The 57,671-nt window shown below is 71.5% G+C and carries 47 protein-coding genes (2 of these 47 only partly in view); 32 read left to right on the forward strand and 15 right to left on the reverse strand.

Annotation, left to right across the window (positions count from 1 at the left end; genetic code table 11):
- Positions 1-466: the final stretch of a DUF5685 family protein gene (locus ACIBJG_RS24010; RefSeq protein WP_399310483.1), read on the forward strand. The gene continues 773 nt to the left of window position 1, outside the view; 466 of the gene's 1,239 nt are visible here — the last part of the coding sequence; the start codon falls outside the window, past its left edge; it ends in the stop codon at positions 464-466.
- Between the two features lie 7 nt (positions 467-473).
- On the opposite strand, the gene ACIBJG_RS24015 is transcribed toward ACIBJG_RS24010, so the two are convergent.
- Complete coding sequence (locus ACIBJG_RS24015; RefSeq protein WP_399310254.1) at positions 474-1,415, reverse strand: ABC transporter substrate-binding protein; 942 nt, start codon at positions 1,413-1,415, stop codon at positions 474-476.
- A 479-nt stretch (positions 1,416-1,894) separates the two neighbouring features.
- Between ACIBJG_RS24015 and ACIBJG_RS24020 the strand changes: the two genes are divergently transcribed.
- From ACIBJG_RS24020 to ACIBJG_RS24055, 8 genes are all read left to right on the forward strand, one after another.
- On the forward strand, positions 1,895-2,761 hold the full coding sequence (locus tag ACIBJG_RS24020) for an amino acid ABC transporter permease (protein WP_399310255.1): 867 nt from the start codon (positions 1,895-1,897) through the stop codon (positions 2,759-2,761).
- Complete coding sequence (locus tag ACIBJG_RS24025; RefSeq protein WP_399310257.1) at positions 2,758-4,602, forward strand: FAD/NAD(P)-binding protein; 1,845 nt, start codon at positions 2,758-2,760, stop codon at positions 4,600-4,602. Before ACIBJG_RS24020 ends, ACIBJG_RS24025 begins: the two co-directional genes overlap by 4 nt.
- A 100-nt stretch (positions 4,603-4,702) precedes the next feature.
- Positions 4,703-5,455 (forward strand): amino acid ABC transporter ATP-binding protein, encoded by a 753-nt coding sequence (locus ACIBJG_RS24030; RefSeq protein WP_399310485.1) that lies wholly within the window; start codon positions 4,703-4,705, stop codon positions 5,453-5,455.
- A gap of 54 nt (positions 5,456-5,509) precedes the next feature.
- Positions 5,510-6,580 (forward strand): LLM class flavin-dependent oxidoreductase, encoded by a 1,071-nt coding sequence (locus tag ACIBJG_RS24035; RefSeq protein WP_399310258.1) that lies wholly within the window; start codon positions 5,510-5,512, stop codon positions 6,578-6,580.
- A gap of 17 nt (positions 6,581-6,597) precedes the next feature.
- Positions 6,598-7,866, forward strand: a complete 1,269-nt coding sequence (locus tag ACIBJG_RS24040) for an NtaA/DmoA family FMN-dependent monooxygenase (RefSeq protein ID WP_399310487.1) — start codon at positions 6,598-6,600, stop codon at positions 7,864-7,866.
- A 4-nt stretch (positions 7,867-7,870) separates the two neighbouring features.
- Positions 7,871-8,671, forward strand: coding sequence for a DUF1684 domain-containing protein (locus ACIBJG_RS24045; protein ID WP_399310260.1), 801 nt, complete (start codon positions 7,871-7,873; stop codon positions 8,669-8,671).
- 274 nt (positions 8,672-8,945) lie between these two features.
- Positions 8,946-9,845 carry a S1 family peptidase gene (locus tag ACIBJG_RS24050; protein ID WP_399310262.1) on the forward strand — a complete coding sequence of 300 codons (900 nt, stop codon included), beginning with the start codon at positions 8,946-8,948 and terminating at the stop codon, positions 9,843-9,845.
- A gap of 232 nt (positions 9,846-10,077) precedes the next feature.
- Positions 10,078-10,557, forward strand: a complete 480-nt coding sequence (locus ACIBJG_RS24055; protein ID WP_399310264.1) for a hypothetical protein — start codon at positions 10,078-10,080, stop codon at positions 10,555-10,557.
- A gap of 65 nt (positions 10,558-10,622) precedes the next feature.
- On the opposite strand, the gene ACIBJG_RS24060 is transcribed toward ACIBJG_RS24055, so the two are convergent.
- On the reverse strand, positions 10,623-11,549 hold the full coding sequence (locus ACIBJG_RS24060) for a DUF4231 domain-containing protein (protein ID WP_399310266.1): 927 nt from the start codon (positions 11,547-11,549) through the stop codon (positions 10,623-10,625).
- A gap of 226 nt (positions 11,550-11,775) precedes the next feature.
- Between ACIBJG_RS24060 and fxsA the strand changes: the two genes are divergently transcribed.
- The 4 genes from fxsA to fxsT all read left to right on the forward strand — a co-directional run bounded on the left by fxsA (position 11,776) and on the right by fxsT (position 19,758).
- Positions 11,776-11,943, forward strand: a complete 168-nt coding sequence (gene fxsA, locus ACIBJG_RS24065) for an FxSxx-COOH cyclophane-containing RiPP peptide (RefSeq protein WP_219571751.1) — start codon at positions 11,776-11,778, stop codon at positions 11,941-11,943.
- Between the two features lie 74 nt (positions 11,944-12,017).
- Positions 12,018-14,264 carry a radical SAM/SPASM protein FxsBH, inactivated beta-hydroxylase extension form gene (gene fxsBH / locus ACIBJG_RS24070; RefSeq protein WP_399310269.1) on the forward strand — a complete coding sequence of 749 codons (2,247 nt, stop codon included), beginning with the start codon at positions 12,018-12,020 and terminating at the stop codon, positions 14,262-14,264.
- A 213-nt stretch (positions 14,265-14,477) separates the two neighbouring features.
- Positions 14,478-15,839: an FxsC protein gene (fsxC, locus tag ACIBJG_RS24075; RefSeq protein ID WP_399310489.1), complete on the forward strand. Its 1,362-nt coding sequence runs from the start codon at positions 14,478-14,480 to the stop codon at positions 15,837-15,839.
- Positions 15,823-19,758 (forward strand): FxSxx-COOH system tetratricopeptide repeat protein, encoded by a 3,936-nt coding sequence (fxsT, locus tag ACIBJG_RS24080; protein ID WP_399310271.1) that lies wholly within the window; start codon positions 15,823-15,825, stop codon positions 19,756-19,758. The genes fsxC and fxsT overlap by 17 nt, the downstream gene beginning before the upstream one ends.
- A gap of 53 nt (positions 19,759-19,811) precedes the next feature.
- Here the strand turns inward: fxsT and ACIBJG_RS24085 are convergent, their stop codons facing one another.
- On the reverse strand, positions 19,812-20,687 hold the full coding sequence (locus tag ACIBJG_RS24085) for an alpha/beta fold hydrolase (protein ID WP_399310273.1): 876 nt from the start codon (positions 20,685-20,687) through the stop codon (positions 19,812-19,814).
- 407 nt (positions 20,688-21,094) lie between these two features.
- Between ACIBJG_RS24085 and ACIBJG_RS24090 the strand changes: the two genes are divergently transcribed.
- A complete protein-coding gene (locus ACIBJG_RS24090; protein WP_399310275.1) occupies positions 21,095-22,180 on the forward strand; it encodes a S1 family peptidase in 1,086 nt (361 codons plus the stop codon).
- Between the two features lie 265 nt (positions 22,181-22,445).
- Here ACIBJG_RS24090 and ACIBJG_RS24095 read toward each other — a convergent pair whose 3' ends face one another.
- On the reverse strand, positions 22,446-22,925 hold the full coding sequence (locus tag ACIBJG_RS24095; RefSeq protein WP_399310278.1) for a SitI3 family protein: 480 nt from the start codon (positions 22,923-22,925) through the stop codon (positions 22,446-22,448).
- 83 nt (positions 22,926-23,008) lie between these two features.
- On the opposite strand from ACIBJG_RS24095, the gene ACIBJG_RS24100 reads away from it, so the two are divergent.
- On the forward strand, positions 23,009-24,418 hold the full coding sequence (locus ACIBJG_RS24100) for a serine hydrolase domain-containing protein (protein ID WP_399310280.1): 1,410 nt from the start codon (positions 23,009-23,011) through the stop codon (positions 24,416-24,418).
- 40 nt (positions 24,419-24,458) lie between these two features.
- Here the strand turns inward: ACIBJG_RS24100 and ACIBJG_RS24105 are convergent, their stop codons facing one another.
- Positions 24,459-24,956 (reverse strand): phospholipase, encoded by a 498-nt coding sequence (locus tag ACIBJG_RS24105; RefSeq protein ID WP_399310282.1) that lies wholly within the window; start codon positions 24,954-24,956, stop codon positions 24,459-24,461.
- 235 nt (positions 24,957-25,191) lie between these two features.
- A complete protein-coding gene (locus ACIBJG_RS24110) occupies positions 25,192-26,247 on the reverse strand; it encodes a DUF3533 domain-containing protein (RefSeq protein WP_399310284.1) in 1,056 nt (351 codons plus the stop codon).
- A 224-nt stretch (positions 26,248-26,471) separates the two neighbouring features.
- Between ACIBJG_RS24110 and ACIBJG_RS24115 the strand changes: the two genes are divergently transcribed.
- From ACIBJG_RS24115 to ACIBJG_RS24125, 3 genes are all read left to right on the forward strand, one after another.
- On the forward strand, positions 26,472-29,951 hold the full coding sequence (locus ACIBJG_RS24115) for a DNA polymerase III subunit alpha (RefSeq protein ID WP_399310491.1): 3,480 nt from the start codon (positions 26,472-26,474) through the stop codon (positions 29,949-29,951).
- Between the two features lie 23 nt (positions 29,952-29,974).
- Positions 29,975-31,009, forward strand: a complete 1,035-nt coding sequence (locus tag ACIBJG_RS24120) for a hypothetical protein (RefSeq protein WP_399310493.1) — start codon at positions 29,975-29,977, stop codon at positions 31,007-31,009.
- A 208-nt stretch (positions 31,010-31,217) separates the two neighbouring features.
- Positions 31,218-32,111: an esterase/lipase family protein gene (locus ACIBJG_RS24125; RefSeq protein WP_399310285.1), complete on the forward strand. Its 894-nt coding sequence runs from the start codon at positions 31,218-31,220 to the stop codon at positions 32,109-32,111.
- A gap of 25 nt (positions 32,112-32,136) precedes the next feature.
- Here ACIBJG_RS24125 and ACIBJG_RS24130 read toward each other — a convergent pair whose 3' ends face one another.
- Positions 32,137-33,201, reverse strand: coding sequence for a lytic polysaccharide monooxygenase (locus tag ACIBJG_RS24130; protein WP_399310287.1), 1,065 nt, complete (start codon positions 33,199-33,201; stop codon positions 32,137-32,139).
- Positions 33,202-33,417: 216 nt separating this feature from the next.
- On the opposite strand from ACIBJG_RS24130, the gene ACIBJG_RS24135 reads away from it, so the two are divergent.
- Entirely contained in the window at positions 33,418-34,896 is a 1,479-nt protein-coding gene (locus ACIBJG_RS24135; protein WP_399310289.1) for a trifunctional class I SAM-dependent methyltransferase/NUDIX hydrolase/VOC family protein, read from the forward strand.
- Positions 34,897-34,919: 23 nt separating this feature from the next.
- Here ACIBJG_RS24135 and ACIBJG_RS24140 read toward each other — a convergent pair whose 3' ends face one another.
- Entirely contained in the window at positions 34,920-35,417 is a 498-nt protein-coding gene (locus ACIBJG_RS24140; protein WP_399310291.1) for a DUF402 domain-containing protein, read from the reverse strand.
- The gene (locus ACIBJG_RS24145) at positions 35,398-36,318 is read right to left on the reverse strand and encodes a GNAT family N-acetyltransferase (RefSeq protein ID WP_399310293.1); all 921 of its coding nucleotides are present in this window, start codon (positions 36,316-36,318) and stop codon (positions 35,398-35,400) included. The genes ACIBJG_RS24140 and ACIBJG_RS24145 overlap by 20 nt, the downstream gene beginning before the upstream one ends.
- Before the next feature lie 69 nt (positions 36,319-36,387).
- On the opposite strand from ACIBJG_RS24145, the gene ACIBJG_RS24150 reads away from it, so the two are divergent.
- Positions 36,388-36,762, forward strand: coding sequence for a GntR family transcriptional regulator (locus ACIBJG_RS24150; protein ID WP_399310295.1), 375 nt, complete (start codon positions 36,388-36,390; stop codon positions 36,760-36,762).
- 163 nt (positions 36,763-36,925) lie between these two features.
- On the opposite strand, the gene ACIBJG_RS24155 is transcribed toward ACIBJG_RS24150, so the two are convergent.
- Positions 36,926-38,032 carry a DUF5925 domain-containing protein gene (locus ACIBJG_RS24155; protein ID WP_399310297.1) on the reverse strand — a complete coding sequence of 369 codons (1,107 nt, stop codon included), beginning with the start codon at positions 38,030-38,032 and terminating at the stop codon, positions 36,926-36,928.
- Between the two features lie 238 nt (positions 38,033-38,270).
- On the opposite strand from ACIBJG_RS24155, the gene ACIBJG_RS24160 reads away from it, so the two are divergent.
- From ACIBJG_RS24160 to ACIBJG_RS24170, 3 genes are all read left to right on the forward strand, one after another.
- A complete protein-coding gene (locus ACIBJG_RS24160; RefSeq protein ID WP_399310299.1) occupies positions 38,271-39,080 on the forward strand; it encodes an SGNH/GDSL hydrolase family protein in 810 nt (269 codons plus the stop codon).
- A gap of 276 nt (positions 39,081-39,356) precedes the next feature.
- Positions 39,357-39,620 (forward strand): hypothetical protein, encoded by a 264-nt coding sequence (locus ACIBJG_RS24165; RefSeq protein ID WP_383114121.1) that lies wholly within the window; start codon positions 39,357-39,359, stop codon positions 39,618-39,620.
- A gap of 154 nt (positions 39,621-39,774) precedes the next feature.
- Positions 39,775-40,383, forward strand: coding sequence for a TetR/AcrR family transcriptional regulator (locus tag ACIBJG_RS24170; RefSeq protein WP_399310301.1), 609 nt, complete (start codon positions 39,775-39,777; stop codon positions 40,381-40,383).
- Positions 40,384-40,402: 19 nt separating this feature from the next.
- On the opposite strand, the gene ACIBJG_RS24175 is transcribed toward ACIBJG_RS24170, so the two are convergent.
- Together ACIBJG_RS24175 and ACIBJG_RS24180 are read right to left on the reverse strand one after the other, a co-directional pair.
- Positions 40,403-41,161, reverse strand: coding sequence for an ABC transporter permease (locus tag ACIBJG_RS24175; protein ID WP_399310494.1), 759 nt, complete (start codon positions 41,159-41,161; stop codon positions 40,403-40,405).
- 74 nt (positions 41,162-41,235) lie between these two features.
- On the reverse strand, positions 41,236-42,198 hold the full coding sequence (locus ACIBJG_RS24180) for an ATP-binding cassette domain-containing protein (RefSeq protein WP_399310303.1): 963 nt from the start codon (positions 42,196-42,198) through the stop codon (positions 41,236-41,238).
- A 63-nt stretch (positions 42,199-42,261) separates the two neighbouring features.
- Between ACIBJG_RS24180 and ACIBJG_RS24185 the strand changes: the two genes are divergently transcribed.
- A complete protein-coding gene (locus ACIBJG_RS24185) occupies positions 42,262-42,972 on the forward strand; it encodes a TetR/AcrR family transcriptional regulator (RefSeq protein WP_399310305.1) in 711 nt (236 codons plus the stop codon).
- Positions 42,973-42,996: 24 nt separating this feature from the next.
- On the opposite strand, the gene ACIBJG_RS24190 is transcribed toward ACIBJG_RS24185, so the two are convergent.
- The 3 genes from ACIBJG_RS24190 to hmgA all read right to left on the reverse strand — a co-directional run bounded on the left by ACIBJG_RS24190 (position 42,997) and on the right by hmgA (position 46,475).
- On the reverse strand, positions 42,997-44,214 hold the full coding sequence (locus tag ACIBJG_RS24190; RefSeq protein WP_399310308.1) for a type ISP restriction/modification enzyme: 1,218 nt from the start codon (positions 44,212-44,214) through the stop codon (positions 42,997-42,999).
- A gap of 105 nt (positions 44,215-44,319) precedes the next feature.
- Positions 44,320-45,138 (reverse strand): GntR family transcriptional regulator, encoded by an 819-nt coding sequence (locus tag ACIBJG_RS24195; protein ID WP_399310310.1) that lies wholly within the window; start codon positions 45,136-45,138, stop codon positions 44,320-44,322.
- Between the two features lie 8 nt (positions 45,139-45,146).
- On the reverse strand, positions 45,147-46,475 hold the full coding sequence (gene hmgA, locus ACIBJG_RS24200; protein WP_399310312.1) for a homogentisate 1,2-dioxygenase: 1,329 nt from the start codon (positions 46,473-46,475) through the stop codon (positions 45,147-45,149).
- Positions 46,476-46,605: 130 nt separating this feature from the next.
- On the opposite strand from hmgA, the gene ACIBJG_RS24205 reads away from it, so the two are divergent.
- From ACIBJG_RS24205 to ACIBJG_RS24240, 8 genes are all read left to right on the forward strand, one after another.
- On the forward strand, positions 46,606-48,747 hold the full coding sequence (locus ACIBJG_RS24205) for a right-handed parallel beta-helix repeat-containing protein (RefSeq protein ID WP_399310314.1): 2,142 nt from the start codon (positions 46,606-46,608) through the stop codon (positions 48,745-48,747).
- Positions 48,748-48,821: 74 nt separating this feature from the next.
- Positions 48,822-49,586 (forward strand): hypothetical protein, encoded by a 765-nt coding sequence (locus ACIBJG_RS24210; protein ID WP_399310496.1) that lies wholly within the window; start codon positions 48,822-48,824, stop codon positions 49,584-49,586.
- 23 nt (positions 49,587-49,609) lie between these two features.
- Positions 49,610-50,893, forward strand: coding sequence for a hypothetical protein (locus ACIBJG_RS24215; protein WP_399310316.1), 1,284 nt, complete (start codon positions 49,610-49,612; stop codon positions 50,891-50,893).
- A gap of 74 nt (positions 50,894-50,967) precedes the next feature.
- The gene (locus ACIBJG_RS24220; protein WP_399310318.1) at positions 50,968-51,588 is read left to right on the forward strand and encodes a TetR/AcrR family transcriptional regulator; all 621 of its coding nucleotides are present in this window, start codon (positions 50,968-50,970) and stop codon (positions 51,586-51,588) included.
- A gap of 125 nt (positions 51,589-51,713) precedes the next feature.
- On the forward strand, positions 51,714-53,966 hold the full coding sequence (locus tag ACIBJG_RS24225; protein ID WP_399310320.1) for a molybdopterin oxidoreductase family protein: 2,253 nt from the start codon (positions 51,714-51,716) through the stop codon (positions 53,964-53,966).
- A gap of 119 nt (positions 53,967-54,085) precedes the next feature.
- On the forward strand, positions 54,086-55,525 hold the full coding sequence (locus tag ACIBJG_RS24230; RefSeq protein WP_399310322.1) for a CitMHS family transporter: 1,440 nt from the start codon (positions 54,086-54,088) through the stop codon (positions 55,523-55,525).
- A 12-nt stretch (positions 55,526-55,537) separates the two neighbouring features.
- Positions 55,538-56,797 (forward strand): MFS transporter, encoded by a 1,260-nt coding sequence (locus tag ACIBJG_RS24235; RefSeq protein ID WP_399310324.1) that lies wholly within the window; start codon positions 55,538-55,540, stop codon positions 56,795-56,797.
- Positions 56,798-56,930: 133 nt separating this feature from the next.
- Positions 56,931-57,671: the 5' portion of an ABC transporter ATP-binding protein gene (locus tag ACIBJG_RS24240; protein WP_399310325.1), read on the forward strand. 618 nt of this gene lie beyond the right edge of the window; only the first 741 of its 1,359 coding nucleotides appear in the window; it begins with the start codon at positions 56,931-56,933; its stop codon lies beyond the right edge, outside the window.

Genomic DNA, 57,671 nt, shown 5'->3' on the forward strand with positions numbered 1-57,671 from the left:
GGAATTCGCCGACGACAAGCTCGCCCATGTGCTCCTGGCGCACGAACTGCGGCGCTCGGTGGACCGGGCGTTCGCCACGGACGTCTGTTCCCATCGGAGCGGCGGGCTGCTGACCGAAGCCGGCCATCCGTCAGGAGGCCACCCCGCGGGGTCCTTCGGGCCGCCGCCCGGCAATCCGTACGCCCCCACGGGCCCGTCCGGGCCCTTCGGGCCGCCGCAGCCGCCGGAGCCCCCGCGCGACCGGCGGGGGCTCATCATGGGGTGCCTCGTGTGGGCGGGGCTCGCCTGCACCTGCCAGATGTGCTGCGGAACCTTCGACGACCCGTGGAGCCGGCAGCGCCGCGAGGGGCTGTGCAGTCAGTGCGACTGCGGGGACTGCTGCGACGGCTGCGACTGCTGCAGCAACTGCGGCGACTGCTGTGACGGCTGCGACTGCTGCGACTGCGGGTGCGACTGCAGCTGCTGACCTCGCGTCACTTGATCTCGGGCGGCGAGATCTGCGAGGTCGTGACCGCCGAGGCGGAGATGCCCCACTTCTCCAGGATCCGTTCGTAGGTGCCGTCCGCCTTGAGACGGTTGACCGCCGCCTGGAAGGCGGGCGCCAGCGGCGTGCCCTTCTTGAAGGCGAAGCCGACGTCGAGGCGCTTGAACTCGTTGAGGAAGCGCACCCCCTCCTGCTGCCCCACGGCGTACCGCAGTCCGTTGATGGTCGACATCACCACGTCCGTACGCCCCTGCTGGAGCGAGGTCCAGACCGCCGACGCGTCGGAGTACGTCTTCACGTCGTACGCCTTCTGGCCGGCCTCGGAGCACCGGTGCCGGTTCTTCTCCAGCGTCACCTCGAACGTGGTGCCCGCCGTGGTGCCGACGGTCAGGCCGCAGAGCTGGGCGAGATCGGTGACGTCGGCCAGCTTGCTGTCGTCACGGACCGCGAAGCCCTGGCCGTCGTTGAGGTAGGTGACGAAGTCGATCGTCCGGCTGCGTTCGTCGGTCACGCCGAAGTTGCCGGTGCCCACCTCGTACTTCCCACTGTCGAGCGCGGGCAGGATCGCCTCGAACGCCGCGACCTCCCGCTTCGGCTTCAGTCCGAGCACCTTGGCCACGGCGTCCCCGAAGTCGATGTCGGTGCCCGCCAGGGTCGTACCGTCCGCGAGATACGTGGCGGCAGGAGGGGTGCCGACGGCGGCGGCGATGTTCAGGGTGCCGGAGGAGCGGACCGCGGGGGGCAGCAGGGCAGCGGCGGCCTCGTCCTTCTTCACCCCCGACACGACGTCGGTGGTGGGCACGGCCCCCTTGGCGGCGGGACCGGCGGCGCCTGCGGGGGCGGTCGCCGGATCTCCGGACCCGCACGCGGTCAGCATCAGCGTGGCGGCGGTGATCAGCGCGAAGGCAGCGGTGTGCCGGGTACGGGGCATCAGAGATGGCTCTCCAGTTTCATGGGCCGTGGACGGGCGCGGGGCAGCGCACGACGGCCCGCGGACCGGGCGGAGGAAGGGCGGAACACGAGGGGAAGACCGGTGCGAGGGGAGGGGTGGTGCAGCGTTGTGTACGCGAGGGCACGCAGGGAGAAGAGCTCAGACGCCGGTCACGGCGCGAGCGGGAATGCGGGTCGGAGCAGGGCGGAGGCTCAACAGGAAGAGGACCACACGCGACCGAAGTCGATGTGGGAGCGCTTGACCAGCCACTGCTGCGAATGCATGGCCCCAGTGGAACAGGCATCCGGTGGCCCGTCAACTGACCTGAGACGTACGGCTCACAGTGTGGACAGGGTTGACAAGGTGCTGTGTACAGCGCTTACCTGCGGAGGCGGATCGGGCTGAGGGGCCCGGTCCCCGTTGTGTTCCGTGCCGAGGGCGCGCCCCGTGTTCGATCGCCGCATCCACGGAGCCCTCGCATGTCCGCACAGACAGACACCCTCCCGCCGGCACCCCCTGCCGAGCCGCTCAAGGACAACGATGCCGACCGGCTGCGGATCGTCCCCGTACGCCGGACCGGCCAGTGGGCGGCGGCCGCCGCCGTACTGATCCTGCTGGCCCTCGCGCTGAACTCCGTCATCCGCAACGACGCCTTCCAATGGGACGTCGTCGGCGACTACTTCACCACCACGGCGGTGCTGCGGGGCCTCGGGCTCACGCTCTGGCTCACCGCACTCGTGATGGTGCTCGGCTTCGCACTGGGGACGCTGCTCGCCGTCCTCAGGCTCTCCGCCAACCGCGTGCTCCAAGCGGTCGGATGGGGGTACGTGTGGCTCTTCCGGTCCACGCCGATCCTGGTCCAGCTGCTGTTCTGGTTCAACATCGGCGCGCTCTACCCGGAGATCCTCGGCGTCCGCACGGTGAACCTCCTCGGCCCCGTCACGGTCGCCGTCATCGGACTGACGCTCCACGAGGCCGCGTACGCGGCGGAAGTCGTCCGCGGCGGCATCCTGTCCGTGGAACGCGGACAGCTGGAGGCCGCCCAGTCACTCGGCCTCGGCCCGTGGCGACGGCTGCACCGGATCGTGCTGCCGCAGGCCATGCGCTCCATCGTGCCGCCCGCCGGGAACATGCTGATCGGCACCCTCAAGGGCACCTCGATCGTCAGCATCATCGCCGTGCAGGACCTGCTGTACTCGGTCCAGCTCGTCTACCACCGCACCTACCAGGTCATCCCGCTGCTGCTGGTCGCCACCCTCTGGTACGTCGTCGTCACCTCGCTGCTCAGTGTCGGCCAGCACTACGTCGAGCGGTACTACGCGCGCGGCACCGGGGACGCGCGGTGAGCGCCGCAGCGACGCTGGTCGTCATCGGGGCAGGACCGCGCGGCACCGGCCTCGTCGAGCGCATCGCCGCCAACGCCCCCTCGCTGTACGGCGTCCGGCCGCTGGACATCCACCTCGTCGACCCCTTTCCGCCCGGCGGCGGCCGGATATGGCGCCATGAGCAGTCGCCGCTGCTGTGGATGAACTCCATGGCCGAGGACGTCACCATGTTCACCGACGACACCGTCCGCCTGGAGGGCCCCGTACGGCCGGGGCCGGCGCTCGACGCCTGGGCGGCCGACGTGCGCGAGGGACGGACCGAACCCGGACCGGATGTCGCCGCCGCACCCGGACTCCGCGCCGAGATCGAGGCGTTGAAGGGGGACGACTTCCCGAGCCGGCGGCTGCAGGGCGCCTATCTGCGCTGGGTGTACGAGCAGTCGGTGGCCGCGCTCCCGCCCACCGTCACCGTCCATGAGCACCGCGGCCGGGCCCTGCGCGTCACGGGCCCCCGCGGCGGCCGCCAGTCCGTCCACCTGGAGGGCCGCGCCGAACCGCTCACCGCCGACCTCGTGGTCCTCACCCTCGGCCACCTGGACGCCGAACCGGACGACGAGCAGCGGCGGCTGTCCCGCTTCGCGGACCGGCACGGGCTCGTCCACCTGCCGCCCGACTTCACCGCCGACAGCGATCTGAGCTCCCTGCCGGCGGGCGAACCCGTCATCGTCCGGGGCTTCGGACTCGCCTTCATCGACCTGATGGTGCTGCTCACCGAGGGCCGCGGCGGACGGTACGAGGACGGCGCGTACCTGCCCTCCGGCAAGGAACCCGTCCTGTACGTCGGATCGCGGCGCGGTGTCCCGTACCACTCCAAGATCGGATACGTCCGGCCGGGCGAACGGCCGCCGCTGCCGCGCTTCTTCGGTCCCGACCGGACCGATGAGCTCCTGAGCAGGGCGGAGCCGCCCGACTTCCGCCGCGACATATGGCCCCATGTCGACAAAGAGCTCGGCTACGCCCACTACCACCGGCTCTTCGCCGCCCACCCGGAACGCACCACGGCCGACTGGACCGCCTTCGAGGAGAAGTACGCGGCCGCCGACCCCGGCAGCGCCGAACTGCGGGCGGTGATCGCCGCGGCCGTCCCCGACCCCGCCCACCGGCTCGACCTGGCGGCGCTCGACCACCCGCTGGACGGGGTGCGCCACCCCTCGGCCGCCTCGTTCCAGGAGGCGACGCGCGCCTACATCACCGCCGACCTGGACCGCAGGCACGACCCGGGGCACAGCGAGGACCTCGCCGTCTTCCTCGGACTGCTCTCCGTATACGGCCAGTTGATCCGCTTCCCCGACATCGGGGAATGGTGGCACGGCTTCTTCAGCTACCTCGCCTCCGGGCCGCCGGGACCCCGGCTGCGGCAGCTGCTCGCTCTCTCCCGGGCCGGTGTCGTCCGCTTCCTCGGTGCCGGGACGACGGTCGAGACCGACGAGGAGCTGGGCCTGTTCCGGGCGGCCGGCGCCACCGTGCCGGGGGAGCGGATCGAGGCCCGCGCCCTCGTCGAGGCCCGGCTGCCCGACCCCTCGCCGCGACGCACCCGCAGCACCCTGCTCCGGGCGCTGCACGAGGACGGGGCCGCCGCCACCGCCACCGGACTGCTCGCCGTCGACCCCGGCGACGGCCGGATCCTGGACCGCGACGGCCTCCCGCACCCCCGCCGCTTCGCCCTCGGCCCGCACACCGCAGCGCGCACCAGCGGCGCCTTCACCCGGCCACGCACCGGCGGTCCGGCCTTCGGGCAGAACGATGCCACCGCACGCGCGGTTCTCACCTTCCTTCGCGACTCCGACGGCACCGATGGCTGACCGGCGCGCGCACTCCCGATCCGAAGCACCCGAGGACACCACCATGAAGACGACCAGCCGCCCCGAGAAGAGCGCAACCGCCCACGAACAGGCCGCGCCCATGGTCGAGATCCGGGGCGTGCACAAGAGCTTCGGCTCCCTCGAGGTCCTGCGCGGCATCGACCTGTCCGTACGCCCCGGCGAGGTGACCGTGATCCTCGGCCCCTCCGGTTCCGGGAAGTCCACCCTGCTGCGCACCGTCAACCACCTGGAGAAGGCGGACCGGGGATCGATCACCGTGGACGGGGACTTCGTCGGCTACCGCAGGAAGAACGACAAGCTGTACGAACTTCCCGAACGCGAGGTCCTGCGCCGCCGCACCCGGATCGGCTTCGTCTTCCAGAACTTCCACCTCTTTCCCCACCTCACCGTCCTGGAGAACGTCACCGAGGCCCCGGTGGCCGCGCTCGGCCGCACGAAGCAGCAGGCCGCAGCCACCGCGCACCGGCTCCTGGCCCGCGTCGGACTCGACGACAGGGCGACGGCGTACCCGCGACAGCTCTCCGGCGGTCAGCAGCAGCGCGTCGCCATAGCCCGGGCCCTCGCCCTCGAACCGAAACTGCTGCTCTTCGACGAGCCCACCTCCGCACTCGACCCCGAACTGGTCGGCGAGGTCCTCGACGTCATCAAGGACCTTGCGGAGCAGGGCACCACGATGATCGTCGTCACGCACGAGATCGGCTTCGCCCGCGAGGTCGCCGACACCGTCGTCTTCATGGACGAGGGACGGATCGTCGAACAGGGCCCGCCCGCCGAGGTGCTCGACCGGCCGCGCCACGAACGCACCCGCGCCTTCCTCTCCAAGGTGCTGTGACCCGGCACCCCGGGGCCATGAAGCCACTTCCGAACCCCTCCGAAAGAGCCCCCCATGTCTTACCCCCTCCGCCCGCTCCACCTGGCTGCCGAGATCGGCGGCCCGCCCCGCTACGACCCTGTTCACCACACCGGCCTCGCCCAGCTCGCCGAGCGCGGGGCCCTCGACTTCGTCACCCTCGGCGACTCGTTCGCCCGGCCGGGGCCCGACGCGCTCGCCGCGCTCTCCCGGGTCGCACCGGCCACCCGCAGGATCGGACTGGTCCCCACGGTCACCACCACCCACACCGAGCCCTTCCACGTGTCGTCCGCCGTGGCCACCCTGGACTGGGTCAGCCGCGGCCGGGCCGGCTGGTGCGTGGACGTCTCGACGACCGCCGCCGAGGCCCGGTTGTTCGGCCGGGGCCCCGCCGCGCCCGCCGCCGCACTGTGGGAGGAAGCGGGCGAGGCCGCCGAGGCGGGTGCGCGTCTCTGGGACAGCTGGGAGGACGACGCCGAGATCCGGGACGCCGCCACCGGACGCTTCCTCGACCGCGACAAGCTGCACCGCACCGACTTCGAGGGCGCCGCCTTCGGCGTCCGCGGCCCCGCCGTCGTACCCCGGCCGCCGCAGGGCCACCCCGTCACGGTCGTCGACGGCACCGCGGAGCAGGCCAGGGAGACCGCCGCCCGCCACGCCGACGTGGTGCTCGTCCGCGCCGGCACTCCCGAACGGACCGCCGGGATCCGCGACGACGTGCTCCGCCGCGCAGCGGCCCACGGACGCGACCCCGGGACGCTGCGGGTGCTCGCCGCGCTCACCGTCGACCTCGGCGACGCCGAATCGACCCCGGAACCGGGGCTGGAGAGCGGGCTGCCGCTCGCCGGGCACGGCACGTACTACCGGGGCGGCCCGGTCGACCTCGCCGACCTGATCACCCAGTGGCACCGGTCCGGAGCCGTCGACGGCTTCCACCTCACCCCGATCACCCCCGGGCGCGACCTCGAACGGATCGTCAACGGCACCGTGGCCCTGCTCCAGCACCGCAGCCTGTTCCGCACCTTCTACCCCGGCGGCACGCTCCGCGAGCACCTGGGCCTGGCCCGGCCGGCCAACCGGTACGCCCGCCGAGGAGAACGGGTATGACGGCCGCCCCGCAACAGATGCATCTCGCCGCGCACTTCCCGGGGGCGAACGGCACGACCGTCTGGAACGATCCACGCTCCGGCAGTCAGATCGAGTTCGCCTCCTTCGAACACCTTGCGCGGACGGCCGAACGCGGGCTGTTCGACTTCCTCCTCATCGCCGAGGGGCTCCGGCTGCGCGAGCACCGTGGCCTGATCAACGACCTGGACGTGGCCGGTGGTCCCGAGCCCCTCACCGCGCTCGCCGCGCTGTCGGCCGTCACCGACCGGCTCGGTCTCGCCGCCACCGTCAGTGCCACCTTCACCGAGCCCTACGAGCCGGCCCGCCGCCTCGCCACCCTCGACCACCTCAGCGCCGGCCGGGCCGCGTGGAACGTCTCCCTCTCCGCCGACACCTTCACGGGTGAGAACTTCCGGCGCGGCGACCCCCTCGACCGGGCCGGCGAGTACGCCCGCGCCGCCGAGTTCGTCGCCACCGCCCGCGAGCTGTGGGACTCCTGGACCCCCGACGGCGCCCCGCGCCCCTTCGCGCACCACGGCCGGCACTTCTCCGTCGAGGGCGAGTTCACCGTCCCGCGCTCCCCGCAGGGGCACCCCGTCGTCATCCGGGCGGGGGACTCCGCGGAGGACCGCGAGCTCGCCGCGTCCACCGCCGACATCGTCCTCACCCGGCACGGCACCCCGGAGGCGGGCCGGGCCCTTCGCGCCGACATCAAGGGGCGGCTCGCGAAGTACGGCCGGGAGCCCGGCGGGCTGAAGGTCATGTGCGGCGCCGGCGTGGTGCTGGGCGACAGTGACACCGAGGCGCGGGAGCGGGCGGCCGGAATCCGGCTCCAGCAGGTCTCGCCGCAGCGCGCGATCCTGGCACTGGAGCAGGTCTGGGGCCGCGACCTGTCCTCGTACGATCCCGACGGGCCGCTCCCCGAGTGCGACCCGGCCCCCCGCCCGGCGCCGGCCCGGCACGGTGACGCCCGCGCGGTCGCGGCGCGCTGGCGCGAGCTGTCCCGGGCGAAGGGCCTGTCCATCCGGCAGACGGTCATCGAGGCGACGGACCGTCAGCCGTTTGTGGGCAGCCCGCGGACCGTCGCGGCGCAGATGACCGAACGCGTCGCCACAGGAGCCGCCGACGGCTTCCTCCTCGTACCCCATCTCATCCCCGGCGGCCTCGACGACTTCGTCGACCGGGTCGTCCCGCTCCTCCAGGAACGGGGGGTGTTCCGCACCGCGTACACCGGCTCCACGCTGCGGTCGCACCTCGGTCTCGCCGAGCCGGTATGGAAAGGTTGACCGCATGAGCACGGACGCACAGCAGCAGGCAGCGCGGGACTGGAACCACTGGCACCAGGAGCGGACCGCCACGGTCGCCGCTCCGTACGGGCCGCTCTCCCTCACCGGCACCCACTGGCTCTCCGACTACCCGGAAGGTCGAATTCCGGCCGTCCCGGGCCACTGGCAGGAGGACGGCGAGGAGGTGGTGCTCACCGCCGGCCCCGGGGACGGACTGAGCGTCGGCGGGAAGCCGTTCACCGGCCAGGTCCGGCTCGGCGCCGACCGCGGCCCGATCGACGGCTCCCGGGTGGCGCACGGCGAGCGTCGGCTCGTCGTGCTGAGCCGCGAAGGCATGTGGGCGGTACGGGACTTCGACCCGGACTCCGCGGCACGACGCGCCTTCCGTGCCATCGAGGCCACACCGTACGACCCGCGCTGGGCCGTCGCGGGCCGCTTCCGTCCGTACGACACCTCCCGCACCGTCCGGGTCGAGAACGCCGACGGCGTCGAGCGCGGGCTGGGGCTCGGCGGGGAGATCGCCTTCGAGCTGGACGGCGCCCGGCACACGCTCCAGGTCGCCGTGGAGAGCGACGGCTCGCTCTGGGCGGTCTTCGCGGACGCCACCAGCGGGGACACCAGTTACCGCTTCCGGTTCCTGCGGCCCGCCGCACCGGCCGAGGACGGGTCGGTGACGGTCGACCTCAACCGGGCGCTGCTGCCGCCCTGCGCCTTCGCGGACCACTTCATCTGCCCCTTCCCGCCGCCGGGCAACACCCTCCCCGTCGCCGTCGAGGCGGGGGAGCGGACCCGGACCGACGGCTGAACCACCCCTTCCGCCGCCTCCACCCGCCCGCGTCCGGCCCCGGCAGACCCTCGTCCGCCGGAGCCGGACGCGCTGCCGGGGGAGCGCAACAGCCCGGCAAGCTCAGGCCAAAAGGCGCCCTTGCGCCGGAAGTTGACGCCTTGAATACTCCCGAGCAGCGCTTGTCAGGGGCACGGCACATCCGGAATTCGGACGGACGGCCGGGCCCATGACTGCGCCTCACGGGTCCGACCACCCCACGGGCGGACCCCCGACTCCCCTCGGGAGGAAACAAGTGAGGATCAAGCGCACCACCCCCCTCAGCGGTTCCGCGAGACGCACCAGGGCCGTCGGCATCGCCGCAGGTCTCGTGGCGATCGCCGCACTCGCCGTCCCCAGCGCACAGGCCAGCTCCACCGGAACGTACAGCGCGAACCAGCTCTCCGCCGCGAGCGATGCCGTCCTCGGAGCCGACGTGGCCGGTACGGCCTGGAACGTCGACCCCGTGACGAAGAAGGTCGTGGTCACGGCCGACAGCACGGTCTCCGCCGCGGAGATCCAGCAGATCAAGGACTCGGCGGGCGCCAACGCGGGCGCCCTGCGCATCGAGCGCACCTCCGGGAAGTTCAGCAAGCTGCTCTCCGGCGGCGACGCCATCTACGCCCCGGGCTGGCGCTGTTCCCTCGGATTCAACGTCCGCAGCGGCAGCACGTACTACTTCCTGACCGCCGGCCACTGCACCGACGGCAACCCTCCCTGGTACACCAACTCCGCCAACACCACCTACATCGGCCCGACGGTCGGCTCCAGCTTCCCGACCAACGACTACGGTCTGGTCCGGTACGACAACGCCTCCGTCGCCCACGCCGGCACCGTCGGCAGCGTCGACATCACCAGTGCGGCCAACGCCACGGTCGGGATGTCCGTCACCCGCCGCGGCTCCACGACCGGCATCCACAGCGGCAGCGTCTCCGCACTCAACGCCACGGTCAACTACGGCAACGGCGACATCGTCTACGGCATGATCAAGACGAACGTGTGTGCGGAGCCCGGCGACTCCGGCGGCCCGCTCTACTCCGGCTCCAAGGCCATCGGACTCACCTCGGGCGGCAGCGGAAACTGCAGCTCCGGTGGTACGACGTTCTTCCAGCCGGTCACCGAGGCCCTCAGCGCGTACGGCGTCAGCGTCTACTGACACGCAGGTTGGCCGGTTCTGTCCCCCGGAACCGGCCCTTCCCTCGAAAGCGCAAGTCGAACACGCCGAGCCCCCGCCCGAATTGTGGGCGGGGGCTCCCGCTGACCCCGCGGCTTTTGAGAGGATGTGACACAGGACGGTCACGCAGGAGCAACGGGGGCGGATGCTGCGCCTCCCGGAGGGATGCCCTCCGGGACCACCCCCGGCAGACACCCCAGGGGGTTCCAGGTCCGTGAAACGTATCGGAGTGACCGGTCACCGCAGCATTCCGGAGGAAGCCCACGAACACGTGCTGGCTTCGATACGTGCGGCGTTCCACGGGTTCGACGGTTCGGTGGAGGCGCTGTCCAGTCTGGCCGTCGGGGCGGATCAGCTCTTCGCCGACCTCGCGCTCGCCCACGGCGCCCAGCTGACCGTCGTCATCCCCAGCGGCGACTACGAGAACTGCTTCGCCGACGGGGACGAACTGGCCCGCTACCGGGCGCTCAAGGCCCGTGCGGTGCGGGAGGTCAGGCTGGACTACCCGCACTCCACCGACGAGGCGTACTACGCGGCCGGCGCGTACATCGCCGACCACTGCGACCGGCTGATCGCCGTGTGGGACGGCCGCCCCGCCCGCGGCCTCGGCGGAACGGGGGACATCGTGACGTACGCCCGGGGGCTCGGCCGCCCGGTGACGGTGATCTGGCGCGACGGGGTCGAGCGGAGCTGACCGGCCGCGCGTGCGGTGGCAGGAGGCGCTGTGCCGTCTGTCGTCACGGGCGGGCGCCGGGGCCCTCACATCTGGTGCCGGGCGAGCCAGTCCGTGTGCTGGGGGGAGACGATGCGCTCGGTCTCGAACACCGCCCGCGGCCACTGGCGCTCGTTCAGTGTCGTCTCCATCGCTATCTGCATCGACTCCAGATCCTTCTCCACCAGGGAGTGGGCCGAGATCAGCGGATGGTGGCGGCGCATCTCGGCCCAGGCGAGACAGGCGGCGGCCGCGGCGGAGAGGACCCCGGTCAGTGCGAAGGACTGGCCGACCGAGAAGGCCCTGAGCAGGGCGAGGACCAGGGCGAGGGCCGTCAGCACGGCGATGGTGGTCGACCAGACCAGGGTGGCCCGCCGGGACACCTCCTGACGCCTGCGATACCAGCTGCGCTGTTCGATCAGCCGGTCGCGTACATAGGTTTCCTTGCGCACGGTGAATGCCTTCTCCCGTAATGAGCGCATGGAATCGGTGATGAGACCGCCGGAATCGGCCGTCCGGTCCCGGGGATCGGACCAGCCCACCTTGCGGAGCTCCTGCAGCCCTTCTTCGAGCCGGTTGGCGAACACCGCTTCGGGGTGCTGTGTGCCGGTGTCGAAAGGTGAACCATGCACCGAGTAACGCCAGCACATCGATTTGATGAACTCTGCCGCGGAGCGATTGAGTTGCCAATGCGACTTTGCTTTCCGCCGGGAGGTGAGGTAGGTGGTGACCAGGACGCCGAGGTAGGCCAACACTGCAGCGAAGTCGGTGAGTTGGAGCGTGCCCGCAACCTCCGCGCGCCAGGGCAGCGCGGCCGGGATCGTGCCCCCGACCAGCAGGATGAGCTGCCAGCGGGTGGTATTCACCGACTCCCGCTGGCGGGCGATCGCAATGGCGTCCGTGTGGTGAAAGAGCTCCGGCAGATCAGCGTTCCTGAAGACCATGCTCTGCAGTGGTCCGGGAATCGCCGTCATGTTCACTCCCGTCTGCGGTTATGTCATCACCCTGATGGCGGAATCTATCGTTCCGCTCGATCGGGGCCGGTCCCGTGTGACGCTCTCGTTCCAAGTGGGCGTCCTCAGTTGCCAACCCAGGCCATGAGAGTAAAGTCGTGCCGCCGGACACTGCAATGGTGCAGGTGCCAACGCTGGTTTCCTGTCCGGAACCATTCCATCGGAACGAATCCCCTCAAGGACGGCCGTGAAGACCACTGAATCCTCTCTCTCCTTCGCTGTTGCGAAGAAGAGCCGTGTGCCGCTCGCCGCGATCGACGCGCGTGGTGGCGAAGCAGCCAGGAAGCTCGGTCGGGTGCATGTCGCCTCCGCCGGTCGCCCCAGCCAGGCATCCACCTTCAACTCCTCCCTCTGATCCCCTCGTACGGATCACTCCGCCGGGACGGCCGGTCTGCCGGATCACCCTTCCGGGCTGGCTAGAATGGCGGAATGACTGGACCCCTGGTCCCTTTCCGTGAAGTAGTCCTCAAGGTTCACAGCAGGTGTGATCTTGCCTGTGACCATTGCTATGTCTACGAACATGCCGATCAGAGCTGGCGAACCCGTCCGAAAACAATCTCTGACGAAGTCATTTTCCGGACTGCTCAGCGGCTGGCTGAGCATGCCAAGACACACGCACTGCCCTCCGTGTCAGTGATCCTGCACGGAGGGGAGCCTCTGCTGGCGGGCCCCGCCCGGCTGCGGCGCATCTGCGAAGAGCTGACCTCCGCCTTCGACGGCATCGCCGCCCTCGATCTCCGGATCCACACCAACGGCCTGCAGCTCAGCCCGCGCTATCTCGACCTCTTCAGCGAGTACGGCGTCAAGGTGGGCATCTCCCTCGACGGCGACCGCGCGGCCAACGACCGGCACCGCCGCTTCGCCGACGGGCGCAGCAGCCACCCCCTGGTGCTCAAGGCCGTCGAGCTGCTCCGGCAGGAGCGCTACCGTCATCTCAACCTCGGCCTCCTGTGCACCATCGACATCGAGAACGACCCGGTCGCGGTCCTCGACGCACTCACGGAGCTCGACCCTCCGCTCATCGACTTCCTGCTTCCCCACGCGACCTGGGACGACCCGCCGCCGCGGCCGGACGGATCGCCCACCGCCTACGCCGACTGGCTCCTCGCGGTCTTCGACCGCTGGCAGGAGCAGGGGCGTCCGGTGCCGGTGCGGATCTTCTCCTCGGTCGCCTCCACGCTCAACGGCGGCCCCAGCCTCACCGAGTCACTGGGCCTCGCGCCGACCGACCTCGTGGTCGTCGAGACCGACGGCAGTCTGGAGCAGGTCGATTCACTGAAGAGCGCCTACGAGGGGGCTGCGGACACCGGCTTCGACGTCTTCGCGCACGCCTTCGACGAGGTCGCGGCGCACCCGGGGGTGCGGGCCAGGCAGCTCGGGCTGGAGGGGGTCAGCGAGACGTGCCGCCGCTGCCCCGTCGTGCGTTCGTGCGGTGGAGGCCTGTACACCCACCGGTACCGCTCCACGGGCGCCGGTGAGGGGTTCGACAACCCGTCCGTGTACTGCCACGACCTCGCCGCCCTGGTGCGCGGCATCGAGACCCGTACGCCCGCCGACGCCGTGGCGCCCGAGGTGGCCGATCCGGCCGAACTGCGCGCGGCCCAGGAGGACCTCACCCGTACCCTGCTGGCGCGGCTGCACGCCGACCTGGACGGCAGGGGCGGTGAGCGGTGGGCGCAGGCGTGGGAGTTGGCGGCGGTGCTGGAGGGCTCGGAGGAAGGGGCCCGGGGTCTGGACGGCGTACTCGCCCATCCGTACACGCGTACCTGGCTGCTCGACGCGCTGGACGCCCTGCACGAGGACCGGGCGGGGGCGGCCTCCGGTGCCGCGGACGGGCTGCAGACCCTTCTCGCCTCGGCCGTCGTGCGCGCCGGCCTCGACCTGCGGGTGCCGGCGCCCTACCGCGACGGCGGGCTCGTCCTGCCCACCCTGGGGCGGCTGGCGGTCGCCGGGCCGGGGGAGCGCGGCACCGTGCTGGTGCGCGCGGCGGGGGACGGCTTCCTGGCGGTTTCCGCCGCCGGTTCGGCGGAGCGGCGGATCCGGCGGTCCGACGCGGCCGAGCCCGGCTGGCTCCCGGTGCGCGGGTTCGCCCTGCCGGGCGCCCCGTTCCCGGGCCACGGCTTCGTGATCGACGACCTGGACCCGTACCGGGACTGCTTCGGCGCACCCGTCGCGGCCACGCTCGACGCGGCGGCGGCAGGTCGCCTGGGCGACGCGCTCGCCGAGGCGTGGGCGCTGATCGAGGAGCGGGCTCCCGCCCACGGCGCGGGGTCCGCCGACGTCCCGTTCACCTTCACCCCGCTCATCGGCGTGGCGCCGGGCGAGCCCTCGGTGGGGCGGCACGGGTACGGCGCGCTCGGCATCGGGGCGGACGAGGACGCCGGCACGCTGGCGCTCACGCTGCTGCGCGGCGTGCGGCGGGCGAGATTCCGGGCACTTGTGGACGTCGCGGATCTTTACGCGGCGGACGGCTCCTGGGAACATCGAATGCCCTGGAAGGAAGAATTGGTTCCGTTTTCCCGGCTGCTGGCCGCTGCCTATGAACGGCTGGCCCTCGCGGCATTCGATCCCCGGTACCGGGACGGCGTTCCGCAGGCGCTCGACACGCTGGAAGGGGCCGCCGAACTCACCGTCGGCGGGAAACGGCTGGTGGCTCTGATGCGAAAAGAATTCTGAATCTCGTATTCCGGTTCGATGGGGAGGGCGGGCGCAGACTCGGGACAACCGGGAGGAACAGTCCCAGACCGCATTCATGCAGGAGTGTGATCGACAGGGCCCAGGAACAGATGACTGAAAAGTGGCGTTGATTGACCGAACGTCATGGGGGTGGAGCAAGGTCCGCTCCGGAATGATGAATTCGCTCGCATTCTCTTCACTCCTCGGGTGCGGGTGCTCACACAGGACGGGGGTCGTGTGCACGCGACGACGCAGCAGCGAGCGGCGGACCATCGGCCGTACTTCTTCTTGAGTTACGCCCACACACCGGGGTACGGCGGTGGCACGGACCCCGACATGTGGGTCGAGCGGCTCTTCCAGGATCTCTGTGGCCATGTGATGGCCATGACCGATCTGCCCGCGGGCGCACCCGCGGGCTTCATCGACCGCGAGATACGTTCCGGTGAGGGCTGGTCGGAACGGCTCGGCGAGGTGCTCGCCACCTGCCGGGTGTTCGTGCCGCTGTTCTCGCCGCGCTACTTCGCCAGCGAGATGTGCGGCAAGGAGTGGTACGCGTTCGCCCAGCGCGCCATCCACTACCGGGCCCGCTCCAACCAGCCCGCCGAGGCGATCGTCCCGGCGCTCTGGGTGCCGGTGCCGCCCAGCCAGCTGCCCGGACCGGCCGAGCGATTACAGTTCAACCACCGTGATTTCGGGGACCGTTACGTCAGCGACGGACTGTACGGACTGATCAAGCTCAAACTCTTCAACGAGGAGTACGAGCGTGCGGTGTACGAGCTCGCCAAACGCATCGTCAGCGTCGCGGACACCGTACGGATCGGAACCGGCCGCCCCGTCGACTACCGGCTCGCGCCCAGCGCCTTCGGCTCACCGAGCAGCATGGCCGCCGGCGGCCCCCGCCCCATGCAGGTGACCATCGCCGCCGCCACCCGCCATGACCTGCCCGAGGGGCGCAACGCCGACTACTACGGCGACAACCCGCAGGACTGGAACCCCTACCACCCGGACGCCGCACGGCCCCTGGCCTACGTCGCCGAGGACCTGGTGCGCTCCCTCAACTACCAGGCCACCATCACCTCCTTCGACGAGGAGGCCGGACTCCCGGTCGGCAAACAGCCCCCGACCACACCGGAGATCCTCCTCGTCGACCGCTGGGCGCTCCAGGACGAGGACCGGTGCCGGCGGCTCGCCGCCTTCGACGCGGAGAACCGCCCCTGGGTGACGATGGTCGTGCCGTGGAACCGCGACGACCACGAGAGCAGGGCCGCCGAGGCCGAACTGACCGCCAAGCTGGAGCGGACGATGCCGACCAAGATGCGCCAGGGGCGGGCCTACTGCCGTGCCGCCGCCAAGGGCGTACCGAGCATGGAGGCCTTCGGCCAGATCCTGCCGCAGGTGGTCGAGGTGGCCGCCCAGCAGTACCTGAGACACGCGGCCGTCTACCTGCCCGCCACCGGCGGCGGAGGACCCACCGAACGGACTCGCCTGATGGGACCGATGGCGCAGACCCAGTACATCCCCGAGACACATGACGCTGCGACGGATGCGGAGGACACGGATGACGGCCAGTCGTGACGGGCGCATCGTCACCTTCTACTCGTACAAGGGCGGTACCGGGCGCACCATGGCCCTGGCCAACACCGCCTGGATTCTCGCCGCCAACGGCAAACGGGTACTGGCTGTCGACTGGGACCTGGAGGCCCCCGGACTCCACCGGTTCTTCCACCCGTTCCTCGACCCCTCGACCCTCGGCGCCACCACCGGTGTCATCGACCTGATCACCGAATACGCCTGGGCCGCGACCAGCCCGGTGCACCGGGCCGACGACTGGCACCGGGACTACGCCCGGATCCAGCCGCACGCCGTCTCGCTCACCCCCGAGGCGCTCGGCTGGGAGTTCCCGCACGGCGGGACGCTCGACTTCGTCTCCGCCGGACGGCAGAACCGCGAGTACTCCGCGACCGTCTCCACCTTCGACTGGGACAACTTCTACGACCGGCTCGGCGGCGGCCACTTCTTCGACGCCCTGCGCGACGACATGAAGGCGAACTACGACTACGTCCTCATCGACAGCCGCACCGGCCTCAGCGACATCGCCGACATCTGCACCGTCCACCTGCCCGACGTGCTCGTCGACTGCTTCACCCTCAGCGACCAGTCCATCGACGGCGCCGCCTCGGTCGCCCGGCAGATCTCCGAGCGGTACACCGGCCGCCCCATCTCCATCTTCCCCGTCCCGATGCGGATCGACGAAGGCGAGAAGGAGAAGGCGGACGCCGGACGGGCCCTGGCCCGGCTGAAGTTCGACCGGCTGCCCCGCGACCTGTCGGGCGACGAACTCACCGCCTACTGGGGTGCGGTGGAGATCCCGTACCGCCCCTACTACGCGTACGAGGAGACGCTGGCCACCTTCGGCGACGAGGCGGGGCTCACCAACTCCCTCCTCTCCGCCTTCGAACGGCTCACCTCCGTCATCACCGGCCAGGAGATCACCTCGATGCCCCCGGTCGGGGAAGAGGTGCGGCTGCGCATCCGGGACGCGTTCACCCGGCGCAGGCCCGCGCTGCCCGCCGATCTCTTCCTCAGCTATGTGGCGGAGAACCGGATGTGGGCCGACTGGATCGAGTCCGTGCTCACCCGGGCAGGCTTCCGCGTCGTGCCCCGTGACGTGTCCGCCGAGCGGGGGCCCGAGGAGGTGACGGCCGGCGCCGCGGAGAACGCCGTGCGGACCGTGGTCCTCCTCTCCAGCGCGTACCTCAAGTCGCAGCGCGCGGTGAACCTCTGGGACCGGGCCGTCTCCGAGGACCCGGGCGGCGGGCGGCGCCATCTGCTGCCGCTCAGGGTCGGTGACGTACGCCTGTCCGCGCCCTACATCGACCGCAACCCCGTCGATCTGTTCCGGCTCGACGAGGTGCACGCCACCGCCGCCCTGTTACGCGCCCTGGACCGGCCCGTACAGCTCACCGACGCGGTCTCGCCCGGCCCGCGCTTTCCCGGCACCGTCCCCCGGATCTGGAACGCACCGCCGCGCAACCCCGGCTTCACCGGCCGCTCCCTGGTCCTGGAGCGGATGCGTGACCAGCTCGGCGGCGGCATGGCCGTCGTACTGCCGCAGCCGCAGACCCTGTACGGACTCGGCGGCGTCGGCAAGACGCAGGTCGCCCTGGAGTACGTACACCGGTTCATGGCCGACTACGACCTGGTCTGGTGGATATCGTCCGAGCAGACCGACGACGTCGTCGCTGGGCTGGCCGAACTCGCCGTCCGGCTCGGCGCCCAGGGCGGCGACGACATGGCCGCCGCCTCCCAGGAGGCCGTCGACATGCTGCGCCGCGGCGTGCCCTCGGACCGCTGGCTGCTCGTCTTCGACAACGCCGACGATCCGGAACGGCTCCGGCGCTACTTCCCGCAGGGCGGCTCCGGCCACATCCTGGTCACCTCCCGCAACCAGGCCTGGTCCCAGCACGGCGACGCACTGCCCGTCGACGTCTTCCTGCGCGAGGAGTCCATCGAGCACCTCCAGCGCCGGGCCCCGGGTCTGAGCGACGAGGACGCCGCCCAGGTGGCCACCGCGGTGGGCGACCTGCCGCTCGCCGTCGAACAGGCGGCGGCCTGGATCGCGGAGACCGCCACCCCGATCGACACCTACCTGGAACAGCTGGCCCAGCAGGCCCCGGAGGTCCTGGCGCTCAACCAGCCGGCCGGCTACCCCGAGCCCGTCGCCGCGACCTGGAACATCTCCATCCAGCGTCTCAAGGAGCGCTCGCCCGCCGCGGTGCGGCTGCTCCAGCTCTGCGCCTTCTTCGCCCCGGAGCCGATCTCGGGGAACCTGCTGTACAGCAAGGAGATGATCGAGGCGCTGAAGCCGTACGACGCCTCGCTCCAGGAGAAGCTGGTGCTGGGCCGGGTCATCCGGGAGATCGGCCGGTTCGCCCTCGCCAAGGTCGACCAGGTCTCCAACTCCATCCAGGTACACCGGCTCGTCCAGGCCGTCATCCGGGCCCAGCTCACCGAGGAGGAGCAGCGGGACGCCCGGCACGCCGTGCACCGCATCCTGGCGGGTGCCAGGCCCGATGACGACGAGCCGATCGACAACCCGGCCAACTGGCCGCAGTTCGCCTCGATATGGCCGCACCTGGGCCCGTCCGACGCCCGCAACTGCAAGGAGCCCGAGGCCCGCAGGCTCCTGATCGACCGGGTGCGCTACCTGTGGAAGCGCGGTGACTTCAGGACGGCCACCACGCTCTGCGAGGAGCTGCGCGAGATCTGGCGCGAGACGCTGGGCGAGCGGGACATCCAGTACCTCTACCTCTGCTTCCACCTCTCCAACATCTACCGTTCGCGCGGCCGGTACGTGGAGGCCATGGAGCTCGACGAGATCACCCTGGCGACCCAGCGGGAGGTGCTGGGCCCGGAGCATCCGCACACGTACATGAGCACCAGCAGCCTGGCCACGGACCTCGGCACGCTCGGCGAGTACACCAGGGCGATCGAGCTGGCGACCGAGGCCACCGACGGGTTCAACCAGATCTTCCACGACTCGCACCCCAGGGCCCTGGCCGCCGCCAACAACCTGGCGTTCACCCTGCGGTCCATCGGCCAGTACGCCAAGGCCCGCGAGATCGACCAGGACGTCTTCGACCGGCGCCGCGAGGTGCTCGGAGAGGAACACCCGTACAGCCTCTCCTCGGCCATGAACCTGGCCCGCGACCTGCGGGACGTCGGACGGTACGAGGACTCGGTCGGCATCCTCAGCCGTACGTACGACAGCTACAAGGCCACACTCGGCCGGTCCTTCCCCGGCACGCTCAGCGCGGCCAAGAGCCTGGCGGTCTCGCTGCGCCGGGCGGGCCGGCTGGAGGACGCCCGCCGGCTCACGGTGGCGACCAGGGCCCGGTACAAGGCCAAGTACACCTCCGCCAACCCGGAGTCGTTGGCCTGCGACCTCAATCTGGCGGCCGACCTGTTCGCCGCCGGCGAGACGGCCGACGCACGGACCACCGCCCAGGAGGTCGTCGACCAGTACATGAAGGTGCCGGGCGAGAAGCACCCGTACACCCTGGCCGCCCTGAACAACCTGGGGGTCTACCTCTGGGGGAACGGTGCGGCCGAGGAGGCGGAGCAGGTGCTGACCCGGGTGGTCGCCTCGATGCGCGAGGTGTACGGGCGGGAGCACCCCAACACGCTGTTCAGCGTGATGAACCTGGCCAACGCCACGGCGGAACGCGGCGATGTCGACGTGGTGCTCAAGACCGAGCGGGCACTGGCGGTGCAGTTCCGGGACGTGCTGGGCGCACACCACCCGGAGACGCTGGCCATGAAGTCGAACATGGCGGTCACTCTCGGGGCGATGGGGCGCAAGGACGAGGCGCTCCATGTCAGGGCGGAGACGGTCGAGGAGCTGGCCCGGCAGCTCGGTGACGAGCATCCGCTCACCCGGATCGCCCGCGACGACCGCCGGTTCCAGCGCGAACTGGAACCGCAGGCGGTGTGATGCACGACGGGAGCGCCCGGCCGGTGGCCGGGCGCTCCCGTCGCTTCCGCCGCTCAGCCTCTGGACGTGTCCAGCAGCCAGGTGAGGATGCGGGGGAGTGCGTGCAGCGCGTCGAAGTGCGCGGCCGCCGGTTCCACCACGACGGTGGCGCCCGGGATGCGGCTCGCCAGCCAGCGGGTGTGCCCGACCGGTGAGAACACGTCCTTCTCGCCGTGCCACAGCAGCACCGGACCGGTGATGGCGGCCGGGTCGAACCCCCACGGGTGACTGAACGCGAGCGCGTCGTCGATCCAGCCGTACGCCGAAGTGCGCAGCCCTTCGCGGTAGTTGCGCAACAGCATGGTGCGCACGCCGGCGTCGTTGACCACCATCCGGTCGGAGTCGGTCAGCTCCCGGCGCAGATCGTCGATCAGCCGCACCGGATTCTTCCTGATCACCGCGGACCGCGAGATGAACGACTCCGCGAGCCCGTCCGGGTCGGAGCGTGCCGTGGTGTATGCCAGCACGTTGGAGGGGGCCATCCCCTCGAACCAGTCGAGGCCGTCGGCGTCCCGGGGGGCCAGCCCGACCAGGGCGGCGGTACGCGTGACCCGCTCGGGCATCAGCGCGGCGCAGGCCAGAGCGTGCGAGGCGCCACCGGAACGGCCCACCACGGCGAACCGGTCGAGGCCGATGTGGTCCGCGATGGCCCGTACGTCCTGGACGGCGTCGGCGACGGATCTGCCCGGCAGCCGGTCGGAGTCGCCGTATCCCGGCCGGTCGTAAGTGATCAGCTGTGTCTTGCGCTGGTACAGCACCATGCCGCGCGGCGCCGGACCGAGCCTGCTGCCGGGCATCCCGTGCAGCAGGAAGACCGGTCTGCCGCGAGGATCCCCCAGACGCTCCACCACCAGTTGCCGCCCGTCGGCCGCGCGCACCCGACTGCGCACTCCGTGCCTCCTCGCGATTCCTGCGGGCACGACGTGCCCGGCTTTCCCCGCACCATCCGATGATGACCCATCAGAGGCGATCCCGGGATGGCGCGTGGGGAGAATCTGGGCGGCCGGCGAGGAGGAGTGGGGCCGGGGTGCGCCGGGAATCGGACCCCCAGGGGCGAATACCGGACAGGACTAGTCCTCACCCGCTGCCGACCGGACGGTCGCACCGGGTGTTCGCAGATGGAATCGACGCGCTGTGACCTCCGGAAGTGAACGTGACACGACCGAACCGGTGGTGTCGTGTGTGCGTCCTGAAGTCGACCTTGTGTGCTAACTACCCGGTCGGAATAGTGGGCGCCCCATCCTCCGCGTACGGGCGACCCCACATCATCCGCGCGCGGCCCCACAGGAGGTCGAAGTTGAAGCATCGACGCATGTCCAGGAAGCGCGCAGTGCTGGCCGGATCGGCCGTGGTCGCCCTGGTCGCAGCAGGAGTGACGTTCCAGAGTGCGAACGCCAGCGACGACGTACCGCAGTTCACCGCGCGGACGCTTGACGCGGTGGCGGCCGGAAAGCTCGCCACCGGTCTGGGCAAGGACCTGGGCGCCGACGCGGCCGGCGCGTACTACGACGCCACGTCGAAGAACCTCGTGATGAACGTGGTCGACGACGCCGCAGCCGAGCAGGTACGGCAGGCGGGCGGCAAGGCCAGAGTCGTGCAGAACTCGCTCGCCGAGCTGAAGTCGGCCCGGCAGACCCTGACCGGCAAGGCAACGATCCCCGGCACCTCATGGGCCACCGACCCGGTCAGCAACAAGGTGGTCGTCACGGCCGACCGTACGGTCAAGGGCGCTGCCTGGCAGAAGCTCAGCTCGGTGGTCGAGGGGCTGGGCGGAAAGGCCGAGCTCAAGAGGACCGCCGGGGAGTTCAAGCCGTTCATCGCGGGCGGCGACGCCATCTGGGGCAACGGCGGGCGCTGCTCGCTGGGCTTCAACGTGGTCAAGGGCGGCGAACCGTACTTCCTGACCGCCGGGCACTGCACCGAGGCGATCTCCAGCTGGTCGGACTCCCAGGGCGGCGCGGAGATCGGTACGAACGCCGGCTCGTCGTTCCCCGACAACGACTACGGCCTGGTCAAGTACACCTCCGACACCGCGCACCCCAGCGAGGTCGACCTCTACAACGGCTCCGCCCAGCCGATCACCAAGGCGGGCGAGGCGACCGTCGGGATGACGGTGACGCGCAGCGGCTCCACCACCCAGGTGCACGACGGTGAGGTGACCGGCCTCGACGCCACGGTCAACTACGGCAACGGCGACATCGTCAACGGCCTCATCCAGACGACGGTCTGCGCCGAGCCGGGCGACAGCGGCGGCTCGCTCTTCGCCGGCGACACGGCGATCGGCCTGACCTCGGGCGGCAGCGGCGACTGCTCTTCGGGCGGTGAGACGTTCTTCCAGCCGGTGCCGGAGGCGCTGTCGGCGTTCGGGGCGGAGATCGGCTGACGGTCTGCGTGCGGTGAGAGCGAAGACGTAGCCCTCTTCCGAGCCTGCCGCATGACCACGGGCTCCGTCCGCATCAGTCGCCTGATGCGGACGGAGCCCGTTGTTCCGTTCAGGACGCCTTGCCGGTACTACCCGCGCGCGAGCGAGCCACGAACGCCACCCACTCGTCGCGGCCGACCCGCAGTACCGGTCCGTCCTCCGTGGCCTTCGGGGCCCGTACGTACACCGCACCCCTCGGTGGTGGGACGGACCAGCGTCGCGTGGGTCATTCCTCGGAGAAGTGATGGGTAGCACGCCGGTTGGGCTGCGAGACAGCGGCCAGGCGGTGGGGTGGCCACAGGTCGTCCCGCTCGTTGAGACTCAGTTCCGAACCTCGGCGCAGCAGCCAGATGACCTCGGACTGGAAGTGCAGTACTGCGTCGCCCGGCGCTCGGTCCAGCAGTCCGGAGACCAGACGAATCATGTCGTCCTGCTGATCCGAGTAGTCGCTGGGCCTGGCGGGTTGGAACGCGGCCCACACGGTCGGGGTGAATCCGAGATCGGCGATGACGGGACTCCACGACCGTGTCTCCTTGCCGACGCGGATCCACATGCCCTTCGCGGTCAGTGCGCCGTCATCGAGGACCAGCTCAGGGGTGATGGAGTCGTCGAACAGCCCTGCGGTACGTGCGATGTCGCAGAGTTCGTGGGCGACCTGCGAAGCGGACTGTTCTGTCGCCATGTCGAGGTCGTAGGAGATGCTCATGCGGATTGTCCTTCTCTCCCAAAACTCAGTCGCACCGGTCCGCGCGGATCTGTTAGGAAGTCAGGATGTCTTCTCGGCGCCCCATGCTTCCACGTTCGGCACCGGCTGTCTCCGGGATATCGTCCCGTTCGATCGCCCTGCTGCTGGACCGGCTCGAAGCGCGATCCGTCGAGTGCCACTCGATCATGGTCGTGCACCGCGGTCACGTCGTCGCCGAGGGCTGGTGGGCGCCGTACTCGGCCGACCGCCCGCACCTCCTCTACTCGCTGACCAAGTCGTTCACGTCGATCGCCGTGGGGCTCGCGATCGCCGACGGGCTGCTCTCGCTGGACGACCGGGTGGTGGACGTGCTGCCCGACCACGTACCGGCCGGCGTCTCGGAGCAGGGAAGCCGCCTCACCGTTCACCACCTGCTGTCCATGACAGCCGGGCATCCCACGGACAGCCTCACCGACGCATGGGACTCGGAGCCCGACGACTTGGTGAAGGGCTTCCTGCGCCTGCCGTTCGCCGCGGCGGAGGGAACGCGGCACACCTACGACAACTCGACCACCTTCGTCCTGGCCAGGATGGTGGAACGTGTCACGGGCCGCGGTCTTCCGGAGTTCCTCGACGAGCGTCTCTTCAAGCCGATGGGCGTCGATCACGCCGAGTGGGACCGGGTGGCGAGCGGTGCCGCCTTCGGATTCCAGGGCCTGCACCTGACGACCGAGGCCGTCGCCGCCTTCGGTGAACTGCTGCTGCGCGGAGGCGTTTGGGGCGACGAGCGACTGGTCCCGCGCGACTGGGTGGAGGTCGCGACCGCACGGCACATCGACAGCCTGCCGTTCCAAGAAGAATCGGCCGACGCCGACTTCTCCTGCGGTTACGGCTACCAGTTCTGGATGTCGCGTCACGGGTACCACGGCCATGGCGCCTTCGGGCAGCAGTGCGTGGTGGTCCCGTCGCACGAGCTCGTGGTCGCCGTGACCGCCCAGGGAGAGTCCCAGGAAGTGCTCGACGCCATGTGGGAGTGCCTGCTGCCCGGAGTGGGCCATGGGGGAAGCGTCCAGGACGACGAGGTGCTTGCCGATCGGCTGCGCCGCCTGTCGCTGCCGTCGGTGCAGGGATCGGCCGACCCGGAGCGGTCGGTCAGGGCGGGACTGGACTCCTCGGCCGAGGAGTCGGCTCTGCCCGAGGGGACGACAGTGATCGTCGATCCCACCGACGGCGGATGGCGCGTACGGTTCGAGTCGCTCTTCGACATCGAGGTGGGCCATGGTGCATGGCGCGAATGCTCGCCGCTCGGCCGGCCCGTCGTCGCGGCCGGAGCCTGGCAGGGCAACACGTTCGTCGCCGATCTGTACGTCATCACCACGCCGCACCGCGTCCGGCTGGTGATCGACGCCGACGCCGGCACCGCCACGGCGCTGTGGAGCACCCTGCCGCTCACCGGGCCCGACATGACTCTGCATGTGCGGTCGCCGTTGATGACGCGGCCCGACGTCGCGTAGGGGGTAGACGAGAGCGACGGTTCATGGACGAGCTCTGCGGTCAGGCGGACTGAGGCAGTCCGGCGGTGCCCGCCTTCGCCGGTGCGACTCCGAAGATGTCCACCGCGTGGTAGTACGTCCAGGCCGTGGCGTTGCACGAGGTCAGCTTCGCGCCCGAGTAGGCGGCGCAGACGCGCTTGAGATCCGAGTAGAGGGCGGAGTCGAGGCGGGCCTTGTTGGCGGAGAACGTACCGGCGGCCTTGTAGTTGCGGTAGCCGAAGTCGTGGCGGGCGCAGGCCGTCTGGAACGGGAAGCCGAACGGGTTGTCGGGCGAGGTGCTGCAGTAGTCCGTCGACCAGTCGAAGCCGTAGGCGGCCCATGCGCCCTGGTTGTTGCGGGCGGCGTTCCAGGAGTTGTAGCTGGAGGCGCTCGTCTGGGTCCAGGAGCTGAGGACCTGGGGCTTGTCCGCAGGGGCGGCCGATGCGGATGCGGTGGGCAGCAGGGCGAGCGGGAGCGAGAGGGCGACGGTGCCGAGCAGCATGGCGACGTGGCGACGCATGGCATTCTCCGTGGGGTGAGGAGGAGTTGGGGCGGCCGTGCACCTCGTGGGTTCATGAGGTCGCCCCAGGATGCCGCCATGTACCTGTCATGCCTAGTCGTTGCGCCGACTGGACGCCGGGAATTGACGTGTTCGTCGAGCGATGGCCATGAGGACGCCGCTGCCGCCCCTGCTTGTGGGCGGGGGCGGCAGCGGCAGTGAGGAGTGGTGAAGGGGGGGTACGGGGTGGCCCCCGCTAAGCCAGCGTCGAGCCCCCGCCCGCCGCCCCCGCGAGCGGGGAGTCCGTGGCATCCGCCGTCTCCGGCTTCTTCCGCATCGCCATCAGCAGGGTGATGACCGTGCCCACCACCGCCCACGCGGACAGCACCAGCAGTGGACCGGTCACCGCGTTGCCCCTGAAGTACGCGATCGAGCGTGCCGTCCAGGTGGAGGCGCCCGGCGGCAGGGCGGGGCCGATCGCTCGCCAGAAGTCCGGGAGCATCGGGAGCGGGAAGGCGCCGCCCGCGCTCGGGTTGCCCGCGATCACCACGATCAGGACGGCCAGGCCGATGCCGACGATGCCGGTGAGCGCTTCCAGGGCGAGCGTGATCATGCCGACCGCGAAGACGGTCAGCGCGCCCAGGCCCGACATTCCCCAGAAGGACCCGGGCAGGGCTCCGAGGATCGGGCCGATGATGATCGCGCCGCCGATACCGCCCGCGATCGAGTACAGCGCCATGACGCCGGTCCGGATCACCGCGCGCTGACGGTTGGCGGGACGGCTGCCCGCGCTGATCGCCAGGATCGAGGCGCAGAGGTAGCCGCCCACGCACCAGCCCACGGCCAGGTAGAACGAGGAGAGCCCGTCGAAGTCCTGCTTCGAGGCCGGGGCCACGTCCACGGCGCGTGCCGTGCGGTGCTGGGTGAGCTCGGCCTCCTTGATGATCTTCGTCAGGGAGGTGGCCAGGACGGTGCCCCCGCCGGAGGCGACCAGCACGGTGTCGGTCGTGCCCCTGGGGTTGACGATCAGGGCGCCGTCGATCTTGCGGTCGAGGATCTGTTGGCGAGCGGTGGCCGCGTCGGTGACCGTGCGGGGGTCCAGGGGATCGCCGGGGAGGTTCTTCAGTTCGGTGACGAGCCGGGCGGACACCTGTTGAGGTGCGACGACACCGAAGGGGACGTCCGTGGCCTTCGGGTTATGGAGCGCTCCGATATAGGACGCGATGAACAGCAGTTGCAGCGCCAGCACGCCGGTGACGAGCAGTGCGGCCCGTGGAGTGACGGCGTTCTTCACCTCGTCGACGAAAGTCATGCCCTCACGGTCCAGGGTGCCCGACGTTCACGCATTCGGGGCCGGGCCGAATGGCTGAAGGGCGGAGGGACGGCTCGTGCTCCGGTGCTCGCACCCCGATGCTCGCACTCCGGCGCTCATGCCCCGGTGCCCGCACTCCCGGGTATCGCACGAATGTTCGAAACTTGGTCTATGGTGGAGAGCGAGGGGGTGGTGAGTACGGATCGGTTCAGGAGGTGCGGGTGGTGCCCGGGTTCACGCATCTGCATACCGTTTCCGGGTTCTCCCTGCGGTACGGGGCCTCGCACCCGGAGCGGCTGGCGGAGCGCGTCGCGGAGCGGGGGATGGACGCCCTCGCGCTGACCGATCGCGACACCCTGGCCGGTACGGTCCGGTTCGCCAAGGCCTGTGAGCAAGCGGGGGTGCGGCCGCTCTTCGGGGTGGAGCTCGCCGTGGCTCCCGCCGTGCGCGCGGAGGGTGACGGGCGTACGCACCGGCTGCGGACCCCGGTCCGCGGGGGTGCCTTTGTCGATGAATCCGCTCCCCGGGTCACCTTCCTCGCCCGCGACGGCGCCCAGGGCTGGGCCGAACTGTGCCGCCTCGTCACCGCCGCCCACGCCGCCGTCCCCGACGGTGGCCGGCCCCTGGTCGACCGCCCCGCACTGCCCGCCGAAGGGCTCACCGTGCTGCTCGGCCCCGCATCCGAGGTGGGCCGGGCGCTGGCCGCCGGCCGGCCCGACCGGGCCGCCGCCCTGCTCGCCCCATGGCGGGAGACGTACGGCGACGACCTGCGGCTCGAAGCCGTCCACCACGGTCGGGGCGGCACCGGACCCGGCTCGCTGCGGCTCGCCGCCCGTACCGTCGGCTTCGCCGCCGAGCAGGGGATACGGGCCGTGCTGACCAACGCCGTCCGGTACGCCGACGCGGGGCAGGGCCCGGTCGCCGACGTACTCGACTCCGCGCGCAGGCTCGTCCCCGTCGACCCGCGCCGCGCCCCGCTCGACAGCGGTGAGCGCTGGCTCAAGGGCGCCCGTGCGATGGCGGAGACCGCCGAGCGGATCACCGCCGCCGCCGGGCTCGGCCCCGGCGCCGGGGCGCGGCTGCTCGCGGAGACCCGGCACACCGCCGACGCCTGCGTGGTCGACCCCCAGGGCGACATCGGCCTCGGCTCCGTCCACTTCCCCGAACCGCACCTCGTCGGCGCCGGCCGTCGCACCGCCCAGCGGGTACTGGCCTCGCGCGCCGCCGCGGGCATGGTGCTGCGCGGCTACGACCGCAGGCCCGGCTACTGGGACCGGATGCACCACGAGCTGGACATCATCGCCCACCACGGCTTCGCCTCGTACTTCCTGACCGTCGCTCAAGTGGTGGACGATGTAAGGGAGATGAAGGTCCGGGTGGCCGCCCGGGGCTCCGGAGCGGGCTCCCTGGTCAACCACCTCCTCGGCATCGCCCACGCCGACCCGGTCGAGCACGGGCTGCTGATGGAGCGCTTCCTGTCCAAGCGCCGCTTCGTGCTGCCCGACATCGACATCGACGTCGAGTCGGCCCGCCGCCTCGACGTCTACCGCGCGATCATCGGCCGCTTCGGCGCCGAACGGGTCGCCACCGTCGCCATGCCCGAGACCTACCGGGTGCGCCACGCCATCCGCGACGTCGGTGCCGCGCTCTCCATGAACCCCGCCGAGACCGACCGGCTCGCCAAGGCCTTCCCGCACATCCGGGCCCGCGACGCCCTCGCGGCCATGGAGGAACTGCCCGAGCTGCGCGAGGTGGCGCGGACGAAGGAGAAGTACGGGCGGCTGTGGGAGCTGGTGGAGGCGCTGGACGCACTGCCGCGAGGCATCGCCATGCACCCGTGCGGGGTCCTCCTCTCCGACGCCTCGCTGCTGCGCCGCACCCCCGTCATGCCCACCAGCGGCGAGGGCTTCCCGATGGCGCAGTTCGACAAGGAGGACGTGGAGGACCTCGGGCTGCTCAAGCTCGATGTGCTCGGTGTACGGATGCAGTCGGCGATGGCGCACGCGGTCACGGAGGTGAAGCGGGCCTCGGGCCGGGAGGTGGACCTGGACGCCGTACCGCCGGGTGACCCGGAGACGTACCGGCTGATCAGGACCGCCGAGACGCTGGGCTGCTTCCAGATCGAGTCGCCCGGCCAGCGCGATCTGGTCGGCAGGCTCCAGCCGGCCACCTTCCATGACCTGGTGGTCGACATCTCGCTGTTCCGGCCCGGCCCGGTCGCCGCCGACATGGTGCGCCCGTTCATCGAGGCCCGGCACGGCCGGGCGCCGGTCCGCTATCCGCACCCCGACCTGGAGGGGCCGCTGCGCGAGACGTACGGAGTGGTGGTCTTCCACGAGCAGATCATCGAGATGGTCGACATCATGACCGGCTGCGGCCGGGACGAGGCCGACCGGGTCCGGCGCGGGCTCTCCGACCCCGAGTCGCAGGGCCGGATCAGGGTCTGGTTCGCCCAGCACGCGGCGGTGCGCAAGTACAGTGCCGAAGTGATCGCCCGTGCCTGGGAGATCATCGAGGCGTTCGGCAGTTACGGCTTCTGCAAGGCGCACGCGGTGGCCTTCGCCGTACCGACGTACCAGTCGGCCTGGCTGAAGGCGCATCACCCGGCGGCCTTCTACGCCGGGCTGCTCACCCATGACCCGGGGATGTACCCGAAACGGCTGCTGCTCGCGGACGCGCGGCGGCGCGGGGTGCCGGTGCTTCCGCTGGACGTGAACCGCTCGGCGGCCGCCCATCGAATCGAACTGGTGTCTGATGAGGGGAAAGGAGGGGAATCCTGGGGGCTGCGGCTGGCGCTCTCGGACGTCCACGGGATCAGTGCGGCCGAGGTCGCCCGGATCGAGGCCGGGCAGCCCTACACCTCGCTGCTGGACTTCTGGCAGCGGGCCCGTCCGGGAAAGCCCGCCGCCGAACGGCTGGCCCAGGTCGGCGCTCTCGACGCGTTCGGCGCCAACCGCCGCGATCTGCTGCTGCACCTGTCCGAACTGCATCGCGCCCAGCGCGGCGCGGGCTCCGGCGGCTCGGGCGCACAGCTCCCGCTCGGCGGCGGACACCGCACCGGCTCCATCGGCCTGCCCGACCTCAACGAGGCAGAACGGCTCAGCGCCGAACTGGGCGTGCTGAGCATGGATGTCTCACGCCATCTGATGAGCGATCACCACGCCTTCCTGAAGGAGCTCGGCGCGGTCTCGGCCAAGCGCCTGCGCGAGGCGCGGCACGGGGACACCGTGCTGGTCGCGGGTGCCAAGGCGGCCACCCAGACCCCGCCGATCCGCTCCGGGCGCCGGGTCGTCTTCACCACCCTGGACGACGGTACGGGCCTGGTCGACCTGGCCTTCTTCGACGACAGCCACGCCGCCTGCGCGTACACCGTCTTCCACTCCTGGCTGCTGCTGGTGCGCGGTGTGGTGCAGCGGCGCGGGCCGCGGAGCCTGAGCGTGGTCGGCGCCGCCGCCTGGAATCTGGCCGAGCTGGCCGAACTGCGGCGCACCGGCGGACTCGACGCGGTCGCGGCCCGGCTGGCGGAGGTGCCTGCCGAGGCGGCTGCCCCGGAGGAGGAGGCGTCCGCTGCCGACGACGGCGGCCGCCGGATCCGGATGCCGACCGGTTACGAGATGAACCCCTGGTCCGACCTCCAGCCGCCCGGCGAGGGGGCGCCCACCGGAAGGAAGCTGTGGCACCAGAGCCCGGGGAGCGCGGGATGAGCGGGATGAGCGGGATGAGCGGGATGAGTGGGGTGAGCGGGATGAGTGGGGTGAGCGGGGTGAGCGAGCAGCCCGGAATCCTCTGCCTGCGGTTCCGCCAGGTCGGCGGCGGTCTGCCGGACGGCGCCGGCTACGCGGGGCTGCTCGCCCTGCTCGGTTCGTTCACCCCGGTCGTCGAGGCGGCGCCGCCCGACGGGGCGCTCGCCGATGTCCGGGGCGCGCTGCGCTACTTCGGGCGGGACGTGACGGGGCTGGCCTCGGTGATCCGGGTCCGCGCCCTGGCCCTGCACGGTGCGGACTGCGCGATCGGGGCCGCCGAGAACCCGATGCTGGCCAGGATGGCGCTGCGGCAGGCTGCGCCCGGGAGGACCTTCGTGGTGCCCGTCGGCGGGGCCACCGCCTTCCTCGCGGACCGTCCGGCCGCAGCGCTGGACGGCGTCGGGGCGGCGACGGCCCGCACCCTGTGCGGCTACGGGCTCGACTCCGTCGGCCGGATCGCGGCCGCCCCGCTCGGCACCCTGCAGCGGATCACCGGGGTGCGGACCGGGCGCGAACTGTGGGAGCGGGCGCACGGCATCGACCGTACGAAGGTCGTGCCGAACGCCGCGGCCCGCTCGCTCGCCGCCGAACGGACCTTCCCGCGCGACGAGCTGGACCGGGAGCGGCAGCGGCGCGCGCTCATGTCGCTCACCGAGGAACTGGGGGCGAGGATGCGCGGCGAGGGGCAGGTGTGCCGCTCGCTCGCGGTCTCCGTGCGCTATGCCGACCGGACCGGGTACGCGACGCTGACCCGCAGCCGTACGCTCGGCGAGCCCACCGCCCACTCCGCGGAACTCACCGCGCTCGCCTACCGGATCCATGACTCGTTCGCCCTGCAACGGGCCCGGGTACGGGGAATCGCGCTGCGCGCCGAGGGGCTCGGCGACGCCGGGCGGGCCGCGCACCAGCTGACCTTCGACCCGGTCGACGAACGGGCGCGCCGGATCGAGGCGGTCGCGGACCGGTTGCGGGCCAGATTCGGGCCGCAGGCTGTGATGCCGGGGCGACTCGCGGCCTGACCTGCCCGTCGGGAACTGTCCTGAAGCTACGGTTACTGCCGCGTCAGTTTTTACCGACGCGTAACTTCCCACCCCACCTTACTCATGCGTAAGTTGGCATGAGCACGTAGAACGTCGTCAGAACTTGTGGTCCGGACCGCAGCGTGCACAGGAATCGCAACCTCTGCACAGCCATCGCAACTCCCTTGAGCCGCAAGGAGACCACACGATGCTGCCCTGGACCCGTGCGCCGCGTACCCCACGTGCGCGGACAACCCTCGCCGCACTGTTCCTCGCCGTCGCCGCATTCGCCACCCCCACGGCCACTGCCGCTGCAGCCACCCCCACCACCGCCACGGTCACCTCCCGTGGCTGGAACGACTACTCCTGCAAGCCCTCCGCAGCCCACCCCCGGCCCGTCGTCCTGGTCCACGGAACCTTCGGGAACTCGGTCGACAACTGGCTCGTCCTCGCCCCCTACCTCGTCAACCGGGGCTACTGCGTCTACTCGCTCGACTACGGACAGCTCCCCGGAGTGCCGCTCTTCAACGGCCTCGGCCCGATCGACAAGTCGGCCGGACAGCTCTCCGTCTTCGTCGACAAGGTGCTCGCCTCCACCGGGGCCCCCAAGGCCGACCTCGTCGGCCACTCCCAGGGCGGCATGATGCCGAACTACTACCTGAAGTTCCTCGGCGGAGCGGCCAAGGTCAACGCCCTGGTCGGGATCGCGCCCGACAACCACGGCACCACCCTCCTCGGCCTGACGAAGCTGCTGCCGTACTTCCCCGGCGCCGAGGACCTGCTCAACGCCGGCACGCCCGGACTCGCCGACCAGGTGGCCGGATCCCCCTTCGTCACCAAGCTCAACTCGGTCCCCGACACCGTGCCCGGCGTGCACTACACCGTCATCGCGACCAGGTACGACGAGGTCGTGACCCCGTACCGGACACAGTTCCTGGACGGGCCGGACGTACGCAACGTCCTGCTCCAGGACCTGTGCCCGGTCGACCTGTCCGAGCACGTGGCGATCGGGACCATCGACAGGATCGCCTACCACGAGGTGGCGAACGCCCTGGATCCGGCGCACGCCACCCCGACCACCTGCGCCTCGGTCATCGGGTAGGGCCTCAGGTCCGGACCGGGCCGGATCAGAGCCCGCGCCGGGCCGCTGCGGCGGACCGGCGCCGGACCGAGGCCAGCAGTGCGGCCGCGCCCAGTGCGATCGCGGCCGCACCGCCCATGGCCCAGTAGCGCGTGGCGGCGCTGCCACCCGTCTCGGCGAGGTTGTCGGCTCCCGCGACAGGGACGTCACCGGACGCGCTGTCCGGTACCGGGGCGTTGGCGCCGGCCGTACCGGAATCCGCCGGACCGGCCGCCTCGGTGACGGCCGCGCCCGTACCGGCGTCGTCGTCACCGTGACCGCCGTGCTCGACCGAGGACTTCTCCGCGCCCGCGGTGATCTCCTGCTCGGAGGGCGCGGACGCGGACGGCGCGGGCACGGCGGCGACCGAACCGCTGCCGCTCGTGCCGTTGGCACCCGCACCACCCGCACCACCCGCACCACTCGCGCCCGCGAAGACCACGTCGGAGCACGCGTAGAACGCCTCCGGAGAGTCCGACCGCTGCCAGACCGTGTAGATCAGCTGACGCCCCGAACGCTGGGGAACGGTGCCGTCGAAGACGTACGAACCGTCCACCAGCTTCGGGTCGGTGGCCTCGGCGAACGGCTTCTCCTCCAGGTCCGACCACGTCAGCGGCTTCGCCGGGTCGTAGCCGGCGGTGGTGAGATACAGCGCGAAGGAACCCTTGTGCGGGGCGGTGGCGCGGAAGCGGAAGGTGTGGGAGCCCGCCTTCATGTCGGTGGCCGGCCAGTCCGCGCGCGGCAGGTCGAGCCCCTTGAACTTGTCGTTGCCCGCGCTGCACAGCTTGCCGTCCGGGATCAACTGCCGGTGGTTCCCCGCCGCGTTGGCGATGTTGACACCGTTCCAGTCGTACAACGCCTGCGTGCCGCCCGCGGCGACGGCGGCCACGCACGCAGCGGACCGCGGGTGTTCGGGCCCCTCGGCGAAGCACGCCGAGACCCGGCTGACCGGATCCGTCAGCGAGCCGTGCGCCGAGGCCGGAGCCGCGGTCAGAACGGTGAGTACGAGCGGCGTCGCACCGAGCGCGGCGACGGCGGCGGCCCTGCGGCGGGCGGGGGTGATGGCGGGCATGGCGGGGTACTCCTTCAGCGGTCCAGGTCTGTGTACGGGGCGTCCCGGGAACAGCAAGCTAGCCTCCGGCCGACCCCGGAAAGCCCGCGTGGAGGGCCTGCTGAGGATCGTTATGACGCACTTAAGGGGCCGCTCACGAACGCTTAAGAGCGGCCGTCGGCGGTACGGGACGGGGAGACCGCCGCCGTTGTCAGTGGCAGCTGGCACGATCGGTTCATGACGACGATCGACTGGGATTCAGCCGCCGGTTCCTTCGACGACGAGCCGGATCACGGCCTGCTCGACCCCGTGGTCCGGCACGCCTGGGCGCAGCGCCTGGAGAGCTGGCTGCCCCGGGAGCGTTCCGAGGTGCTCGACCTGGGGTGCGGCACCGGAAGTCTGGCGCTGCTCGTCGCCGGACAGGGCCACCGGGTCACCGCCGTGGACCGCTCGCCCCGCATGGTCGAGCAGGCACGCGCCAAGCTGGCCGGTACGGGGACCGAGGTGCTGATCGGGGACGCGGCGGCGCCGCCGGTCGGCAAGCAGCGGTTCGACGTGATCCTGGCCCGGCACGTGGTGTGGCTGCTCCCCGATCCGGCCCAGGTCCTGCGCCACTGGTTCGGCCTGCTGCGGCCCGGCGGCAGACTGGTGCTGGTCGAAGGCGTGTGGAACGGGGTCGGTCTGCCCGCCGGCCAACTCACCGCGCTGATCGCCCCCTTCACCGAGCGCATCCACCACGAGCGGCTCTCCGGCGACCGGGACCTCTGGGGCAAGGAGGTCGACGACGAGCGCTACGCGCTGGTGGCGCGGGCCGAACCCCCGCGCCGGCACACCGAGGTGGTCGACGTCCATCTGATCCTCCGCCGCGGTTCCGACGTCCTGCTCGCCCGGCGGGCCGGGACGGGGTACGCGGACGGGCTGCTGCACGCCCCGTCCGGGCACGTCGAGGACGGCGAGGACGTCCGCGCGGCGGTGATCCGCGAGGCGGCCGAGGAGATCGGGGTCGTGCTCGAACCGGAGGAGCTGCGCACGGCCCTGGTCATGCAGCACCGGGGGCCGGGCGGCAGCCCCAGGACGGGCTGGTTCTTCGAGGCGGCGTACGACCCGGACCGGCCGCCGTACAACCGCGAACCGGACAAGTGCTCCGAGCTGGAGTGGTTCCCGCTGGACGCCCTGCCCGACGACATGGTCGCGTACTGCCGCGCCGGCCTCGACGGATACCGGACGGGGGAGCACTTCCTGATCCACTGGCACGAGGACGGCGACACCGTCGCGTTCGAACCACGAGGCGTGCGACGGGCCGTCCCGCTGCCGGCCGGAGGGCCACGCACCGGCCGGCTCCACCACATCGAGCTGTGGGTGCCCGATCTGGCGGCCGCCGCCCCGGGCTGGGGCTGGCTCCTCGGTGAGCTGGGCCATGTCCCGTACCAGCAATGGGCGCACGGGCGCAGCTGGCGACGGGGCGACCACTACGTGGTGATCGAGCAGTCGCCCGACCTGACCCCCGGAGGCCACGAACGACGGAGTGCCGGGCTGAACCACCTGGCGTTCCACGTCGAGGACCGGGCCACCCTCGACGCGCTGGTGGCCCGGGCCCCGGAGCACGGCTGGCGGCTGCTCTTCGGCGACCGTCATCCGCACGCGGGCGGTGAGGGGCACGTGGCCGCCTATGTGGAGGACGCGGCGGGGTACGAGGTGGAACTGGTGGCGGGCTGAGGCACTCTCAGCCCGGCGGGGGATCAGCCCAGCAGGCCGGCGAACCCCTCCTCCGTGCGGGCGAGCCGTTCCAGCTCGTCCAGGGCCGCCACGGCTGCCTCCGCCGCCTCCGGGTCGCGTCCGGCCAGACCGCTCTCCTCGAACTCGTCCTCGTCCAGCCGCAGTACAGCGGAGCGGTCCGCCGACACCCACAGATCGAGATCCAGGTCCTCGACGAGCAGTTCGCCGTCCCGCAGCACCGCGGGGCGGGTCACATCGCAGTACCAGCCCTTGAGTTCACCCGCGCCCGTGCGGACCTCCTTCACCGCGAACCAGGCATCGCGCCAGTAGTACTCGGTGAAGACATCGCCCGGCTCGAAGCGCACGAAGCCGAAGTCGCGTACGCCCGGCGCGGCCCAGGGCGCCCGCACCGTCACCCGGGTGCCGTTGTCGGCGACCAGGGCGGCCGGATAGCGGATCTTGGTCTTTCCGGCCTTGGTCAGGACGACCGTCAGTCCGGCGTCAGCCGAGCCTGCGGACATGGCGCACCTCCGTGGCACAGATCTCGTAGCCGAACCAGCGGTTGATCGCCAGCATGGGACCGTTGTCGGCGTCATTGCCGGTGTAGGCGTCGGTGTACCCGGCGTCGCGCGCCCGGTGCAGCGAGTCGTTCTTGGCGAGCTTCGCCAGCCCGCGGTTGCGGTAGGCACGCCGGGTGCCGGTCATCCCCGACCAGTAGCGGTTCGCGCCGTCGGTCTCCGCCGCGCTGAACGCCGCCACCTCGCCGTCGGCCACCACGACCGAGGTGAGGTGGTGGTCGAGGCCGGGACTGCGCCAGGTCTCTCCGAGCCACTCCTCGTAGTCCGACAGCTGGGTCGGTGTGTCGCTGGGCTCGTCCTCGGTGGTCTCGGCATCGGCCTCGAAGAGCGGGCGCGGGTCGTCGTCGAAGTCGGAGCCCGTACGCAGTTCGACACCTGCCGGGAGCTCCTGACGGGGCGGCAGCGTTCCGCCCGCCAGGTCGAGATGGAGGAAGTGCGCCGGCCTGCTCGGCGCGTAGCCGTGCTTCCCGGCGAACGCCCGGTCGCCGGGGGTGTCCAGGACCCAGGCGTAGACCGAGGTCGCGCCGGCCAGGGCCAGATACTCCTCGGCCGTGCGCAGCAGCAGCGTGCCCGCTCCCCGGCCGGTCCGCTCCGGGTGGGTGTACGGGTTGCAGAACGCCTGCCCCGGCTCGGGGCTCTCGTACGCCAGCCCCACCTGGGCCGTCCCGATGATCTCGCCGTCCTCCTCCGCGACCAGCAGCCGGTACCGCTTGTCGGGATGGGCGGTGGCCAGGTCGAAGACGACCCGCTCCGGGGTGGTGACCATGAACGGGAGCGCCGCGCGCCTCACCCGGACCCAGTCCTCTGCGTCGGCGGGCCGGAAATCGCGCACGATGACAGTCATGCGCCGGACCGTACCCGCAGGTCCGGCCCGGGCGCCCCCGATTTTCCGGCGGTGGGGCAGAATCGGTCCGTGACTCTGAAGATCGCCGTTGACCCGGAATCCGGCACCGCCCCGTACGAGCAGCTGCGCACGCAGATCTCCGAACTGGCCCGCTCGGGGGCGCTGCCGGTCGGCCACAGACTCCCGACCGTACGCGGCTTCGCCGAGGAGCTGGGGCTCGCCGCCAACACCGTCGCCAAGGCGTACCGGACGCTGGAGGCGGACGGGGTGATCGAGACGCGGGGGCGCAACGGGACGTTCATCGCCGCAGCGGGCGACGCGGCCGAACGCAACGCGGGTGCCGCGGCGCGCGAGTACGCGGAGCACGCCCAGCGGCTGGGGATGTCCCGGGCACGGGCACTGGAGCTGGCGCAGGACGCCGTGCGGGCGGTGTACACGGGGTGAGGTGCGGGCGGTGCGTCCGGCGGGCCGGGGCGTCGGCGAGCCGCTTCGTCCTCAATCGCCGGACGGGCTGAAGCGATGTCCTCAATCGCCGGACGGGCTTGAATTGGTGCCCGGCGTGGTTGGTTTGTGCGGGACGGGGTTGAAGTCAGGATCCGAACGGTTCTCAGAGGTACAGCCCCGCGTCCGCGCCCGAGTCCTGCTTGGGGACCGATGCGGGGCTCGTGCCGCGGCGCAGTGCGTAGAGCTCCGCCAGGGTCGTTCCCCCACGGGCCGCGTCCGGGCCCAGGCCCTCGTCCGTGCCCAGCCAGGCCACCGACTCCTTGCGGGTCAGCGGGCCCACCTCGATGCGGGCCAGGCAGCGGCCGGGCCTGACGACCGCCGGGTGCAGCCGTTCCAGGTCCTCGTTGGTCGTCACCCCGACGAGCACGTTGCGGCCCTGGCCCAGCAGTCCGTCCGTGAGGTTGAGCAACCGCGACAGCGCCTGGCCGGCCGTGTGCTTGGCCTCACCGCGGATCAGCTCGTCGCAGTCCTCCAGGAGCAGCAGGCGCCAGCGGCCCTTCGAGCTGCCCTCGTCCTCGCCGATCGCGATGTCCATCAGATAGCCGACGTCGTTGAAGAGCCGCTCGGGGTCGAGCACGCAGTCGACCTGGCACCAGTCCCGCCAGGACCGGGCCAGTGTGCGCAGGGCGGACGTCTTGCCGGTCCCGGGAGGCCCGTGCAGCAGGAGCAGCCGGCCCGCGATGTCGTCCGGGGTGACCTTCATCAGCCGGTCCATGGCGTCGGCCACGGGCGCGGTGTAGTTGGGCCGGACATCGTCCCACGTACCGGCCGTGATCTGACGGGTCGTACGGTACGGGCCCCGGCGGGGCGACACGTACCAGAAGCCCATCGTCACGTTCTCCGGCTGGGGCTCCGGCTCGTCCTGGGCGCCCTCCGTGGCCTCGTCGAGCACCTTGTTGGCCAGTTCGGCGCTGGTCGCGGTGACCGTGACGTCGGCGCCCCGGTTCCACCGCGAGATGAGCAGGGTCCAGCCCTCGCCCTCGGCCAGCGTGGCGCTGCGGTCGTCGTCGCGGGCGGCGCGCAGCACCTTCGCCCCCTCGGGCAGCAGTGTGGCGCTCTTCCTGACCCGGTCGAGCGAGGAACTATGCGAGTACGGCTGCTCGCCCGTCGCGAAGCGGCCGAGAAGCAGTGCGTCGACGACGTCGGACGGGGAGTCGCTGTCGTCGACGTTGAGCCGGACCGGCAGAGCGGACTCGGGGGTGGCAGGCATGCCGCCCATGATCCGGCACGGGGGCACCCGGCGCACCCAGGTTTCGTCACCTGCCCGTGCCGGCCCGGGGGGCGCGGGGGCGCGGGGGGAGCGCGTAGCAGGCCGATATGACGCGCGATCAGGGGGTCGGCGCGAAAAGCTCATCCGATGGACTTGGCATGCACACTTCCGGAATGGCCTTCGCTGCTGCTACCACGGACATGGCAGAGATCCTGCCGGTCGGTCCAAGGGAGGTTCCATGAAAATGTCCAGACTCGTGGCGTTCTCGTCCTCGCTCCTGCTAGGCGCCGTCATCGCCCTGACCGGGGCAGCCACCGCGAACGCCGCACCGTCCGTCCAAGCCGTCGACTATGTCGCCCTGGGCGACTCCTACTCCTCGGGGGTCGGCTCCGGCAGCTACATCAGCTCCAGCGGGGACTGCAAGCGCAGCACCCTCGCCTACCCCTCGCTCTGGGCGGCCGCCCACTCGCCCGCCTCCTTCGCCTTCGCCGCCTGCTCGGGCGCCCGCACGAACGACGTGACCGCGGGTCAGCTCGGACCGCTCAGCGCCTCGACCGACCTCGTCTCGATCTCCATCGGCGGCAACGACGCGGGATTCGCCGACGTCATGACGACCTGTGTCCTCCAGTCGGAGGCCACCTGCCTCAACCGGATCGCCACCGCCCGCAGCTATGTGGACTCCACGCTGCCCGGCAGGCTCGACTCGGTGTACGCCGCGATCAGCGCCAAGGCTCCGTCCGCCCATGTCGTCGTGCTCGGCTACCCGCGCTTCTACAAGATCGGCGGCAGCTGTGTCGTCGGCCTGAGTGACAAGGTGCGCACCGCCATCAACGGCGCCGCCGACTACCTCAACGCGGCCACCGCCAAGCGCGCCGCCGACCACGGCTTCACCTTCGGTGACGTCGCCGGACAGTTCGCCGGGCACGAGATCTGCTCCGGAAGTGCCTGGCTGCACAGTCTCAACTGGCTCAACATCGGCGAGTCGTACCACCCCTTCGCCGCCGGGCAGTCCGGCGGATATCTGCCCGTTCTCAACTCGCTCGACTGACCGGCGCGTACCGCGGTCCGCTGCTCCGAGTGGCACCTCGCCGGCGGGGGTCTTTGCAGGTCAGGGCCTCTTCCGGTGGGTGGGCGCCCGATCGCCGTGCTCCGTCCGGAGGTTGGCGATCTGTCCAACTCGCCCTGGAATCGGGCAGATTCGCAGACTGGTCGTCAACCTCCGTATGTGTGTGCTCAATCCTGTGCCCGGGATACACGCGTGTCTCCGAGGAGCGATAGGGTTAACCTGCCCGGGCCGGGTGCCCTCGTACGGGTGGGGAGTGACATGGAACAGATAACGGTGCGCAGCAGGCCGCGTGTGCCTGCCATTACATGCGGAAGCGGTGCGACGAGTTCGCGCCTCGACCGCCATCTCGCAGTGCTGGGCGGCCCTGCCGTCCCGCAGCGTGAGTCCGCGGAGGCGACGCTGCTGATGCTCGAGCTCACCTCGCGCGACGCCGCGCGCACCCGCCGGAGCAGGAGCGCGCGGGTCTCGCTCTTCGCTCCGCTGCGGCGACTGCGGCGCTCGCTCTTCGGCAGCCGCCGCTGATCCGACGCCCCGGTCCCGGCATCGCGCCGCTGCCCGCTCTTCCGTCATCCCCGGAGCCGGCCGTGGCGCTTTGCCATGTCCGCACGAAGCTCTCGTTCCCCGGTGGAGTGGGTGCCGAGGTAATTCGGTGCCGAAGTACTTCTACACTGTCCGCATGCCCGAGAAGCGAGCCGCGCGCCTGAGTCCCGACGAACGAAGGGCGCAATTGGTCGCGATTGGCGTGGACATGCTGTCCGATCGCTCGCTGGACGAGCTCTCCACCGACGATGTGGCGCGCCGCGCCGGGATCTCCCGGGGGCTGCTCTTCCACTACTTCGACTCCAAGCGCGACTTCTACCGCTCCATGGTGCAGCGGGAGTGCGACGACTTCGCCGCAGCCATGGAGCCGGACTCCTCGCTGGAGCCCGTTCCCTGGCTGCGGTCGTTCATCGCCGGGTTCGCGGCGTACGTCACGGAGCACCGCAGGGTTTATCTCGCCCTCGTCCGCGGCGCCGCCGGCAGTCACCCCGCCGTGGAGGACATCGTCGAGTCCACCCGCGACACCCTGGCCCGGCGGGTGGGGGAGGGCCAGCGACGGCTCGGTATGCCGGATTCGCCGCGGCTGCTCGTCGCCACCCGGGCCTGGATGGCCTTTGCCGAGGAGGCCGTCACCAGCTGGCCGCTCGACGAGCCGGACGCCCTCGACGAGCTCGGCGCCTTCCTGGAGTCCAGCTTCGTCTCCCTGCTGGGCGCACTGGACCGCCCGGTCGCGCTGCCCGGCTGAGCCACCGGCGCCTGCGGCCTCATTCGCCGCCGCGCGAGTAGCGGCGTACGGACAGCGGTACGGCGACCGCGAGCAGCACCGCCGACCAAAGCAGCGTTCCGGCCACCGGATGGGCGACCGGCCAGGCTGCGTCGGCGGCCGGTGCGGCGTTGCCGAAGAGATCGCGGACCGCCGCGGCGACGGCACTGATCGGGTTCCACTCCGCGAGCGTGCGCAGCCACCCCGGCAGGTTGTCGGTCGGGATGTACGCGCTGGAGAGCAGCGGCAGGATGAACGTGGAGGCGCCCAGCTGACCGGCGGCCTCCTCGTTCCGGATCAGCAGCCCCAGCCAGCAGCCCACCCACGACGTGGCGAACCGGAAGAGCAGTAGCAGCCCGAACGCGCCCAGCGCGGCGGCCGGCCCGCCCTCGATCCGCCAGCCGACGGCGAGTCCGACCAGCATCAGCGGGACCAGGCCGACGGCCGTGGTCAGCACATCGGCCGCGGTCTGTCCGAACGGCACGGCGGACCGGCTCATCGGCAGGGTGCGCAGCCGGTCCATCACGCCCCGGTGGCAGTCCTGCGCGGACTGGAACATGCCCGTCATGACCCCGTTCGCCGCAGTCGCCGCAAGCAGACCCGGCACCAGGAAGGCGCGGTACTCCTGCCCGGGGACCGCCAGGGCGCTGCCGAAGACGTACCCGAAGAACAGCAGCATCGTGATCGGCATGGTCTGGGTCAGGATCAGGACGCCCGGCGACGCCTTGATCCGCTGCAGATGGCGGCCGAGGACTGCCATGCCGTCCGCGACCGGGGTGTTCGCGGGCCTGGTGGCGTCCACCGTCCGCCGTTCCGTCACGAGTGCGTCGGTGCTCATGCTGCCGTCTCCTTGATGAGGGTGGCGCGGCCGGTCAGGCGCAGGAAGACCTCGTCGAGGGTGGGTGGGCGCAGACTCGCGTCGATCACCGCCGCGCCCGCCGCGTCGAGCTCGCGGACGATCCGAGGCAGGGTGAGTGAGGGGTCCGTGGCGACCGCGCCCACCGTGCGCCGCTCGTGGTCGAGCACCGGCGCGGCGCCCGTCAGCTGGTCCAGGACCGCTGCGGCCGGCCCGAGCGCGGAGGCGTGCGCGACGACGACCTCGGCGTAGCTGCCGATCCTGGCCTTCAGTTCGGCGGGGCTGCCGCTGTGGGCGGCCCGGCCGCTGTCGACGAGCACGATGTCGTCGGCCAGCTGATCGGCCTCCTCCAGATACTGCGTGGTGAGCAGGACGGTGGTGCCGCGGCCCGCCATCTCCCGTACCGCCGCCCAGATCTGATTGCGGCTGTGCGGGTCGAGTCCGGTGGTCGGCTCGTCCAGGAACAGCACCTGGGGCCGGGCCAGCAGGCTGGCGGCGAGATCCAGGCGGCGGCGCATCCCGCCCGAGTAGGTGCGGGCCGGGCGGTCGGCGGCGTCGGTCAGTTCGAAGCGTTCGAGGAGCTCGTCGGACCGGGTGCGCGCGGCCTCGCCCCGGTATTTGAGCAGCCGGGCGAAGAGCCGCAGGTTCTGCCGGCCGGACAGCTCGCCGTCGACGGAGGCGCTCTGCCCCGTGACGCCGATCGCCGCCCGTACGGCCCCGGCCTCCCGCACCACGTCGTGGCCCACGATCCGGGCGCTGCCGCCGTCGGGGGCGGTCAACGTGGTGAGGACGCGGACGGCGGTGGTCTTTCCGGCGCCGTTGGGCCCCAGGACTCCGCAGACGGTGCCTTCGGCGACGGCCAGATCCAGGCCGCGCAGCGCATGGACGTCGCCATAGCGCTTCTCCAGATCTTCACTAAGTACAGCGTACGTAGTTGTCATGCCGCAACGGTACCGCACTACGTACGGTGTACGTAACTACTATGGAGGTCGAGGTGATGATCAATGGTGGGGCGACCCGCTGTACCGGAAGTGATCTGGGCGCGCCCCGAGCGTGCGGGCCGTGGTCCCAAACCCGCGTTCAGCCGTGCGGACATCGCGGCGGCCGCTGTGCGCATCGCGGACGCGGAGGGGTTCGACGCGGTGTCGATGAGGAAGGTGGCCGCCGAGCTCGGCTGCGGCACGATGTCGCTCTACAACTACGTGCCCCGCAAGGAGGACCTGCACGAGCTGATGCTCGACGCGGTCAGCGCCGGGTACGAGTTCCCCGAGCCCTCCGGCGACTGGCGCGCCGACCTGCTCGCCCTCGCCCACCAGGCGCGGGGGATGATGCGCCGCCACACCTGGGTGCCGCGGCTGATGTCACCGGTGTACGGCTTCAGCCCGAACGCCCTGCGCTACCTGGAGTACGCGCTGAGCTGCCTGGACGGGGTCGACGCGCGGTTCGGCGAGAAGATGGAGCTCATCGCCATGGTCAACGGCGTGGTCACCACCTACACCGCCAACGAGATCGCCACGGCGGAGCGCAGTCGGTCCCTGCCCTGGTCCGAGGAGCAGGAGCAGGCTGCCCGCACCGGGTATCTGATCAGCCAGATCATGACCGGGAAGTACCCGCGGATGGCGGCGGGATTCGCCGAGGACCCCGGTCCGATCGATCTGGACGCCGTGTTCGACCGGGCGCTCGCCCGGGTGCTGGACTCGTTCGGCCGGGCATAGGGCGATGACCCGGACCGGCTCGCGTCACAACAGCGCGAACTGGCCGTCCGGGCCCTCCTCCTGGTGATCGAGTACGGACGCGGGCCGCCGGGCGGTCGCCGGCACCGGCAGGACACCCGCCACCCGCAACTCGTGTACGCCGATCTCCGGGCCCTGGGTCAGCTCCTCCTGCCGGGGCCGCAGTTCGGCGAGCAGGGCGAGCAGTGTGATCAGTTCCAGCAGCTCCGACGTCCACTCCCGCGGCCAGCCGCGGGGGAGTACGGCCTCCAGGCCCTCCGCCCCGGGCCCTGCCGTCCGGCGCCCGAACCACAGCTCCAGCATCCGTACGCCGCCCACCCGGAACTCCCACGCACCGGCGGGCACCGGCGAGATGCGGCCCGTACCGAGGTGCAGCGCCTGCTCCTCGGCGTCGTAGGACAGCTCCGACGGGGCGGGTGGCACGGCGGCCCGCACATACGGGCGCCGCCCGCCCGGCAGCCGGGGGCGGTCCCCGCCCCGGGCCCCGCGCAGCTGGAGCCGCAGCAGCTCCCGCCCCAGCTCCACCCCCGCCGACCAGCGCGCGGTGTCCGCGGGCAACGGCACCGCGCAGCCGGCCGGGGTGCGGCGGGCCGCCGCGAGGATCCAGGCCAGCACCGCCTCGGCGGTGACCTCCCTCCCGTGGCGGGCCCGCAGCAGGCCGAGCAGCCCGGGGGCCAGATTGGGTTCGGCGCCGCCGGGGCGCCGGTACAGCGGACGGAGCCGGCCGGGCCGTCCCGCGGGGGAGTGGCCGTCGGGGAGCAGCGCGGTCACGGAGAGGGCGGGGCCGGTGTCCTGGGGGACCGGTCCGTGCTCGACAACGAAGAGCTGGCGGCCGTCGGCGACCCGCCACAGTTCGGGCCGGGCCACGTCGATCAGGCGGTGGTCGGGGAGCAGCCACTGTTCGTCGAACGGCCCGTGCAGGATCCGTACGGGCTCCGGGCACGGCCCCGGCTCGCGGGCGAACCGGCCGGTCCCGGTGGACTGCCCGGGCAGGGCGGCCGCCGGAGTCTGCGGAGTGCGGGAACGCGTCGGTGCGAACAGGCGCTCGTGCTCGGCGCCCTCGGCCCGTACGAGGCGCTCCCAGCGGGCCTTGAGGGATGCGGCGTCGGGTGCGGTCACCCAGGGGCGCCCGGTCCTGAGCGGCCGCACGGACCAGGGCATGAGGTCGTCGAGAAGTGGGCTGCGCGGCCCCTCGCCGGAGCCGGCCGCTGCCGGAGCTGCCACCGTGTCGTCCTCCCCGTCGCCACGTCCGCCGCCTTCCCCGGCATCGTAACGGCGCGGCCACGGGTCCCGGCAGGGGGCGGCCTGCCGGGACCCGTGACCGCGCCGTCAGTGGGCCTCCACCGTGACCGAGAAGGAGAACCGGTCGCCCCGGTAGCGGATCTGCGCCACGTCGACCACCCGGCCGCCCTCGTCGTACGTCACGCCCGTGTAGTACAGGATCGGGCTGAGCAGCGGGACTTGGAGCAGCTCGGCGGTGGCCGGGTCGGCGAGCCGGGCCTCGACCGTGTCGGTGATCCGGGCGATCGGGACACCGACACGGTCGCGCAGCACCTTGGTCATCGGCCACCGCTCGAGATCGGCGGGGTCGAGACCGGCCGCGACCTCCGGATGGACCCAGTTCTGCGCCCAGTTGGTCGGCTCGCCGGTGTCCTCCTCGCACCGCAGGCGCCGGTACCCGGTGACCTCCGGGCAGCCGGGGAAGTACTCCGCGACATCGCCCGGCACCGGTGACGGGCCGTGGCCGAGCACAGTGGTCCGCTCGCCCGACTGCTGGGCGACGATCGCGTCGATCGAACCGAGCAGCCGCACCGGCGACACCCGGCGGGCGCGCGGCTCGATGAAGGTGCCGCGCCGCCGGTGACGGCTGATCAGCCCCTCGGTCTCCAGCTCCTTGAGTGCCTGGCGCATGGTGAGGACGCTGACGCCGTAGTGCACGGCGAGCTGCTCCTCGGTCGGCAGCCGCAGGGTGGCGTCCGGGGTGCGGCCCAGTATCGAGGCCCGCAGCGACTGCGAGACCTGGTACCACAGCGGGAGCTTGCGGTTCAGGACCAGTGAGTCGGGCGCGAAGGCGGCCCCCGGGGTCGCGGGGGGCTTCAGCGGGGGCTGCGGCACCTGGTCACCTGCATTTCGTCGTCGCTGCGGCATGAGGCCCGTTACGGCCTGAAGTTGCGGCTCAGACCCTGCCACACGTCGTCGTAGCCGTGCTGAAGATGTCCTGCCGTCGCCGCCTGTCCGGTCGCGGTGACGGGCCAGCGGGTCTCGAACATGAACGCCAGACCGTCGTCGATCTTCTGCGGCTTCAGCTCCGCCGCGCTCGCCCGCTCGAAGGTCTCCCGGTCCGGGCCGTGCGCCGACATCATGTTGTGCAGGGAGCCGCCGCCGGGCACGAAGCCCCCCTTGCCGGCCGTCTTCGCGTCGTACGCGCCCTCGATCAGGCCCATGTACTCGCTCATGACGTTGCGGTGGAAGTACGGCGGCCTGAAGGTGTCCTCACCCACCAGCCAGCGCGGCGCGAACACCACGAAGTCGACCCCGGCCAGACCGGGGGTGTCCGACGGGGAGGTCAGGACCGTGAAGATCGACGGGTCCGGGTGGTCGTAGCTGATCGAGCCGATGACGTTGAACCGGTGCAGGTCGTAGACGTACGGGGTGTGGTTGCCGTGCCAGGCGACCACATCGAGCGGGGAGTGGTCGTACGTCGCCGACCACAGGTTGCCGCAGTACTTGTTCACCACCTCGACCGGGCGCTCCACGTCCTCGTACGCGGCGACCGGGGCCAGGAAGTCCCGCGCGTTCGCGAGGCCGTTGGCGCCGATCGGGCCGAGGTCCGGGAGGGCGAACGGCTGGCCGTAGTTCTCGCAGACGTAGCCGCGGGCGGTGGCGTCGAGCAGCTCGACCCGGAAACGGACACCGCGGGGGATCAGCGCGACATGGCCCGGTTCGGCGCGCAGCAGGCCCAGTTCGGTGCGCAGCAGCAGGCCGCCCTGCTCGGGGACGATGAGGAGCTCGCCGTCGCTGTCGCTGAACACCCGGTCGGTCATGGCGGCGTTGGCGGCGTAGAGGTGCACGGCCATGCCGGTGCGCTGCGCGGCGTCGCCGTTGCCGCCCAGGGTCCACAGGCCGGACAGGAAGTCGGTGCCGGGCGCGGGCTCCGGGAGCGGGTCCCAGCGCAGCCGGTTGGGGTCCGGGACGGTCTCGGTGAAGGGGGCCGTGCGCAGGGCGCCGTTGTCGGTCCGGGTGAACGGCGGGTGGGCCGCCGAGGGGCGGATCCGGTAGAGCCAGGAGCGGCGGTTGTGGACGCGCGGCTCGGTGAAGGCCGAACCGCTGAGCTGCTCCGCGTAGAGCCCCAGCGGGGCGCGCTGCGGCGAGTTGCGGCCGTGCGGCAGTGCCCCCGGCACCGCTTCCGAGCTGTGCTGATTGCCGAATCCGGCGCAATGCGCAAGCCCTTCCGCCGTCTTCCGCGCCTGCTCGATGCCGCTCATGTGTGCTCCCGGTGCAAGAGGAATCCTGGAATCCTATGGTCAACCGTAGGAATCGGAGCGCGGAGAGTCAACGGCATTCGTGCGGCACAGGGGGGTTCCAAAAGTTGAACAATGCTCTACTCTCCCGCACATGTCGTGGACACGAAGACTCCTGGTGGTACTGGCGGCGCTCGCGGCCGCTCTTCTCGCGGCCCCGGTCGCCCAGGCGCACGAGGAGCGGCCGGTCACGCTGCCCGACGGCACCGGCAGCGTCCCCGTGTACCGCACGGGCGAGCCCGATCTCCTGGTCTGCAAGAGCGACCGGGCCGACTTCGAGCGCCGGACAGCCGGCTTCCCGGACGCCCTGCGGACCAGGAACCTGACGCTCTTCGACCGGTGCCAGAAGTCCGGCTACCGCCACCTCCAGCAGGCCGTCGACGCCGTCACCGGGCCCGGGAAGAACATCGCGATCCTGCCCGGCCTCTACGAGGAGGAGCCCTCGCTGCCGAAGCCGAAGGGGGAGTGCGCCCGGCTGAAGGCCCCCAACTCGCAGCTCGGCTACCAGATCCTGAGCTACGAGCAGCAGGCGAAGTGCCCGCACAACCAGAACCTGGTGGCGATCCTCGGCAAGAAGGACCTCCAGATCGAGGGCACCGGCGCCGCGCGCACGGACGTCGTCATCGACGCCAAGTACCAGAAGCTCAACGCGGTCCGTGCGGACGGCTCCGACGGCGTCTACTTCAAGAACTTCACCGCCCAGCGCACGACGTTCAACTCGCTGTACATCCTGGCCCAGGACGGCTTCGTCATCGACGACGTCCTGACCCGGTGGAACGACGAGTACGGCTTCCTGACCTTCGCCGGCGACCACGGCCTGTACAAGAACTGCGAGTCGTACGGCAACGGCGACTCCGGCATCTATCCGGGCAGCGCGTCCGACATCAACGACGCCCACGGCTACGAGGTGCCGCGCTACTCGATCGAGATCACCGGCTGCCGCAGCCACCACAACATGGTCGGCTACTCCGGCACCGCGGGCGACTCCGTCTACGTCCACGACAACGAGTTCGACCACAACATGGGCGGCGCCTCGATGGACAGCGCCTTCCCCGGCCACCCCGGACTGCCGCAGAACCACGCCCGCTTCGAGCGCAACCTGATCCACGACAACAACGCCGACTACTACCCGTACGTCGCCGACGGCACCTGCGCCAAGCCGCCCGTCGAGCGCGGCTACGAGGACGGGGTGGTCTGCCCGCAGATCTCCATGCCGCCGGGCACCGGCATCATCACCGCGGGCGGCAACTGGAACCTCTACGAGAACAACTGGGTCTACGGACAGCAGCGCGCCGCCTTCTTCCTGAGCGCCGTGCCCGCCTTCATCCGCGGTGAGGACGCCCTCGGCAAGCAGACCGACACCTCGCACCACAACCGGTACGCGAACAACCACCTCGGCACGGACAAGCAGGGCCGCTCGCGCCCCAACGGCACCGACGTGTGGTGGGACGGCCAGGGCGACGGCAACTGCTGGCAGTCGGACGCCGGGGCGTCCACGCCGCGCTCCCTGCCCGCGTGCGGGTCCGAGCGGGGCGAGGTCACCGGCAGCACCGACCGGCTGGTGGGCGAGCCCGTCAAACTCGCCCAGCTCCTGGTCTGCGCCGACTACAACGTGCAGGCGCGCCGGCTGCCGGCCGGCTGCGACTGGTACGGGGCGCGCGGCATCGAACGCATCGAGGTGCAGGCGGCCCTGGGCATCGCGGTGGTGCTGGTGCTGGTCGGCGGGGTGCTGTGGTGGCGCCGGCTGCGTACGAGTCGGCTCGCCACGGCCGCCACGGTCCTCGGCCTCATCGGCCTCGGGCTGGACGTCGCCGGGTCGACGATGGGGCTCGCTTCCACCTATGTGCCCGCGCTCGCGCTGCTGCTGACCGGGCTGTGGTGGACGGCTGTCGGGCTGGTGCTGCGGCGGGAGCGGCCGGGGTTCGGCTGGGTGACGGTGGTGCTGGGCGGGCTGACGCTGCTCGACGCGCTGGACAAGGGCGTGTTCATGATCCCGTGGATCCCGCTGAGCCCGGCGTGGGTGCGGGGGCTGCTCGGCCTGGTCTGGGTGGTGTGGGCCGTCGTGGCCGCCGCTCGCCACGGCGAGCGCGAACAGGGGACGCCGGACGCGGGAGGGAGCGGGGGGCACGCTGCCGAACCGGCCACCGGCTCCGACGGGGCGTCGGCTCCGAATGAGCTTGCCCATCCGACCTCGACCACTCCACCGGCCACCAGCCCGAACGGGGAACCGTCGTGAACCGGCACCCGAGCCACCAGGGCCACCCGACCCGGGCGTGGGCGCCGGCCCGCGGGCGCAGGTCAGCCGCCGCACTGCTTGCCGCGGCGGTCCTCCTGCTCGGCGCGGGCGCCTGCGGAGGGCGGGCCACCACCCACCACAAGCCCGGCACCAGTCATGAGCAGGCCACCGGAAGCAACGGCCGGCTTCTGACCGCGGACGACGGCTCCGGCAACCGGCTGCGCCAGGTCGACGCCCAGGGCGCGCCCGAGGTGGCCGTGGCCGTGCGGCCCGACTCGGAGGACGGCTGGAACGTCCACCTCTCGGTACGGAACTTCCGGTTCACCCCGGACAGCGTCGGCGGAGCCGCACTCCTCGGACGCGGCCACGCCCGGCTCTTCCTCGACGGCCACCCCCTCGCCCGTGTCTACGGCACCTGGTTCCACCTCCCCAAGGCGCTCCTGCGCGCCGCCGGGGGCGGCACCCGGCTGACCGCCCGCCTCTACGCCGACGACCACACCGCCTGGGCGGTCGACTCCGCCCCGGTCCAGGCCACCGCCACACTCGGCGGGGCCGCTTCGGCACCCGCGCCCACCCCCGGCACCACCGCGGAGATCTCCGTCCGCGACGGCAAGGTCAGTCCCGCCCCCGGGCGCACCGAGGTGAAGAAGGGCCAGACCGTGCGCCTGAAGGTGCTCAGCGACCGGGACGACACCCTGCACGTCCACGGCTACGACAAGGAGGCGCGGCTGCCCGCCGGCCGGACCGTCACCCTCACCTTCACCGCCGACCGCACCGGGCTCTTCGAGGTCGAGACGCACGAGTCCGACCTGCTCCTGACCCAACTCGTCGTACGGTGACGGCCCTCGACGATTCCGGTGCCGTGAGCCTCCTCGCCCACGGCATCGGCGCCCAGCACGACCTGCCCCTCTCGCCCTTCTACGCCTTCGCGGGAGCCTTCGCCGCGCTCTTCGTCTCCTTTCTCGCGCTCGGTCTGCTCTGGTCGTCGTCCCGGTTCCGGGGCGACCGGGCGGGCCGTCCGCTGCCGGCCGCCGTCCAGCGCGCGGCCGACGCCCGCACCACCCGCATCGCCGCCCGCGCGTTCGGCCTGGCCGCGGCGCTCCTGGTCGTGCTGCACCTCCTCCTCGGCCCGGCCGACCCGGACCGCAACCCGGCACCCGGCGCCGTCTACGTACTCCTGTGGGTCGGGCTCGTCCCGGCCTCGCTGCTGTTCGGGCCCGTCTGGCGGCTGTTCAACCCGCTGCGGACCCTCCATCTCCTCGGCTGCCGCGCGCTCGGACGCGACCCGGTCGCCGGCCGCCCGCCGCCCCCACGTCTGGGGATGTGGCCGGCCGCCGCCGGGCTCCTCGCCTTCACCTGGCTCGAACTCGTCGCCCCCGACCCCGCCTCACCCACCGCCCTGCTGGTCTTCCTCGGCCTCTACTCCGCCGCCCAGCTCACGGGCGCCGCCCGGTACGGGGCCCGTTGGTTCGACCACGCCGACGCCTTCGAGGTCTACTCGGGCCTCCTCGCCCGGCTCTCCCCGCTCGGCCGCCGTCCCGCCGACCGCCGCCTCGTCCTGCGCTCCCCGTTCAACGGACTCGACGCCACACCCCAGCTCCCCGGGCTCGTCGCCACCGTCTGCGTGATGCTCGGCTCCACGGCCTACGACGGCTTCTCCGACGCGCCCTCCTGGATCAACGCCGTCCAGACCTCGGCCATGGGCCGTACCGCCACCGCCACGCTCGGCCTCCTGGGCGCCGTCGCCCTCGTCGCCACCCTGTACGCCCTCAGCGCCGGTGCCACCCGGCTCCTCTCCGGCCAACTGCCGCACCCCCTCACCGCCTTCGCGCACTCCCTCGTCCCGATCGCCCTCGGCTATCTCGTCGCCCACTACTTCACACTCTTCGTCACCGAAGGTCCACGTACCGTCATGGTGGCACTCGGCGCTGACAATCCGGCACCACCCGAACCACCCCTGGGGCCGGGCGGCATCGCCACGCTCCAGGTCCTCGCCATCGTTCTCGGCCATGTCCTCGGCGTCGTCGCCGCCCACGACCGCTCCGTCCGGCTCTTCCCGCCCGGACGGGCCGTCGCCGGCCAGCTGCCGCTCCTGGTCCTGATGGTCGCGTACACGATCGGCGGACTGGCCCTGCTCATCGCCTGAGCCCGGGCCGTCCTGGCCCCGGAAGCCGAGTCCCGGGCGCACCCCCGCACCCGGCCGAGGAGACCCACGGCATCATGGAACCCGTGCCCCATGCGAACACGAACCTCCGCCGCGCCCCCGTGCAGCAGCGCAGCGCCGAGCGCCTCGCCCGGATACTCGACGCCTGCGCCGAACTCCTCGACGAGACCGGCTACGAGCAGCTCTCCACCCGGGCGGTGGCCGTACGCGCCGGGGTGCCCATCGGCTCCGTCTACCGGTTCTTCTCCAACAAGAGGGCCCTCGCCGACGCCCTCGCCCGCCGCAACCTGGACAGCTACGCCGAGCGGATCACCGCCCGGCTGGTCACCATCCCGGCCGGCGACTGGCGCCGCGCCATCGACGCCGTGCTCGACGAGTACCTGGCGATGAAGAGCTCCGTCCCCGGCTTCTCCCTCATCGACTTCGGAGCCCCCGCCCCCGACGACGACCCGGCCGACGACGCCAACCAGCGCGTCGCGGGGCGGCTCACCGAGCTGCTCGCCGGCCATCTGGACCGCGACTGGGACGAGGACCTCCTGCGCTCCATCCTGGTCTGCGTGGAGGCCGCCGACGCCCTGCTCCAACTCGCCTTCCGCACCGACCCGTCCGGCGACCGCGCGATCGTCGCCGAGACCCGTGTGCTCCTCAAGGCCTATCTCGCGCGCGTGCTGGACTGAGCCGGACCTGACCCCGGGGCAACCTTCTTCTCCGCACGCCTCCCCAGCATGCGTACCGGTCGGTATGCTCGGCCGTGCTTGCGCATGTCCGCGCGCCACCGCTGCAGCCGCCCCGGGAGGGCCCCATGCCGCACGACCCCAGCAGCTCCCGTACCGCCCTGCGCATCTGCCCTCTCTGCGAGGCCACCTGCGGACTCACCCTCACCATCGAGGGGACCAGGGTCACCGGGGCCCGCGGCGACCGGGAGGACGTGTTCAGCAAGGGGTTCATCTGCCCGAAGGGCGCGTCGGTCGGCGGGCTCGACGAGGACCCCGACCGGCTGCGCGCCCCCCTCGTCCGCAAGGACGGCGTCCTGACGGAGGCGAGTTGGGGCGAGGCGTTCGACGCGATCGCCCGCGCCCTGCCGGTCCTCGCGCAGGAACACGGGCCGCAGGCCGTCGGCCTCGTCCTCGGCAACCCCAACGTGCACACCATGGCCGGCGCGCTCTACCCGCCCGCCCTGCTCGCCGCCCTGCGCACCCGCGCGCTGTTCACCGCGAGCACCCTGGACCAGATGCCCAAGCACGTCTCCAGCGGACTGCTCTTCGGCGACCCGAACACCATTCCCGTGCCGGACCTCGACCGCACCGGCCACCTGCTGATGCTGGGCGCCAACCCCCTCGAATCCAACGGCAGCCTGTGCACCGCCCCCGACTTCCCCGGCAGGCTCAAGGCGCTGCGCCGCCGTGGCGGCACCCTCACCGTCGTCGACCCGCGCCGCACCCGCACCGCACGCCTCGCCGACCGGCACGTGGCCATCCGCCCCGGCACCGACGCCCTGCTGCTCGCCGCGATGGCGCACGTCCTCTTCGAGGAGAAGCTCACCGACCCCGGCGCGCTCGCGGATCACGTCGAGGGGATCGAGGAAGTCGCCGAAGCGGTAGGTGACTTCACGCCGGAGGCCGTCGCCGCGGCCTGCGACGTGGACGCGGCGACCATCCGCGCCCTCGCCCGGGAGCTCGCGGCCGCCCCCACCGCCGCCGTGTACGGCCGCATCGGCAGCAGCACCGTCGAACACGGCACCCTCGCCAGTTGGCTCGTCGACGTCCTCAACGTCCTCACCGGCAACCTCGACCGCCCCGGCGGCGCCCTCTTCCCGCTCTCCGCGACCGCCCGCGCCCCACGCCCGGCCGCCCCCGGAAAGGGGTTCGCCCTCGGCCGCTGGGCGAGCCGGGTCTCCGGCCACCCCGAGGCCAAGGGTGAACTGCCCATCTCCGCACTGGCCGAGGAGATCGGGACGCCGGGCGAGGGGCGGATCCGCGCCCTGATCGTCCTGGCCGCGAACCCCGTGCTCTCCGCTCCCGACGGTGACCGGCTCGACGCCGCGCTGGCCGACGGGCTCGACTTCATGGTGAGCGTCGACCCCTACCTCAACGAGACCTCACGCCACGCGGACGTGGTGCTGCCCCCGCCGCCGCCCTCGCAGAGCGCCCACTTCGACTTCGCGTTCAACGCCCTGGCCGTGCGCAACCAGGTCCGCTACACCCGCCCCGCCCTGCCCCTGGACGACGACCGGATGGACGAGGCGGAGATCCTCGCCCGGCTCGTCCTCGCCGTCTCCGGGACGCACGGCGCGGAGCCGGACGCCGTGGACACGATGATCATCGACCGGGCCCTCGGCAAGGCGGTCGCCGACCCGCTCTCGCCCGTACACGGCCAGGACCCGGCCGACATCTCCGCCGCGCTCACCGGCCGCACCGGGACGGAGCGGCGCCTCGACCTGATGCTCCGCCTCGGCCCGTACGGCGAGGGCTTCGGCACCGACCCCGACGGCCTGAGCCTGGAGCGGCTTCTCGCCCACCCGCACGGCATCGACCTCGGCCCCCTCACCTCCCGCGTCCCGGAGGTCCTCACCACCCGCAGCGGACGCGTCGAACTGTTCCCCGCCCCGATCGCCGCCGACCTGCCGAGGCTGCGCCGCGCCCTCGCCGGCCGTACCGACCCCGACGCGCTCGTCCTCATCGGCCGCCGCCACCTGCGCTCCAACAACAGCTGGCTGCACAACCTCGCCGCACTTCGCGGCGGCTCGAACGTCTGCACCCTCCAGATGCACCCCGAGGACGCGGCACGCCTCGGACTGACCGACGGCGCACCCGCCACGGTCACCGCGGACGGCGGCGAGCTCACGGTCCCGGTCGAGGTCACCGACACCGTACGGACGGGCGTGGTGAGCCTTCCGCACGGCTGGGGGCACAACCGCCCCGGCACCCGGATGTCCGTCGCCGCCGAGCAGCCCGGCGTCAACGTCAACCAGCTCCTCGACGGCAGCCGCCTCGACCCGCTCTCCGGCACCGCGGTGCTCAACGGAATCCCCGTCACGGTGGCACCCTCGCGTTGACCTGGGGTTTTGCTCGTATTGCTCGCATGTCAACGTCTTGTTAACGCCATATGGCGCGTCCTAACGTCATCCGAACCGCCGGTCCGGTGGGAGTTCAAAGGTGAACGTTAGGTATCCATATGCTGACCATCCTCGGCTTCGCCATGATCGCGACCTTCCTGGTCCTGATCATGATGAAGAAGATGTCGCCGATCGCGGCGCTCGTCCTGATCCCCGCACTCTTCTGTGTAGCCGTGGGGAAGGGGGCCCATCTCGGCGACTACGTCATCGAAGGCGTCGGCAACCTGGCGCCGACCGCCGCCATGCTGATGTTCGCCATCGTCTACTTCGGCGTGATGATCGACGTCGGCCTCTTCGACCCGATCGTCCGGGGCATCCTGCGCTTCTGCAAGGCCGACCCCATGCGGATCGTCGTGGGTACGGCGGTGCTCGCCGCGATCGTCTCGCTGGACGGTGACGGCTCCACCACCTTCATGATCACCGTCTCGGCGATGTATCCGCTCTACAAGCGCCTGAAGATGAGCCTGGTAGTGATGACCGGCGTCGCCGCCACGGCGAACGGCGTCATGAACACCCTGCCCTGGGGCGGCCCCACGGCCCGCGCCGCCACCGCCCTGAAGCTGGACGCGGGCGACATCTTCGTCCCCATGATCCCGGCGCTCGGTGTCGGACTCCTCGCGGTGATCCTGCTGGCCGTGGTCCTCGGCCGGCGCGAGCGCAAGCGGCTCGGCACACTCACCCTCGACGGGGCACCGGCGACCGGGACGGTCACGGAGACGGAGCAGGTCCTCGTGGCCGCGGGCGGCGGCAGCGACCGGCTGCGCAAGAGCACCGGCGGAGCCGGCACGGGCGGCACGGGCTCCGAGGCACCCGAGGACGCCGAGGACGCCGAGGAGACCGAAGAAGCCGGCGACGGCTTCAAGGGCCTCGACCCCCACCGCGCCACCCTGCGGCCCAAGCTCTACTGGTTCAACGCCGCACTCACCGTCGCCCTGCTCACCGCGATGATCATGGAAGTAATGCCGATCCCGGTGCTCTTCCTCCTCGGCGCGGCCCTCGCCCTCACCGTCAACTTCCCCCACATGCCCGACCAGCGGGCCCGGATCGCGGCCCATGCCGACAACGTCCTCAACGTCTCCGGCATGGTCTTCGCCGCCGCCGTCTTCACCGGCGTGCTCACCGGAACCGGCATGGTCGACCACATGGCCGACTGGCTGGTCGGCGCGATCCCGGAGGGCATGGGACCGCACATGGCCCTCGTCACCGGCGTGCTGAGTATCCCGCTCACGTACTTCATGTCCAACGACGGCTTCTACTTCGGAGTCGTGCCCGTGCTCGCCGAGGCCGGAGCCGCACACGGCGTCTCCCCGCTGGAGATCGCCCGCGCCTCCCTGGTCGGCCAGCCCCTGCACATGTCGTCCCCGCTGGTGCCCGCCGTCTACGTCCTGGTCGGCATGGCCAAGGTCGAATTCGGCGACCACACCCGCTTCACCGTCAAGTGGGCCGCGCTCACCTCCCTGGTCGTGCTCGGGGCCGGACTCCTGTTCGGGATCATCTGAGAGCTTCCGACCATGACCGACACCACCGGGCCCGGCCGGAGCTGGCTGCTGCGCCTCGTCATCGCCTTCGCCTTCGCGCAGGGGGCGGTGTCGATGGCGCGGCCGGCCGTCTCCTACCGGGCCCTGGCGCTCGGTGCGGACGAGCGGTCGATCGGCGTCATCACCGGGGTGTACGCGCTCCTGCCGCTCTTCGTCGCCGTACCGCTGGGGCGCCGCACGGACCACGGCAGATGCGCACCCCTGCTGCCCGTCGGCGTCGTCCTGATCGCCGGTGGCTGCGCACTCAGCGGCCGGGCGGGCTCGCCGGCCGGGATGGCGGCCTGGAGCGGGGTCATGGGGCTCGGCCACCTCTGCTTCGTGATCGGCGCCCAGTCGATCGTCGCCCGCCAGTCGGCCCCGGCCGAACAGGACCGCAACTTCGGCCACTTCACCATCGGCGCCTCCCTCGGCCAGCTCATCGGCCCGATCGCCGCCGGTTACCTCATCTCCGAGCGTGACGGCGCCATGGGCCGGACCAGCGCCCTCGCCCTGATCGTCTCGGCGGCGGTCGCCGCAGTCTCCTTCGCCTCCCTCTGGCGCATCGAACACCGGACCGCCCCCGCACCCCGCGGCAAGGCCCCGGCCGCCAAGGTGCCCGTCGGCAGCATCCTGCGCGCCCGGGGAGTCCCCGCCGGGATCTTCGTCAGCCTCGCCGTGCTCTCCGCGACCGACATCCTCACCGCGTATCTGCCGGTCGTCGGTGAACACCGGGGCATCGCCCCCGCCACGGTCGGCCTGCTGCTGAGCCTTCGCGCGGCCGCCACCATCGCCTGCCGGCTCGTGATGACCCCGCTGCTCCGGCTGCTCGGCCGGGCGGCCCTGCTCGCCTCCACCTGTCTGCTGGCCGGAGTGCTCTGCGCCGGCATCGCCCTCCCCGTCCCCGTCTGGACGCTGGCCCTGATGCTCGCCGTCCTCGGCTTCTGCCTCGGGGCCGGCCAGCCCCTGTCGATGACCACGGTCGTCCAGGCCGCCCCGGCGGCCGCGCGCTCCACCGCGCTCGCCCTGCGGCTGACCGGCAACCGGCTCGGCCAGGTGGCGACTCCCGCCGCGGCGGGACTCGTCGCCGGTGTGGCGGGCACCGCGGCTCCCTTCGTCATGCTCGGCGCGCTGCTCGTCGCGGCGGCGGGCCTGGGCGCACGCGGCAAGGACGCTCGCCCACCGGGTCCGGGCCGGGTTCCGGAACCGGATCCGGCCGTACCCGCGCGGGCGGACCTCAACCGGAATCCCACCTGACACTTACAGCCCGGCACTCCCGGTACGGCGCAACCTTTGCCGGAGTCATTCCCACACCCGGCGCAGTGGGTTAATTTCAGGCCACTGCTGCCGCTCCCCACCGCTCCACCATCACCCTCCCGGGCGGAACCACATGACTCGCGCCATCATCCTGAACAATGTCAGCAAGGCCTACGGACGCTCCGCGCGCGCCGTCGACCGTCTCTCACTCTCCATCGACCCGGGCGAGTTCGTCGTCCTGCTGGGCCCTTCGGGGTGCGGCAAGTCGACCGTGCTCCGCATGATCGCCGGCCTGGAGGACGTCACCGAGGGCGAGATCCTGCTCGACGGTGAACCGGCCAATCACCTGACCCCCCGCGAGCGCGGCATGGCCATGGTCTTCCAGAACTTCGCGCTCTACCCGACCATGACCAACCGGGCCAACATCGGTTTCCCGCTGAAGCTGGAGAACCCCCGCCAGGACCACACCGAGCGCATCGAGAACACGGCCAGGATGCTCGGCATCGAGAGCGTCCTGGACCGGCTGCCCGGCCAGCTCTCCGGCGGTGAGCGCCAGCGGGTCGCGATGGGCCGGGCGATCTCCCGCCAGCCCTCCGCCTTCCTCATGGACGAGCCGCTCTCCAACCTCGACGCGAAGCTCCGCAACCACCTGCGGGCCGAGATATCCCAGCTCACCAAGGAACTCGGCGTCACCACGGTCTACGTGACACACGACCAGGCCGAGGCGATGTCGCTGGGCCACCGGGTCGCAGTCATGCGCGGGGGAGTGCTCCAGCAGGTCAGCCCGCCGCGCGAGGTGTACTCGCTGCCGGAGAACGTGTTCGTCGCCGCGTTCATCGGCACCCCGCGGATCAATCTGCTGCAGGCCGTCGTG

The sequence above is a fragment of the Streptomyces sp. NPDC050422 genome (genome assembly GCF_044458665.1).
Taxonomy (GTDB): Bacteria; Actinomycetota; Actinomycetes; order Streptomycetales; family Streptomycetaceae; genus Streptomyces.

Bases quoted from the DNA above. Each gene is read 5' to 3' on its own strand.
- ACIBJG_RS24015 (WP_399310254.1), bottom strand. From the start codon at position 1,415: ATGCCCCGTACCCGGCACACCGCTGCCTTCGCGCTGATCACCGCCGCC.
- ACIBJG_RS24020 (WP_399310255.1), top strand. From the start codon at position 1,895: ATGTCCGCACAGACAGACACCCTCCCGCCGGCACCCCCTGCCGAGCCG.
- ACIBJG_RS24030 (WP_399310485.1), top strand. From the start codon at position 4,703: ATGGTCGAGATCCGGGGCGTGCACAAGAGCTTCGGCTCCCTCGAGGTC.
- ACIBJG_RS24035 (WP_399310258.1), top strand. From the start codon at position 5,510: ATGTCTTACCCCCTCCGCCCGCTCCACCTGGCTGCCGAGATCGGCGGC.
- ACIBJG_RS24040 (WP_399310487.1), top strand. From the start codon at position 6,598: ATGCATCTCGCCGCGCACTTCCCGGGGGCGAACGGCACGACCGTCTGG.
- ACIBJG_RS24045 (WP_399310260.1), top strand. From the start codon at position 7,871: ATGAGCACGGACGCACAGCAGCAGGCAGCGCGGGACTGGAACCACTGG.
- ACIBJG_RS24060 (WP_399310266.1), bottom strand. From the start codon at position 11,549: ATGACGGCGATTCCCGGACCACTGCAGAGCATGGTCTTCAGGAACGCT.
- fxsBH (WP_399310269.1), top strand. From the start codon at position 12,018: ATGACTGGACCCCTGGTCCCTTTCCGTGAAGTAGTCCTCAAGGTTCAC.
- fxsT (WP_399310271.1), top strand. From the start codon at position 15,823: ATGACGGCCAGTCGTGACGGGCGCATCGTCACCTTCTACTCGTACAAG.
- ACIBJG_RS24095 (WP_399310278.1), bottom strand. From the start codon at position 22,925: ATGAGCATCTCCTACGACCTCGACATGGCGACAGAACAGTCCGCTTCG.
- ACIBJG_RS24100 (WP_399310280.1), top strand. From the start codon at position 23,009: ATGCTTCCACGTTCGGCACCGGCTGTCTCCGGGATATCGTCCCGTTCG.
- ACIBJG_RS24105 (WP_399310282.1), bottom strand. From the start codon at position 24,956: ATGCGTCGCCACGTCGCCATGCTGCTCGGCACCGTCGCCCTCTCGCTC.
- ACIBJG_RS24110 (WP_399310284.1), bottom strand. From the start codon at position 26,247: ATGACTTTCGTCGACGAGGTGAAGAACGCCGTCACTCCACGGGCCGCA.
- ACIBJG_RS24120 (WP_399310493.1), top strand. From the start codon at position 29,975: ATGAGTGGGGTGAGCGGGATGAGTGGGGTGAGCGGGGTGAGCGAGCAG.
- ACIBJG_RS24125 (WP_399310285.1), top strand. From the start codon at position 31,218: ATGCTGCCCTGGACCCGTGCGCCGCGTACCCCACGTGCGCGGACAACC.
- ACIBJG_RS24130 (WP_399310287.1), bottom strand. From the start codon at position 33,201: ATGCCCGCCATCACCCCCGCCCGCCGCAGGGCCGCCGCCGTCGCCGCG.
- ACIBJG_RS24135 (WP_399310289.1), top strand. From the start codon at position 33,418: ATGACGACGATCGACTGGGATTCAGCCGCCGGTTCCTTCGACGACGAG.
- ACIBJG_RS24140 (WP_399310291.1), bottom strand. From the start codon at position 35,417: ATGTCCGCAGGCTCGGCTGACGCCGGACTGACGGTCGTCCTGACCAAG.
- ACIBJG_RS24145 (WP_399310293.1), bottom strand. From the start codon at position 36,318: ATGACTGTCATCGTGCGCGATTTCCGGCCCGCCGACGCAGAGGACTGG.
- ACIBJG_RS24155 (WP_399310297.1), bottom strand. From the start codon at position 38,032: ATGCCTGCCACCCCCGAGTCCGCTCTGCCGGTCCGGCTCAACGTCGAC.
- ACIBJG_RS24160 (WP_399310299.1), top strand. From the start codon at position 38,271: ATGAAAATGTCCAGACTCGTGGCGTTCTCGTCCTCGCTCCTGCTAGGC.
- ACIBJG_RS24165 (WP_383114121.1), top strand. From the start codon at position 39,357: ATGGAACAGATAACGGTGCGCAGCAGGCCGCGTGTGCCTGCCATTACA.
- ACIBJG_RS24170 (WP_399310301.1), top strand. From the start codon at position 39,775: ATGCCCGAGAAGCGAGCCGCGCGCCTGAGTCCCGACGAACGAAGGGCG.
- ACIBJG_RS24175 (WP_399310494.1), bottom strand. From the start codon at position 41,161: ATGGCAGTCCTCGGCCGCCATCTGCAGCGGATCAAGGCGTCGCCGGGC.
- ACIBJG_RS24180 (WP_399310303.1), bottom strand. From the start codon at position 42,198: ATGACAACTACGTACGCTGTACTTAGTGAAGATCTGGAGAAGCGCTAT.
- ACIBJG_RS24185 (WP_399310305.1), top strand. From the start codon at position 42,262: ATGGTGGGGCGACCCGCTGTACCGGAAGTGATCTGGGCGCGCCCCGAG.
- ACIBJG_RS24195 (WP_399310310.1), bottom strand. From the start codon at position 45,138: ATGCCGCAGCGACGACGAAATGCAGGTGACCAGGTGCCGCAGCCCCCG.
- hmgA (WP_399310312.1), bottom strand. From the start codon at position 46,475: ATGAGCGGCATCGAGCAGGCGCGGAAGACGGCGGAAGGGCTTGCGCAT.
- ACIBJG_RS24205 (WP_399310314.1), top strand. From the start codon at position 46,606: ATGTCGTGGACACGAAGACTCCTGGTGGTACTGGCGGCGCTCGCGGCC.
- ACIBJG_RS24220 (WP_399310318.1), top strand. From the start codon at position 50,968: ATGGAACCCGTGCCCCATGCGAACACGAACCTCCGCCGCGCCCCCGTG.
- ACIBJG_RS24225 (WP_399310320.1), top strand. From the start codon at position 51,714: ATGCCGCACGACCCCAGCAGCTCCCGTACCGCCCTGCGCATCTGCCCT.
- ACIBJG_RS24230 (WP_399310322.1), top strand. From the start codon at position 54,086: ATGCTGACCATCCTCGGCTTCGCCATGATCGCGACCTTCCTGGTCCTG.
- ACIBJG_RS24235 (WP_399310324.1), top strand. From the start codon at position 55,538: ATGACCGACACCACCGGGCCCGGCCGGAGCTGGCTGCTGCGCCTCGTC.